The 53267-nt window shown below is 63.3% G+C and carries 53 protein-coding genes and 2 pseudogenes; 30 read left to right on the forward strand and 25 right to left on the reverse strand.

Features of this window, described 5'->3' with window-relative positions:
* Positions 1-584: BapA/Bap/LapF family prefix-like domain-containing protein (locus BM046_RS16260; protein ID WP_177197876.1), on the reverse strand; the 584-nt coding region annotated here is incomplete at its 3' end.
* Positions 585-690: 106 nt separating this feature from the next.
* The gene (locus tag BM046_RS13460) at positions 691-1497 is read right to left on the reverse strand and encodes an OmpA family protein (RefSeq protein ID WP_090540347.1); all 807 of its coding nucleotides are present in this window, start codon (positions 1495-1497) and stop codon (positions 691-693) included.
* Positions 1498-1937: 440 nt separating this feature from the next.
* On the opposite strand from BM046_RS13460, the gene BM046_RS13465 reads away from it, so the two are divergent.
* Genes BM046_RS13465 through BM046_RS13475 form a run of 3 tightly spaced genes read left to right on the forward strand, consistent with a single transcriptional unit; the run spans position 1938 to position 5067 of the window.
* Positions 1938-2396, forward strand: a complete 459-nt coding sequence (locus BM046_RS13465) for a TadE/TadG family type IV pilus assembly protein (RefSeq protein WP_143084200.1) — start codon at positions 1938-1940, stop codon at positions 2394-2396.
* Positions 2393-4522 carry a pilus assembly protein TadG-related protein gene (locus BM046_RS13470; protein ID WP_090540349.1) on the forward strand — a complete coding sequence of 710 codons (2130 nt, stop codon included), beginning with the start codon at positions 2393-2395 and terminating at the stop codon, positions 4520-4522. Before BM046_RS13465 ends, BM046_RS13470 begins: the two co-directional genes overlap by 4 nt.
* The gene (locus BM046_RS13475) at positions 4519-5067 is read left to right on the forward strand and encodes a TadE/TadG family type IV pilus assembly protein (protein ID WP_090540350.1); all 549 of its coding nucleotides are present in this window, start codon (positions 4519-4521) and stop codon (positions 5065-5067) included. The genes BM046_RS13470 and BM046_RS13475 overlap by 4 nt, the downstream gene beginning before the upstream one ends.
* A 6-nt stretch (positions 5068-5073) precedes the next feature.
* Here the strand turns inward: BM046_RS13475 and BM046_RS13480 are convergent, their stop codons facing one another.
* Entirely contained in the window at positions 5074-5799 is a 726-nt protein-coding gene (locus tag BM046_RS13480) for a response regulator transcription factor (RefSeq protein ID WP_090540351.1), read from the reverse strand.
* Between the two features lie 325 nt (positions 5800-6124).
* Here BM046_RS13480 and BM046_RS13485 point away from each other — a divergent pair, with 325 nt between their 5' ends.
* The 3 genes from BM046_RS13485 to BM046_RS13495 all read left to right on the forward strand — a co-directional run bounded on the left by BM046_RS13485 (position 6125) and on the right by BM046_RS13495 (position 10197).
* A complete protein-coding gene (locus tag BM046_RS13485) occupies positions 6125-7729 on the forward strand; it encodes a response regulator (protein ID WP_090540353.1) in 1605 nt (534 codons plus the stop codon).
* The gene (locus BM046_RS13490; RefSeq protein WP_090540355.1) at positions 7726-8418 is read left to right on the forward strand and encodes a sensor histidine kinase; all 693 of its coding nucleotides are present in this window, start codon (positions 7726-7728) and stop codon (positions 8416-8418) included. The genes BM046_RS13485 and BM046_RS13490 overlap by 4 nt, the downstream gene beginning before the upstream one ends.
* Before the next feature lie 120 nt (positions 8419-8538).
* Positions 8539-10197: a long-chain fatty acid--CoA ligase gene (locus BM046_RS13495; RefSeq protein WP_090540357.1), complete on the forward strand. Its 1659-nt coding sequence runs from the start codon at positions 8539-8541 to the stop codon at positions 10195-10197.
* 153 nt (positions 10198-10350) lie between these two features.
* On the opposite strand, the gene BM046_RS13500 is transcribed toward BM046_RS13495, so the two are convergent.
* From BM046_RS13500 to BM046_RS13510, 3 genes are all read right to left on the reverse strand, one after another.
* Complete coding sequence (locus tag BM046_RS13500; protein ID WP_090540359.1) at positions 10351-11373, reverse strand: NADP-dependent oxidoreductase; 1023 nt, start codon at positions 11371-11373, stop codon at positions 10351-10353.
* Between the two features lie 115 nt (positions 11374-11488).
* The gene (locus tag BM046_RS13505) at positions 11489-12571 is read right to left on the reverse strand and encodes a GGDEF domain-containing protein (protein WP_090540361.1); all 1083 of its coding nucleotides are present in this window, start codon (positions 12569-12571) and stop codon (positions 11489-11491) included.
* Between the two features lie 36 nt (positions 12572-12607).
* On the reverse strand, positions 12608-13144 hold the full coding sequence (locus BM046_RS13510) for a gamma carbonic anhydrase family protein (protein WP_090540363.1): 537 nt from the start codon (positions 13142-13144) through the stop codon (positions 12608-12610).
* Positions 13145-13282: 138 nt separating this feature from the next.
* On the opposite strand from BM046_RS13510, the gene prlC reads away from it, so the two are divergent.
* Entirely contained in the window at positions 13283-15322 is a 2040-nt protein-coding gene (prlC, locus tag BM046_RS13515) for an oligopeptidase A (protein WP_090540365.1), read from the forward strand.
* On the forward strand, positions 15319-15600 hold the full coding sequence (locus BM046_RS13520; protein ID WP_090540366.1) for a YheV family putative zinc ribbon protein: 282 nt from the start codon (positions 15319-15321) through the stop codon (positions 15598-15600). Before prlC ends, BM046_RS13520 begins: the two co-directional genes overlap by 4 nt.
* Before the next feature lie 46 nt (positions 15601-15646).
* Here the strand turns inward: BM046_RS13520 and BM046_RS13525 are convergent, their stop codons facing one another.
* The gene (locus BM046_RS13525) at positions 15647-16297 is read right to left on the reverse strand and encodes a hypothetical protein (protein WP_090540367.1); all 651 of its coding nucleotides are present in this window, start codon (positions 16295-16297) and stop codon (positions 15647-15649) included.
* A gap of 311 nt (positions 16298-16608) precedes the next feature.
* On the opposite strand from BM046_RS13525, the gene coxB reads away from it, so the two are divergent.
* The 4 genes from coxB to BM046_RS13545 are packed head-to-tail and all read left to right on the forward strand — an operon-like array spanning position 16609 to position 20828.
* Positions 16609-17733, forward strand: coding sequence for a cytochrome c oxidase subunit II (gene coxB, locus BM046_RS13530; protein ID WP_090540369.1), 1125 nt, complete (start codon positions 16609-16611; stop codon positions 17731-17733).
* Positions 17734-17743: 10 nt separating this feature from the next.
* On the forward strand, positions 17744-19324 hold the full coding sequence (ctaD, locus tag BM046_RS13535) for a cytochrome c oxidase subunit I (protein ID WP_090540371.1): 1581 nt from the start codon (positions 17744-17746) through the stop codon (positions 19322-19324).
* Between the two features lie 9 nt (positions 19325-19333).
* Positions 19334-19903: a cytochrome c oxidase assembly protein gene (locus BM046_RS13540; RefSeq protein WP_090540373.1), complete on the forward strand. Its 570-nt coding sequence runs from the start codon at positions 19334-19336 to the stop codon at positions 19901-19903.
* A 28-nt stretch (positions 19904-19931) separates the two neighbouring features.
* A complete protein-coding gene (locus BM046_RS13545; RefSeq protein ID WP_090540375.1) occupies positions 19932-20828 on the forward strand; it encodes a cytochrome c oxidase subunit 3 in 897 nt (298 codons plus the stop codon).
* Between the two features lie 13 nt (positions 20829-20841).
* Here BM046_RS13545 and BM046_RS13550 read toward each other — a convergent pair whose 3' ends face one another.
* Positions 20842-21051, reverse strand: coding sequence for a DUF2909 domain-containing protein (locus BM046_RS13550; RefSeq protein WP_090540380.1), 210 nt, complete (start codon positions 21049-21051; stop codon positions 20842-20844).
* Positions 21052-21118: 67 nt separating this feature from the next.
* On the opposite strand from BM046_RS13550, the gene BM046_RS13555 reads away from it, so the two are divergent.
* From BM046_RS13555 to bfr, 6 genes are all read left to right on the forward strand, one after another.
* Entirely contained in the window at positions 21119-21877 is a 759-nt protein-coding gene (locus BM046_RS13555) for an SURF1 family protein (RefSeq protein ID WP_090540440.1), read from the forward strand.
* Positions 21870-22457 carry a hypothetical protein gene (locus tag BM046_RS13560; RefSeq protein WP_090540383.1) on the forward strand — a complete coding sequence of 196 codons (588 nt, stop codon included), beginning with the start codon at positions 21870-21872 and terminating at the stop codon, positions 22455-22457. The genes BM046_RS13555 and BM046_RS13560 overlap by 8 nt, the downstream gene beginning before the upstream one ends.
* A gap of 5 nt (positions 22458-22462) precedes the next feature.
* Positions 22463-23494, forward strand: coding sequence for a COX15/CtaA family protein (locus tag BM046_RS13565; protein ID WP_090540444.1), 1032 nt, complete (start codon positions 22463-22465; stop codon positions 23492-23494).
* A gap of 95 nt (positions 23495-23589) precedes the next feature.
* Positions 23590-24489 carry a heme o synthase gene (cyoE, locus tag BM046_RS13570; RefSeq protein ID WP_090540385.1) on the forward strand — a complete coding sequence of 300 codons (900 nt, stop codon included), beginning with the start codon at positions 23590-23592 and terminating at the stop codon, positions 24487-24489.
* Entirely contained in the window at positions 24480-25118 is a 639-nt protein-coding gene (locus BM046_RS13575; RefSeq protein WP_407046227.1) for an SCO family protein, read from the forward strand. The genes cyoE and BM046_RS13575 overlap by 10 nt, the downstream gene beginning before the upstream one ends.
* Positions 25119-25262: 144 nt before the next feature.
* Complete coding sequence (gene bfr / locus BM046_RS13580) at positions 25263-25727, forward strand: bacterioferritin (protein ID WP_090540387.1); 465 nt, start codon at positions 25263-25265, stop codon at positions 25725-25727.
* Between the two features lie 46 nt (positions 25728-25773).
* Here bfr and znuB read toward each other — a convergent pair whose 3' ends face one another.
* From znuB to BM046_RS13595, 3 genes are read right to left on the reverse strand one after another with little or no spacing between them, the layout of a single operon-like run.
* Positions 25774-26559 (reverse strand): zinc ABC transporter permease subunit ZnuB, encoded by a 786-nt coding sequence (gene znuB, locus BM046_RS13585; RefSeq protein ID WP_090540390.1) that lies wholly within the window; start codon positions 26557-26559, stop codon positions 25774-25776.
* Entirely contained in the window at positions 26552-27328 is a 777-nt protein-coding gene (gene znuC / locus BM046_RS13590) for a zinc ABC transporter ATP-binding protein ZnuC (protein ID WP_090540391.1), read from the reverse strand. The genes znuB and znuC overlap by 8 nt, the downstream gene beginning before the upstream one ends.
* Positions 27325-27819: a Fur family transcriptional regulator gene (locus BM046_RS13595; RefSeq protein ID WP_090540393.1), complete on the reverse strand. Its 495-nt coding sequence runs from the start codon at positions 27817-27819 to the stop codon at positions 27325-27327. Before BM046_RS13595 ends, znuC begins: the two co-directional genes overlap by 4 nt.
* A 67-nt stretch (positions 27820-27886) precedes the next feature.
* On the opposite strand from BM046_RS13595, the gene znuA reads away from it, so the two are divergent.
* Positions 27887-28822, forward strand: a complete 936-nt coding sequence (gene znuA / locus BM046_RS13600; RefSeq protein ID WP_090540395.1) for a zinc ABC transporter substrate-binding protein ZnuA — start codon at positions 27887-27889, stop codon at positions 28820-28822.
* Between the two features lie 14 nt (positions 28823-28836).
* On the opposite strand, the pseudogene BM046_RS13605 reads toward znuA, so the two are convergent.
* Positions 28837-29040, reverse strand: a pseudogene (locus BM046_RS13605) (ArsR/SmtB family transcription factor); the annotation flags it as partial.
* Between BM046_RS13605 and BM046_RS13610 the strand changes: the two are divergent.
* Positions 29041-29265: pseudogene (locus tag BM046_RS13610) on the forward strand (NADH:flavin oxidoreductase/NADH oxidase); the annotation flags it as partial. It lies immediately after the preceding pseudogene.
* 96 nt (positions 29266-29361) lie between these two features.
* Here BM046_RS13610 and BM046_RS13615 read toward each other — a convergent pair.
* Together BM046_RS13615 and BM046_RS13620 are read right to left on the reverse strand one after the other, a co-directional pair.
* Positions 29362-30315, reverse strand: coding sequence for a homoserine kinase (locus tag BM046_RS13615; protein ID WP_090540397.1), 954 nt, complete (start codon positions 30313-30315; stop codon positions 29362-29364).
* 9 nt (positions 30316-30324) lie between these two features.
* The gene (locus BM046_RS13620) at positions 30325-30612 is read right to left on the reverse strand and encodes a DUF2782 domain-containing protein (RefSeq protein ID WP_090540399.1); all 288 of its coding nucleotides are present in this window, start codon (positions 30610-30612) and stop codon (positions 30325-30327) included.
* A gap of 75 nt (positions 30613-30687) precedes the next feature.
* Between BM046_RS13620 and polA the strand changes: the two genes are divergently transcribed.
* The gene (polA, locus tag BM046_RS13625; protein WP_090540401.1) at positions 30688-33432 is read left to right on the forward strand and encodes a DNA polymerase I; all 2745 of its coding nucleotides are present in this window, start codon (positions 30688-30690) and stop codon (positions 33430-33432) included.
* Between the two features lie 528 nt (positions 33433-33960).
* Here polA and rpmG read toward each other — a convergent pair.
* The 3 genes from rpmG to radC all read right to left on the reverse strand — a co-directional run bounded on the left by rpmG (position 33961) and on the right by radC (position 35226).
* A complete protein-coding gene (gene rpmG / locus BM046_RS13630; RefSeq protein WP_003177274.1) occupies positions 33961-34116 on the reverse strand; it encodes a 50S ribosomal protein L33 in 156 nt (51 codons plus the stop codon).
* A gap of 11 nt (positions 34117-34127) precedes the next feature.
* Positions 34128-34364 carry a 50S ribosomal protein L28 gene (rpmB, locus tag BM046_RS13635; RefSeq protein WP_090540403.1) on the reverse strand — a complete coding sequence of 79 codons (237 nt, stop codon included), beginning with the start codon at positions 34362-34364 and terminating at the stop codon, positions 34128-34130.
* 187 nt (positions 34365-34551) lie between these two features.
* Complete coding sequence (radC, locus tag BM046_RS13640) at positions 34552-35226, reverse strand: RadC family protein (RefSeq protein ID WP_090540405.1); 675 nt, start codon at positions 35224-35226, stop codon at positions 34552-34554.
* 173 nt (positions 35227-35399) lie between these two features.
* Between radC and coaBC the strand changes: the two genes are divergently transcribed.
* The 5 genes from coaBC to BM046_RS13665 are packed head-to-tail and all read left to right on the forward strand — an operon-like array spanning position 35400 to position 40990.
* Complete coding sequence (gene coaBC / locus BM046_RS13645; protein ID WP_090540407.1) at positions 35400-36614, forward strand: bifunctional phosphopantothenoylcysteine decarboxylase/phosphopantothenate--cysteine ligase CoaBC; 1215 nt, start codon at positions 35400-35402, stop codon at positions 36612-36614.
* Between the two features lie 9 nt (positions 36615-36623).
* A complete protein-coding gene (gene dut, locus BM046_RS13650) occupies positions 36624-37079 on the forward strand; it encodes a dUTP diphosphatase (RefSeq protein ID WP_090540409.1) in 456 nt (151 codons plus the stop codon).
* A 32-nt stretch (positions 37080-37111) separates the two neighbouring features.
* Positions 37112-39613, forward strand: coding sequence for a phosphomannomutase/phosphoglucomutase (locus tag BM046_RS16550; RefSeq protein WP_143084201.1), 2502 nt, complete (start codon positions 37112-37114; stop codon positions 39611-39613).
* Positions 39614-39632: 19 nt separating this feature from the next.
* On the forward strand, positions 39633-40535 hold the full coding sequence (gene argB, locus BM046_RS13660; RefSeq protein ID WP_090540412.1) for an acetylglutamate kinase: 903 nt from the start codon (positions 39633-39635) through the stop codon (positions 40533-40535).
* A gap of 5 nt (positions 40536-40540) precedes the next feature.
* On the forward strand, positions 40541-40990 hold the full coding sequence (locus BM046_RS13665; protein WP_090540414.1) for an acyl-CoA thioesterase: 450 nt from the start codon (positions 40541-40543) through the stop codon (positions 40988-40990).
* A 44-nt stretch (positions 40991-41034) separates the two neighbouring features.
* On the opposite strand, the gene BM046_RS13670 is transcribed toward BM046_RS13665, so the two are convergent.
* The 4 genes from BM046_RS13670 to pyrE form a co-directional block, all read right to left on the reverse strand.
* Positions 41035-41481 (reverse strand): OsmC family protein, encoded by a 447-nt coding sequence (locus BM046_RS13670; protein ID WP_090540416.1) that lies wholly within the window; start codon positions 41479-41481, stop codon positions 41035-41037.
* 4 nt (positions 41482-41485) lie between these two features.
* Complete coding sequence (locus tag BM046_RS13675) at positions 41486-41674, reverse strand: YgaP family membrane protein (RefSeq protein ID WP_090540418.1); 189 nt, start codon at positions 41672-41674, stop codon at positions 41486-41488.
* Positions 41675-41818: 144 nt separating this feature from the next.
* Positions 41819-42415: a coiled-coil domain-containing protein gene (locus BM046_RS13680; protein ID WP_090540420.1), complete on the reverse strand. Its 597-nt coding sequence runs from the start codon at positions 42413-42415 to the stop codon at positions 41819-41821.
* 43 nt (positions 42416-42458) lie between these two features.
* Entirely contained in the window at positions 42459-43103 is a 645-nt protein-coding gene (pyrE, locus tag BM046_RS13685; RefSeq protein WP_090540422.1) for an orotate phosphoribosyltransferase, read from the reverse strand.
* Positions 43104-43176: 73 nt separating this feature from the next.
* On the opposite strand from pyrE, the gene BM046_RS13690 reads away from it, so the two are divergent.
* Both BM046_RS13690 and BM046_RS13695 read left to right on the forward strand, forming a co-directional pair.
* On the forward strand, positions 43177-43956 hold the full coding sequence (locus BM046_RS13690; RefSeq protein ID WP_090540423.1) for an exodeoxyribonuclease III: 780 nt from the start codon (positions 43177-43179) through the stop codon (positions 43954-43956).
* Between the two features lie 148 nt (positions 43957-44104).
* A complete protein-coding gene (locus tag BM046_RS13695) occupies positions 44105-45256 on the forward strand; it encodes a cytochrome P450 (RefSeq protein ID WP_090540425.1) in 1152 nt (383 codons plus the stop codon).
* A 44-nt stretch (positions 45257-45300) separates the two neighbouring features.
* Here the strand turns inward: BM046_RS13695 and BM046_RS13700 are convergent, their stop codons facing one another.
* A complete protein-coding gene (locus BM046_RS13700; protein ID WP_407920448.1) occupies positions 45301-45672 on the reverse strand; it encodes a DUF4870 domain-containing protein in 372 nt (123 codons plus the stop codon).
* A 64-nt stretch (positions 45673-45736) separates the two neighbouring features.
* Positions 45737-46456 carry a ribonuclease PH gene (rph, locus tag BM046_RS13705; RefSeq protein WP_090540429.1) on the reverse strand — a complete coding sequence of 240 codons (720 nt, stop codon included), beginning with the start codon at positions 46454-46456 and terminating at the stop codon, positions 45737-45739.
* Between the two features lie 134 nt (positions 46457-46590).
* On the opposite strand from rph, the gene BM046_RS13710 reads away from it, so the two are divergent.
* The gene (locus tag BM046_RS13710; protein ID WP_090540431.1) at positions 46591-47457 is read left to right on the forward strand and encodes a YicC/YloC family endoribonuclease; all 867 of its coding nucleotides are present in this window, start codon (positions 46591-46593) and stop codon (positions 47455-47457) included.
* A gap of 156 nt (positions 47458-47613) precedes the next feature.
* Positions 47614-48819: an ISL3 family transposase gene (locus tag BM046_RS13715; RefSeq protein WP_090540432.1), complete on the forward strand. Its 1206-nt coding sequence runs from the start codon at positions 47614-47616 to the stop codon at positions 48817-48819.
* A 52-nt stretch (positions 48820-48871) separates the two neighbouring features.
* Here the strand turns inward: BM046_RS13715 and BM046_RS13720 are convergent, their stop codons facing one another.
* Entirely contained in the window at positions 48872-50521 is a 1650-nt protein-coding gene (locus BM046_RS13720) for a ShlB/FhaC/HecB family hemolysin secretion/activation protein (RefSeq protein WP_090540435.1), read from the reverse strand.
* A partial coding sequence (locus BM046_RS16265) for an MBG domain-containing protein (protein WP_235818649.1) occupies positions 50518-53267 on the reverse strand: 2750 nt, incomplete at its 5' end. The genes BM046_RS16265 and BM046_RS13720, both read right to left, overlap by 4 nt.

A 53267-nucleotide genomic window follows, 5' to 3' on the forward strand; every position in this document is an offset into this window, starting at 1 on the left:
GCATCGGCATCGGCATCGGCATCGGCATCGGCGTCAGCATCCGCGTCGGCATCCGCATCCGCATCCGCATCCGCATCAGCGTCAGCGTCAGCGTCAGCGTCAGCGTCAGCGTCAGCGTCAGCGTCAGCGTCACCATCATCATCGGGGATCGGCGTCTTTTTCGAGGAAGAACTGCGGTTGTCGTCGATGATGGCTGCGACGGCTCCTGCACCCAGCAAGCCCAGGACAACCCATGCCCAATCAGGAATACCACCGGCCGCAGCCGCTTCGGCCACCTCGGCAAAGGCGAAGTCTGCGGCGCTGGAGTCATACTGACCGAGCCATACCACCCCGTTGGCGTCTTCCAGCATCAGCTCGCTGCGGTCGTCGGCGCCGGGACCAAAGAAATCCTTGAGGAGAATCCTCTCGCCGTTATTCAGAACAACCTCCAGGTCGTCTCCGACCCGCGCGGTCGACGCGAGCTGCTCAGGGCCGAAGGGCAGCTTCACCACACCCGGTCCGCTCAGCGCAACGTCTCCGCTGACCGGCACACTGGTGACCGAACCGCCGCTTTTATCAATGATTTCAATGGTATTGGCTGCCATGCTGATACTCCGGAACGATTTTCTAGCTTCTTGTTAACGCTGAACCTGCTGATCTGCCCGGCGCTCCGGAGCAACCTGAGTTACTCCGGTCCCGGTCACATGGCATTCAACGCTGGCCGTAGATCATGATCTGCACTCGCCTGTTGGGCTGCAGACACTGTTTGAGCGCGGCGGTAACGACGCGGCCCTGACACTCGATGAGGGGTTCCCGGGCGCCCTTGCCCTCGGCGAAAACCCGGGAGCCGTCGATGCCACGCTGGACAAGATGGCGTCGGACGGCTTCGGCACGACGCATCGACAGGGAGTCGTTGTAGGCCTCTGCGCCGATTCGGTCGGTATGACCCACGACCACGATGCGTTCCAGTTCAACCATTCGGTCCGTCACGACCTGGGCCGCCAGGTCCAGCTCGCGGAGACCTTCAGAAGACAATGTGGCACTGTCGAAATCGAACAGGACGTCGCTGAACAGGGTGATCTCCTCGACGTCCTGCGAGGCAGGCGGCAGCAGCTCATGATAGCGGGCATCACACTGCGGGCGACGCCAGCGGGTGCCGGTTACCTGACCAGCGGGATCAAAGGCAATGCCGTACTGGCAGACCAGATAATCATGACGGGCTGCCAGGGGCAGGCTGATGTTGTATACCCACCATCGCTGATCGACCTCCTTCACCGGATTACCCAGCAGGGCTCTGACCTCTTCCCTGCTCAGCCCGGGAGACACCTGCGCGATGGTGGGCACCGGAATTACCGCGCCTTGCCGAACATAACCGGGGCCCAGATCCTTGAATACCACGGCAACATCGTCAAAGTCCGATGGCTGGCGCACCGGTTCCCCATCGCCCTGCTGCAGATTCGCGCAGGCAGTCAGAAGTGCCAAAGCGCAGAGCGCTGTTACTTTCTTCGCTATTCCCATGGGGGAACTCCTTGTTCAGATCCACAGCGTTGTCACCCGGCCGACAACGCACGGCCCGGGCACATGTTCTTATTGCTGCATCTTAGGCAGTATCTGCAAAGAATAAATATTGAATTAGTACTAATAGCGGAGGGGGTGGCAGCTCGGCGCAAGGCCTCTGGGAAAAGCCTTTTACGCAGGATTCATGGGCAATCAACTCAATAACGAGGAAATATAAACAGCGAAGTATCAGCACCTGCTGAACAAACGCGTTAAAACTAGACAAAGCAACTAATACCAAAGGTCTATATATGACCAGTTATGCCGAGCACCGAACCGGTACTAATTACAAGTCATTATTTCCAGTTCAGACCCAATCTCTTATAACTCACGATAGCGGCCGCGGCCGTTCACGAACGGTTGGGCGCCGATCCAGGCTTCATTGAGCAGCAGAGCGGGATATGACACATCCTAATGCCAGGACGCATCAGCGGGGTGCGGTGAGCATCGAGTTTGCTTTCATCTTCATGCTGGTCATGGCCCTGTTCTATGGCATGGTCGGTTACGTCGTCCCTCTGCTGATGGCTTCGAGCTATCAGGAGGTGGCCGCCGATGCTGCCCGCGAGGCAGTGCTCTTCGCCTTCGATCACGGCGCGCAAGAGCTGCGGCAACAGGTTGCCAGAGATGTCGTCGCCGATTCCTGGCTGCCCGCCGACTGGACACAGCCCTGTTCCGACTACCCGAGCGGTCAATACCTGAAGGAGTCTGCAGACCGCATTTCCGCTTGCATCCGCCATTCTCGACCTTCGGAAATCCTGCCCCAGGTCTCGTTGTTCGGCTGGCGCTACCCGGTACTTCCGGCAGAGATTCGTGGCGAAGCGACCATTCTGCGCCGGAGCACAGGGGCTTTCGCACCATGAGCCGACACCACCCCAGCGTACTCGGACAGCGGGGTGCGTTCAGTATCCTGGCCGCCGGTACCCTGCTTCTGCTGCTCATGTTCATGGCTCTGGTACTGGACAGCGGCCGCCTTTACCTGCAGCAGCGTACCCTGCAGAAGGTGGCCGATACCGCCGCCCTGGGCAGCCTGCTCCAGCTGCCGGATGGCAACTGCTCCAGCGATCCGGCACTGACCGCGGAACTGGCTCGCGGCAACGCTGCGGCCAATGGCTTCAATACGGTCGGCGAACGCGGCCTGTCTGTGCGGTGCGCGGATATCATCGAGTCCGGCGGGTTGCGGGTTGCCGTGCCCAACAACACCGGCGGGCGGGCGGTGGAAGTGACAGCCACCCATCGGGTGCCCAGCAGTCTGGTACTACAGGTGGGCAGCGCATTCTCGGCGAACATTGCCGATAGTGTGGACCTTCGCGCCGTCGCTGTGGCAGCAAGGGACGAACCGGTGGCCGCCTTCACGGTGGGCTCGCAGCTGCTGCGCCTGAACAACAGTCGTCTGTTGGGCACCCTGTTGTCTGCCATCGGTCTTGAACCTCAGACATTGACTCTGCTCGACAGCGTCGGGCTGGCCAATGCGACCATCACCCCTGCAGGCCTTCTCGCGGCACTGGGCGTTGATGTGGGCATAGAGCAGCTGAAAGCGCTGTCGCCGGAGGGGTTGCTGGACCTGGTTGATACCCAGGTGGGGGCATTGGGCATTGACCGGTTGATCGATGCTTCAATCGCGCTCATCGATGATGCCGCGCTGGCAGCCGATCTCGAGGCGTTGCGGTTGCGATTGCTGCCGGAGGCACCACTGTTGCGGGAGATTGACCTGAAACTGCTGGGCACGGCACAGTCACCGGGGCTGCTGTCCCTGGCCACTGCAGGAAATGACCCCGTAGGTGCCGCATTGGATGCCCGTATCCAGCTGGGGGATATCCTGACCACATCATTGCTGGTCGGCGTCCAGGGCCGCGGACTGGCCATCGGCGCTCCGGATGCCAGTGGGGCGCCGGGCGGCGCACTTGATCTGCTCAACACCGTGCGACTGGAGGCAGGCGTAGTAGAACCCCCATCGATCGGGATAGGACCAGTTGGTACTACTGCCTACAATGCCCAGGTCCGCCTCAAGCTGGATGTGGACACTTCCCGGGGTGTGCTCGGTGGATTGCTGGGCCTGCTCGGTACCTCAGTGCAGTTGCCCATCATCATTGATCTGGTGGATGCCGCAGGTGAGCTCACCGCGTTGAGCTGTGATGGCCCCGAGCCGAGCGCCACCATCGAAGTGATATCCGCACTGGGGAGTGCCTGTATCGGTAACATGCCCGCCGACACGCTCTGGTCGACCCGCGGCAGCTGCACCCATTCGGTACAGGACCAGTCACTGATCAAATTGCTGAACCTGAACCTGCTGCATGGCAGCGTCGCCCTGCCCGTGCTTCCCACACGGCCGCAGGAGCTGACTTTCCGCCAGCAGGACCTGCCCCAGACCCAGTCCAGCGATACCAATCCGCTGCACGCAGGCACTCTGGTCGCAGACCTGACGGGGGAACTCCTGCAGCTGCTCGGCAACGCACCCAGTGTGCCGGACAGACTGAATGCGGCCCAGGCGACGAGCATCGCCGACCGCTACCTGGCGCTGATTACGCCGGCCTACCCCGGCTACTACACCTATGGCGAGATTGACCAGATCAAGGACCGTCTGCACCGCGACGGGGTGGACTGGGAACGACCAGCCTTCCTCTTTTCCCAGAACATGACCGCGGAATGGGCCAGCAGCGTGCGGCTCGGCGGATGCCTGGTGGCGGGCAGCGCCAATCCATTGCGCTATGGCGCCGCCTGTGCCCGCGGCAAGCTGATCGACTCCCTGCAGTCCGAGGCCCGCAGCGGTTTTCTCGGTTCACTGCTCGGTGGCCTGCTTGGCAAGGTAGTACAGCCCTTGCTCGCCACCATTCTGGACCCGCTGATCGACCTGCTTGAAGGACTGCTCAACGTGATCGGCGAATATATTCTGTCTCCGCTGCTGGATGACCTGCTGGGACTGGAGCTGAGTCGCACCGACGTCACTGTGCACAGCATCAGCTGCGGTGCCCCGAGGCTCGTTCGATGAGCGCTGACGACTTTCGAGGGGCCGGCCGGCGGCATCAGCGTGGCGCCGTGGCCATCGAGTTCGCTGTGCTTTTTCTGGTCTTCTTCGCCCTGGTTTACGCCATCATCGGCTACAGCCTGCCCTTTCTACTGACGCTGAGCTTCAAACAGCTCAGTGCTGACGCGGCGCGGTCTGCCGTGCGGGTCAGTCCTGTCCCGCAGGCGGCTGCCTATATCGCTCGGGTCAACCGTCAGGTACATGAAGTGGTAGAGGCCAGCTGGCTGCCGTCGGGCTGGGTCCAGGGCGGCTGCCCGGCTCCGGAGGAGGACGCTGGCTGGATCGCTCTGCCTGACATGGCAGGACGGTCGCTGGGACACTATCGGCTGATGCCGGATGCCCCGTCGCATGCGCCCCGCTATCAACTGAACGTATGTCTGCAGCGAGCCTATGATCGCGAGCAGGCCATCATCCCCACCCTGACGCTGTTTGGCGTAGACGTTCCCACCCTCCCGCAGGATGCACGAGGCGAGTCCTTCGTGCGCGGGCGTTCGTCGGTCCGTCTCTAGCCGGGGTTATTTGCGCGCGCCCAGCGCTAGGGCCAGCATGGTTCTGTTGTGCATGTTGGTGGCTCGCAATACCTGCGAGACATAAAGTTTGACGGTATTCTCCGAAATGCCCAGCTCGCAGGAAATCTGATAGTTGGTCAGGCCGCGAGCCAGCAGCTCGGCCACCTCCATCTGTCGGGGAGAGAGCTTGGAGTAACCGGGCAGCTCCACTACCGGTACCGACTCGGTTTCCGCCTCCGCAGTCAGGCCGCTGACACCCTGCTGCAGCTCCTGCAGCGACTCCGCCATCTGCCTGATGCGTTCGCCGATCAGCTCGACCCCGACAGCGGCGGCGCGCCGCTGAACCCGTCTCTGCAGCCGCTGTACACCAGCCAGCAGGGCATCCAGATCCAGAGGCTTCTGATGATAATCGGATACACCGGCGCGCAGGGCGGCGATGACATCCTCCTTGTCCGCATCACCGGTGAACAGAATGCTTTCGAAGGGACGCTTGCCGGCGGTTTTCTTCAGCTGATGGATGAGCTCGATGCCATTCATTTCAGGCATTCGGTAATCACTGAGCACCACACCGACATGTTCATCGTCGTGGAAGCGAGTAAGGGCTTCAGTGGAGCTGACACAACCGATACAGTTGATGTCGTTGTTTTCAAACAGATCAATCAGTTCCTCAACAACGAACGGCTCGTTGTCCACGATCAGAACCTTGCATGGTTTTATTCTAGTGCTAACCATTCAGTTCTCCCTTTGAATGTAATCCTTGTGGCCGCTCCATCATAAATTGACTCGACAGTCGATAATACTGTAGCAGCTGGACGCTCTGCTGCTGCGCAAGGCAATGAATGGGTAGTCAAAATTACGCCGGCGTCGGACGTCCACCGATAATAGGCGAGCAGATGGGAACGCGTCTATTTGTGGCAGAATGCTGGCACGTGGCTGAAACATGCAAGGCAGAGGCGGGCGTGCGCCTGGAGTCTAGTGTGTGAAGGGCACGCCATACCATGACAAATTTGGCTAATTGACAGCGGATCGGCACCGTTGGCAGCGGGCGGACAGCACGATGATTGAATACAATAGGAAACTATTTCTTGTCGTCGATGACTTCACCGACTTCCGTGCAGCCCTGATCGGCATGCTTCGGCAGATGGGTGTGAACGACATCGACGCGGTGGGCCGCGGGGAGGAAGCCCTGGCCCTGTGTCGACGCAATCAGTATGACGTGATCCTGCACGACTATAACCTGGGCGGCGGCAAGAACGGTCAGCAGGTCCTGGAGGAACTCCATCACCGGCGCCTGCTTCCACCCCACTGCGTGTTCGTGATGATCTCCGCCGAGAGCAGTCAGGCCATGGTGCTGGCTGCGCTGGAATGCGAACCGGACAGCTACCTGGCCAAGCCTTTCAATCAGGCCAGCCTGCAACAGCGGCTGGATCGCCTGATCGCCATGAAGACTACCCTGCGCCCGCTACTGGAAGCCCACCACGAGGGCGACCATGCCCGTGTGCTGGAGGCCTGCCGGCAGGTGATCGCCGCACACCCACGCTACCGCCCCCAGTGTCAGCGCTACCTGGTCATGGCCCTCGGCGGGCTGGGTCAGCATGGGGAACAGGAACGCGTGTTGCGGGACCTGATTGCCGAGCGTCCGGTGCCCTGGGCGATGCTTGCTCTGGCCGAGCTGTACCGGAACAGCGGAAGGCTGGACGAAGCTCGTGATACCTACGAAGAGGGCATCCGGCAATTCCCCAGGGTACCGGCGATGTATGACGGACTGGCCGCCACCGCGCTGGCCCAGGGCGACCCTGAGCAGGCGCAGGACTATCTGCAGCAGGGCCTGCGGCTGTCGCCCAATTCCCTGCGCCGCCAGGAAACCATGGGCAGTCTGGCCCGTCGCAACCGGGATCACGAGCAGGCCGCCCGCGCCTATCGTCAGGCGGTGGAGCTGGGCCGGCACTCGCTGTTCCGCAATCCGGAGAACCACCTCAATCTGGTTTCCAGTCTGCACGCCCAGTCCGACGACGGCACGCTCAGCCAGCGCCAGCTGGTGGAGATTCGTCAGACCCTGACCGAGCTGGACCGGACCTGGCGGGATGATCCGGCACTGGCCGTGCGTTCGCGCCTGGCGCAGGCCCAGACCCTGCGCCGCACCGGGCAGGAGGACGAGGCGCGCCGCCTGACCGACCAGGCCCTCGAGCAACTGCAGGAAATGCCCGGTTTCTTCAGTGCCGAGGCGGCCATGCAGGTTTTCACGCAGCTGGACGAACTGGGACAGTCACAACGGGCCCAGCAGGTGCTGGCCACGTGCGCCGAGATGTATGGTGACGATCCCCAGGTGATGGACGCCCTGGCCCGGCATACGGACGATCCGGACATTCTCGCGGCGGGCTCCGAGGCACTGGAATGGAACCGTCAGGGCATACTGCAGTATCAGCAGAAGCAGTATGCCGCAGCGCTGGAGCTGTTCCGCCGGGCCGGCGCCGCCCAGCCACGCAATATCAGTTTTGCGCTCAATACCGCCCAGTCATTGCTGCGCCTGATATCCCGCGAGCCGTCGGCCGACCTTGTCCGGGAATGCCGCGCCTGCCTGCAGCGGGCCAGCCAGATGCCGGCCGATGATCATCGCCGGGAACGCTACCTCAAGTTATGTGACCGCCTGGAGGCGCAATGATGAACCATCAGGATCCGGGCCCCGAATTTTCCGCCATCCTGGCCTCGACCATCCATGACATCAAGAACTCCCTGAGTCTGATGATGCAGAACTGGGAACAGTGGCTGGCACGTCTGCCGCCGGAGCAGGCGCAGGCCGGTGAGCGCGGCGTGATCGAGTACGAGGCGCTGCGGCTGAACGGCATGCTGATGCAGATGCTGGGGCTGTACAAGCTGCAGATCAATGAGCTGCCACTGCAGCCGGACTGGGCAGATGTGGAAGCGCTGCTGCAGGAGCAACTGGCCCGGCATGCGGAGATTCTCCAGGCGCGCAATATCAGCAGCAGCTGCCATATAGCGGGGCCGGAACTGTTCGTGCTGGACGACACGCTGATCGGCTCGGTCATCGGCAATGTCATCAACAACTCCATCCGCTACACCCGTTCAGCCATCCGGCTCAGCGCCACCACGGACGATGGCATGCTGCTGATCCGCATCAGCGATGACGGGGCGGGCTATCCCGAGCACATGCTCGGCCGCCGCGGCCAGGACGCCCAGGCGGCGGACCTGGTGCAGGGCAGCACCGGGCTGGGTCTGTATTTCGGTCAGTGCATCGCCGCCATGCACCAGCGCGACGGACACCAGGGCTATATCGAGCTGGTCAACGACGGTGAGCTGGGCGGGGGCGAATTCCGTCTGTATCTGCCCTGAGTCGGACACGGTCCGGCTTATGATCCATCAACACCGAGGGTTCTGGGGCTTTCCCCCGTCCGCCCGGGCGTGTTTGACTTGGGCCTCAATAATGACAAGACCGCCCACGGAGACCCGCGTATGTTTGACCGTCATTACGCCGTCTGGCCCGATCTGGTGCCGAAATTCCTCGACCTTCCGGCGACCAGCCTGTATTCCAACCTGAGCGTCTCTGCCCTGCGCTACCCGCAGCACCCGGCCATCATCTATTACGGCACCACCCTGACCTACGCCGAGCTCGAGCAGCAGGCCGAGGCGCTGGCCGGTTATCTGCAGCGAGCAGGTGTACAGGCCGGGGACCGAGTGCTGCTGTACATGCAGAACAGCCCCCAGTTCGTCATCGGCTTTTACGCCATTCTGCGGGCCAACGCCGTGGTGGTACCGGTCAACCCGATGAACCGCAAGGCGGAACTGGAGTACCTGATCGCTGATACCGAGGCCGAGGTTGCCCTCTGTGGTCGGGAACTGCTGGACAATATCAGCGGCCTGGTCGGCCATACCCAGCTGCGCGAAGTCATTGTCAGCGCCTATGGCGAATACGTGCGCGAGCCCACCGACCTGGCCCTGCCGGACGCCGTGACACTGGACTCCAGCCTGCCCGAGTTGCCCGGTCTCACGCCCTGGCAGCAGGCAATGGAAGCGGCCTACCAGCCCGGTCCGCTGACCGCCGGCCCGGATGACCTGTGCGTGATTCCCTACAGCTCCGGCACCACCGGCAACCCCAAGGGCTGCACCCACACCCACCACAGCGCCATGGCCACTACCGTCTACTGCTCGGTGTGGGGGAACAGCCAGCATGATGTGGTGCAGCTGGTCTCGGTTCCCATGTTCCACGTGACCGGGATGCAGGTGTGCATGAACGCCTCCATCTATCTCGGTGCCACCCAGGTCATCATGACCCGCTGGGATCGCAAAACGGCCGCCCGACTGATCGAGCGACACGGCATCACCTCCTGGCGCAACATTCCCACCATGGTGGTGGATCTGCTCTCGGATCCGGATATCGAGCAATATGATCTGAGCACGCTCAAGTCCATCGGCGGCGGTGGAGCAGCCATGCCGGCGGCCATCGCGGCGAAGCTGGAGAACAAGCTCGGACTGCGCTATTCGGAAGGCTATGGTCTGTCGGAAACCCTCAGCGCCACCCACATGAATCCCCCCGCGGCACCCAAGGCGCAGTGTCTGGGCATCCCCATCATCGGGGTGGACGCGCGGGTCATCGATGTGGACAGCCTGCGTGAGGTCGGAGTCGGCGAGACCGGCGAGATCGTGCTCCACGGCGAACAGGTGTTCCAGGGCTACTGGCGCCGCCCGGAGGCCACTGCCGAGGCCTTCATCGAGCTGGACGGCAAGCGGTTCTTCCGCAGCGGGGACCTGGGTCATTATGACGAAGAGGGCTATTTCTTCCTGGTCGATCGGGTCAAGCGGATGATCAATGCCTCCGGCTACAAGGTCTGGCCGGCGGAGGTGGAGGCACTGCTCTATGGTCATCCGGCGGTGCACGAGGTCTGCATCATTTCCGCCCCCGACGAACGCCGCGGCGAAACGGTCAAGGCCGTGGTAGTGCTGGCGGCAGGGCATGACGGAACCACCGCAGATGACATTCTCGACTGGTGCAAGAACAACATGTCGGCTTACAAATGTCCGAAGCTGGTGGAGTTTGTCGACAGCCTGCCCAAGTCACCGGCGGGCAAGATCATGTGGCGGGCACTGCAGGAGCAGGAGTGGGCGAACAGCTGATGGCGTCCCGAGCCTTTTAACCTCTGGGAACGTCGAGCACCAGCTCGATGAGAGGCCTCGCCGCCAGCCCCGTGGACGAGCTGGTGCTCGTCCCTCCCAGGGAGCGATTGGCGGCAACCCCAAGTGGCCGGGATGGAACCCGGCCCTCCTACTTCAATCGGCAATATGCACCAGCTGCTTGCCGAAGTTCTTGCCCTTGAGCATGCCCTTGAATGCCTCTACGGCATTGTCCAGTCCCTCGGCGACGGTTTCCCGGTACTTGAGATTGCCACTGGCCACCTGCTCGGCCAGCAGTGCCGTGATCTCCTGGTGCTGGTCCTGCCACTCGGTGACCAGGAAGAAACGGTGCTCCGGCGGATTCTCCAGCTTGCCGAAGATATGGAAGGGGGTTTCCACCTTGCTCGCGTCCTCGGCATTGTAGGCCGAGACGTAGCCACAGATCGGCACCCGCGAGCCGGGGTTCAGCAGCCTGGCCACGGCACGGCTGACATCACCGCCGACGTTCTCGAAGTACACATCAATGCCGTTCGGACAGGCCGCCGCCAGATCGGCCTCGAGGTTGCCCGCCTTGTAATCGACACAGGCATCAAAGCCCAGCTCCTCGACCACGAAGCGGCACTTCTCCTCGCCCCCGGCGACGCCGACAACGCGGCAACCGAGCTGCTTGGCGGTCTGGCCCACCACGGTGCCGACCGGGCCGGAGGCCGCGGACACCACCACGGTTTCACCCGCCTTCGGCTTGCCGACGTAGACCAGACCGCAGTAGCCGGTGCGTCCGGGCATGCCGGCCACACCCAGATAGGCCTGCAGCGGGATACCCCGGGGCTGGATCTTGTAGACCATGGGCGCATCACCGGGAATGATGCAGTACTCCTGCCAGCCGGAGTAGCAGGTGACCAGATCACCCTCGGCGTAATTCGGCGACTTCGACTCGATCACCCGGCCGACGCTCTCACCGACGATGACCTCGCCGATACCGATGGGATCCATGTAGCCCTTGGCATCGTTCATGCGCGGGCGCATGTAGGGGTCCAGTGACAGCCACAGGGTCTTGATCAGCACCTCGCCGTCGCGCAGCTCGCGCACCGGTGCTTCGGTCAGGACCAGATCACCATCGCGGATCTCCCCCTGGGGGCGGCGCTGCAGAATTATTTTTCGGTTGGTATAAGCAGACATTCGGACCTCGCATGAGCAATGGATAACCCGGGCCTGGGCCCGGCTTGTTGCTGATCATAGACCAGCGCCGTGCCGCTGCCGCCTGTTATTCATCACGATGATCGGCCGTCAGCAATCACCCTGCATCCGTTCGTATCCCGTCGATGATCAGTACGTCATGGAACACCAGCTGGTTACGACCCTGATGCTTGCCGCGGTACAGACGCCGATCGGCGCAGCGGTACAACTGGTCGCCGTCACTGCCATCGCGCGGCCACTCGGCCATGCCGAAGGTAGCCGACAGCGGTATCTGCTCGCCCCGGTAGTCCAGCGGATGCCGGGCGATCTGCGCCCGCAGCTGCTCCACCAGCGGCAGGGCATGGGCAGTGTCGGTATCGCGCAGCAGAATGCCGAATTCCTCCCCACCGAGCCGAGCCAGCAGGTCGGTACCGCGCAGGCGCCCCTGCAGACAGTTGCAGACGTGGCGCAGGGCCTGGTCCCCGGCTTCGTGGCCCCAGCGATCATTGATGGCCTTGAAATGGTCAAGATCGAGAATCACCAGTACCAGTGCATGGCCACTGCGGCGTGCCAGGGCGATGCTGTTGCCCAGCTCACGCTGGAAGCTGCTGCGGTTGGCGACACCGGTCAGACCGTCGGATTCGGCCATGTGCCGCAGCAACAGCTGCGCTGCCGCCCGCCGGCTCTCGTACACGTGTACGAACAACATGATCAGCAGCCCGCACAGCAGCGCGTTGCCCAGGTCGATCAACCCTGCGCCTTCCAGCTGCTCGGGGTGCTTGAGCATGTAGGCGGCGATCGCGACCATGGCAAAGGGCACAGTGACCAGGAAGCCGGCCCGCTTGCCCAGCAGCAGGTAGGTCATCACCGGGATCATGAAGACCCAGACGAAGGCCGACACCGAGGCCTCGGGCATGACGATGATGTAGATAAGGAAGCTGTAGGTCGGCAGCAGATACAGGTAGATCCACGGCGTGAGGTTGCGCACCCGCCCGAGGCAGACAGCGCCGACCAGCAGCAGAAGACAGGCGCAGGCCTCGACGATGGCCAGCAGGGTGTTGCCATTGAGGCCCTGCAGTATGCCGAAGAAGCCTATGGTCAGGCCGGTGGCCAGATAGATCAGGCGCAGCAGGGCGCGACTGTCCTCCTGCTCCAGGCCACCGTCGGCATGGGGCGCTTTCTTGAACCTTTTCCCTGGCACAGCTTCTCTCCCTGAAATGGTTGGATGCAGACGCGCTCAGTTGCTCTCGTTGCGGTACTGATCCTTCAGACGCACATAGTTGGCTGCAGTATAGGTGAAGAACTCCCGTTCACGCTCGGTCAGCGCCCTCACCTCCTTCGCCGGGCTGCCCATGTACAGGTAGCCGCTGCGCAGCCGCTTGTTCGCCGGCACCAGACTGCCGGCGCCAAGAATCACCTCGTCCTCGATCACCGCCCCGTCCATGACGATGCTGCCCATGCCGATCAGCACCCGGCTGCCTACAGTGCATCCGTGCAGCAGTACCTTGTGGCCGATGGTCACATCATCGCCGATGATCAGGGGGTAGCCGTCGGGGTTGAAGGGCCCGGCGTGGGTAATGTGCAGCACGCTGCCATCCTGCACGCTGGTACGGGCACCGATGCGGATACGGTGCATGTCCCCGCGGATCACCGCCATGGGCCAGACCGAACAGTCCTCGCCCAGCTCGACATCCCCCAGGACTACCGCGCTGGCATCCACAAACACCCGCTCACCCAGCTGCGGCTGGTGACCGGCGAAACGGCGTATATTCATCTGTTGCCCCTTGAATTGGCGGACTGCCGCCATCATCTATCGGATATAGCCGCCCGGCATGCAACCGGGTGCCAATGATTCTCTGGTTCGCTACCATGACCCCATTGTACGAACCCACGCTATTCAGGAAACCCCGCCATGTCCAATCCGCTGTTGCACGCCTACGACCTGCCGCCCTTCAGCCAGATCAAGCCGGAGCATGTCAGACCGGCCATCGAGCAGGTCATCGCCGACAGCCGCGAACAGCTGCAGCAGTTGCTGGCCAGGCCGCCGGCGCAGTGGACCTGGGCCACCCTGATCGAGCCGCTGGACGAGATGGGCGAGCGCCTGAGTCGGGCCTGGTCCCCGGTCAGTCACCTGAATGCGGTGATGAACAGCCCCGAGCTGCGCGAAGCCCATGACAGCTGCCTGCCGCTGCTGAGCCAGTTTTCCACGGAAATGGGCCAGAACCAGGCCCTGTACAATGCCTACCGGCAACTGGCCGACAGTGACGCCTACCACGAACTGGATGCCGCCCAGCAAACCATCATCCAGCATGCCCTGCGCGATTTCCGGCTGTCCGGCATTGCCCTGCCGGCGGAGCAGCAGAAGCGCTACGGTGAGCTGAAGATGCGTCTGTCGGAGCTGCAGAGCCGCTTCTCCAACCAGTTGATGGATGCCACCCAGGCCTGGACCAGACATGTCACCGACGTCAGCGAGCTGGCCGGTCTGCCCGAATCCGCCCTGGCCCAGGCCCGCCAGGCCGCCGAGGCCCGGGATCTGGACGGCTGGCTGATTACCCTGGAATTCCCCAGCTACTACGCGGTGATGACCTACGCCGACAACGCCGATCTGCGCCGCGAGGTCTACACTGCCTACTGTACCCGGGCTTCCGACCAGGGGCCGCATGCCGGGCAGAATGACAACGGCCCCGTCATCGCCGAGATTCTCCAGCTGCGGCAGGAGCTGGCCAGCCTGCTGGGCTACGCCAATTACGCCGAACTGTCCCTGGCAACCAAGATGGCCGACAGCACCGATCAGGTGCTGGGCTTCCTGCGCGATCTGGCCGGCCGCAGCCGCCCCTATGCCGAGGCCGATCTGCAGGCCCTGCGCGAGTTTGCCGCCAGCCGAGGCTGCAGTGAGCTGCAGAGCTGGGACACCGGCTATTACGCCGAGCAGCTGCGTCAGCACAGGTACGCCATTTCCCAGGAGGAACTGCGCCCCTGGTTCCCGGTGGACCGGGTACTGCAGGGCATGTTCACCACCGCCGGCCGGCTGTTCGGCGTCGAGCTGCGCGAGGTAGCCGAGTTCGATCGCTGGCACCCCGAGGCCCGTCTGTTCGAAGTCGTCGAGGGAGGCAGGGTCATCGGCCGCTTCTTCCTCGATCTGTACGCCCGCAGCAACAAGCGGGGCGGCGCCTGGATGGACGGTGCCCGGGACCGGCGGCGCCTGCCCGGCGGCGAAGTACAGCTGCCGGTGGCCTATCTGGTGTGCAATTTCACCCCGGCGGTCGGTGACCGGCCGGCCCTGCTGACCCACGACGAAGTGACCACCCTGTTCCACGAATTCGGGCATGGCCTGCATCACCTGCTGACGCGCGTGGACTACCCCGCAGCCTCGGGTATCAATGGCGTGGCCTGGGATGCGGTGGAGCTGCCCAGTCAGTTCATGGAGAACTGGTGCTGGGAGCCGGAAGGTCTGGCACTGATCTCGGGGCACCATGAAACCGGCGAGCCGCTGCCGGCGGACCTGCTGGAGAAGATGCTGGCAGCGAAGAACTTCCAGTCCGGCCTGGCCATGCTGCGCCAGATCGAGTTTTCGCTGTTCGATTTCGAGCTGCACGCCCAGAGCGGTCGCAGCGCCCGTGAGGTGCTGCAGGCCGTGCGCGAGGAGGTATCGGTGATGCCGCCGCCGTCGTTCAACCGCTTCGAGAATGGCTTCGCACACATATTCGCCGGGGGCTATGCGGCCGGCTACTACAGTTACAAGTGGGCGGAGGTGCTGTCGGCGGATGCCTTCTCGCGCTTCGAGGAGGAGGGCATCTTCAATGCCGAGACCGGCCGCTCGTTCCGCGACAACATCCTGGCCCGGGGCGGCAGCCGCGAACCCATGGAGCTGTTCATCGCCTTCCGCGGCCGTGAACCTTCGGTGGAGGCGCTCCTGCGCCACAGCGGCCTGACTCAGGAGCAAGCAGCATGAACGAGCCCAACCAGCCGGCACAACCGGTCAAACGTTTCATCGCCGGGGCGGTATGTCCCGCCTGCAGCCGCATGGACACCATCCGCATGTACCAGCAGGACGGGGTCATGCACCGCGAATGCGTGGAATGCGGCTTTGCCGACAGCCTGGACGAGCGGGGCAATTCCATTCCCCGGGAACTGCCCACCCGGGTCACCGCCAAGCCGGTGACCAAGCCGGCCAGTGCCCACGTGGCGCAGTTCTTTCCCAATCCCAGGCTGAAGAAGAAGGACAGCTGAACCGGGGCCAGCGCACCCGCGCTACGCGGGTGTGGCCGTTCGGCGTTTACTGGAGATTGTCGCGCCAGGTCAGGCCGATGCCCAGCTCCTCGGCCATGTTCGGCCAGCGGCGCCACATTTCCAGACGGTCCTGCTCTCCGACGCCCTCGCGGTAGGCAAGGAAGGCAGGGCTCTCGAACACCGTCTCGGGCAGCAGGCCGGCAACGGCTTCGAAGACCGCCGAGTCCAGCCGGTTGGCATAGTCCTCGCCCAGGAGTTCGTGGACTATCAGGTTGGCCCTGGTGTTGTTCATCGGAATCAGCGACTCGCCACCGTGGGCCACGTAGCGGTCGTTGACCTCTTCCACCAGCCGGTGCGCCAGATAGGCCTCATCCAGCAGCAGCAACAGCCCGCGATGGGTGTCGGAGATCACCTCCATGGGCTCCAGGAAGAATTCCTCGGCGACCTTGAGCACCGGAATCAGCTGCGGGCGCAGCTGGGCATTATTGGCCACCGCCTGCGCCGCCTCGAGCATGTCCGGCACGCGCTCCACGTAAGCCTGGATGAAGTTGAACAGGGTCGTGGCCGCATCCTCCCGAGTCCGTATGGAGCGGTGCAGGCCAGGCAGTTTCCGCTCCAGCCATGTGCGCAGCGCTTCGTCGTTGGCTTCATCTTCACGGGCGGCTCTGACCCGCTCGCGCAACTCGGCAATTTTCATTCGCAACTCCGATGATGGCGGAACCCGCAGGGCCCCGCCTGATGCTTTGAAGTGACGGCAGTTGAAGCTAGCAGAGTGCCTGCATATCGTCAAAGTGACTCTTCGCCGAGCCTATCCCCACGATCGGTCCGCCCCTTGCCTGGCGCCGCCGGCAGGCGGACCTGCCGGGTGGACGGTTCGTCGGGTAACACGATCCGGTAAAAAAGACGGAGCGGAAAATTGCCTTGACCGTCTTCGTGTCTATACTCCCTGTTGACTGAGCTGACCATGCTCGTGAGTCATTATAAAAAAAAGAACAAGGGGAAACCGGGATGTTGCGACATGCACGCAGCTGGCTGATCGGCTTGTTTCTCGCGTCTCTAGCCGGCCATACCAGCGCAAGTTGGACCATTAACATGAGTCCGGGGGCAACAGAAGTCAGCCGCTCGGTCTTCAATCTGCACATGACCATCTTCTGGATCTCGGTGATCATCGGCGCCATGGTGTTCGGCGTGATGTTCTGGTCGATGATCATGCACCGCCGCGCCAAGGGGGCGGTCGCCGCCAAGTTCCATGAAAACCTCACGGTCGAGATTCTCTGGACCGTCATTCCGCTGCTGATCCTGATCGGCATGGCGATCCCCGCGACCAAAACCCTGATCGAGATCTACGATACCGAAGACGCCGATCTGGACATCCTGGTCACCGGCTATCAGTGGCGCTGGCAGTACAACTATATGGGCGAGGGCGTGAGCTTCATGAGCAACATGGCCACGCCCCGTGAACAGATCACCAACCAGCAGGCCAAGGGCGAGCACTATCTGCTCGAGGTGGACGAGCCGCTGGTGGTGCCCACCGGCCAGAAGATCCGCTTCCTGATCACCTCCGCCGACGTCATCCATTCCTGGTGGGTGCCGGCGCTGGCGGTGAAGAAGGATGCCATCCCCGGCTTCATCAACGAGTCCTGGACCCGCATCGACGAGCCCGGCATCTACCGTGGCCAGTGCACCGAGCTGTGCGGGCGGGACCACGCCTTCATGCCGATCGTGGTCGAGGCCCGGACGCCGGAGGACTTCGCCACCTGGCTGGCCGAGCGCAAGGCGACCGCCGCCGCCGAAGCCGAGCTGACCAGCAAGGAATGGACGCTTGAGGAGCTGATGGAACGCGGTCAGCGTGTCTACACCAGTACCTGTGTCGCCTGCCACCAGGCCAACGGCGAAGGGATGCCGCCGGTGTTTCCCTCCCTCAAGGGCAGCGAACTGGTGCTCAACGACATAGCCGCGCATATCGATGTGGTGGTCAACGGGGTGCCCGGTACCGCCATGGCCGCCTATGGTCCGCAGCTGTCGGAAACCGACATTGCCGCAGTGATCACCTACGAGCGCAACGCCTGGGGCAACGACACCGGCGACATAGTGGCCCCCATCGATATCCTCAACTTCAAGAACGGCCAATAGGAGACCTGTCATGAGCGCAGTGATCGATCATCACACTGACCATGCCCACGGTCCGGCCAAGGGCCTGATGCGCTGGGTACTGACCACCAACCACAAGGACATCGGCTCGATGTACCTGTGGTTCAGCTTTGCCATGTTCCTGCTCGGCGGCACCCTGGCCATGGTCATCCGGGCCGAGCTGTTCCAGCCGGGACTGCAACTGGTGGACCCGAACTTCTTCAACCAGATGACCACCATGCACGGGCTGATCATGGTGTTCGGCGCGGTAATGCCGGCCTTCGTCGGCCTGGCCAACTGGATGGTGCCGCTGATGATAGGCGCACCGGACATGGCCCTGCCACGGATGAACAACTTCAGCTTCTGGCTGCTGCCGGCAGCCTTCGGCCTGCTGGTCTCGACCCTGTTCATGGAGGGCGGCGCACCCAACTTCGGCTGGACCTTCTATGCGCCGCTGTCCACCACCTACGGACCGCAGAGCACCACCTTCTTCATCTTCGCCATCCACCTGGCGGGCATCAGTTCGATCATGGGGGCGATCAACATCATCGCCACCATCCTCAACATGCGCGCCCCGGGCATGACCCTGATGAAGATGCCGATGTTCGCCTGGACCTGGCTGATCACCGCCTTCCTGCTGATCGCGGTAATGCCGGTGCTGGCCGGTGTGGTGACCATGATGCTGATGGATATCCACTTCGGCACCAGTTTCTTCAGCGCCGCCGGCGGTGGTGACCCGGTGCTGTTCCAGCATGTGTTCTGGTTCTTCGGCCACCCCGAGGTGTACATCATGATCCTGCCGGCCTTCGGCGCGGTGAGCATGATCATCCCGGCGTTCTCGCGCAAACCGCTGTTCGGCTATACCTCCATGGTCTACGCCACCGGCGCCATTGCCTTCCTGTCCTTCGCGGTCTGGGCGCACCACATGTTCACCGTCGGCATCCCGCTGACCGGCCAGCTGTTCTTCATGTACGCCACCATGCTGATCGCCGTGCCCACCGGGGTGAAGGTGTTCAACTGGGCGACCACCATGTTCCGCGGCTCGCTGAGCTTCGAGGCGCCCATGCTGTTCGCCGTGGCCTTCGTCATCCTGTTCACCATCGGCGGCTTCTCCGGGCTGATGCTGGCCATCGCCCCGGCGGACTACCAGTACCACGACACCTACTTCGTGGTGGCGCACTTCCACTATGTGCTGGTACCCGGCGCCATCTTCGGCATCTTCGCCTCGGCCTACTACTGGCTGCCGAAGTGGACCGGCCACATGTATGACGAAGTGCTGGCCAAGACCCACTTCTGGATGAGCTTCATCGGCATGAACCTGGCGTTCTTCCCGATGCACTTCGTCGGGCTGGCCGGCATGCCCCGGCGGATTCCGGACTACAACATGATGTTCGCCAACTTCAACATGGTGTCATCCATCGGCGCCTTCATGTTCGGCGCCACCCAGCTGCTGTTCCTGTACATAGTGATCAAGACCATCCGCGGCGGCAAACCCGCTCCGGCCAAGCCCTGGGACGGGGCGGAGGGTCTGGAGTGGACAGTGCCGTCACCGGCGCCCTACCACACCTTCAGCACCCCGCCGGAAGTGAAATAGGAGGCTGCCATGCATGACGAAGGTCTGAGCACCGGCAAACTGGTCAAGCGCCTGCTGCTGCTGGTCGTGGGCATGTTTGCCTTCGGCTTCCTGCTGGTGCCGATCTACGACGTGATGTGTCAGGCCTTCGGCATCAATGGCAAGACCGCCGGCTCGGCCTGGCAGGGCTCGGCGCAGAGCGTGGACCTGCAGCGCGAGGTCCGCGTGCAGTTCCTGGCCAGCAATGCCGAGGGCATGCGCTGGCGCTTCGGCCCGCAGGACGAGGAAATCCTGATGCACCCCGGGGAAACCCGTACCGTCCATTTCCTCGCCCACAATCCCACCGATCGGGTGATGGTGGCCCAGGCCATACCCAGCGTCGCGCCGTCCCGGGCGGCGGCGTATTTCCACAAGACCGAATGCTTCTGCTTCACCCAGCAGGTGCTGCAACCCGGGGAGAGCGTGGAGATGCCGGTGCGCTTCATAGTGGATCCGGCCCTGCCGAAGGACGTTCGGCGACTCACTCTGGCCTATACGCTGTTCGATGTAACCGAACGCATGGCGCCCAGCCTGGGGCTGACTGCAATGCACAGCAATTAATCGCGACTGCCGATAAGGAGAACAACAGATGGCGAGTCCTGAGAAGCACGAAATCTATTATGTGCCGGAACAGAGCAAGTGGCCGATCGTCGGCTCCATTGCCCTGCTGGTATCGGTGTTCGGCGCCGGCACCCTGATGAATGGCCTGAGCAGCGGCTCGGGCGCGGCGCCCGGCCAGTACATCCTCTTTGCCGGCCTGCTGCTGCTGGTGTGGATGTTCTTCGGCTGGTTCGGCAACGTCATCAAGGAAAGCCGTCAGGGCCTGTACAGCAGCCAGATGGATAGGTCGTTCCGCATGGGCATGACCTGGTTCATCTTCTCCGAGGTGATGTTCTTCGCCGCCTTCTTCGGCGCCCTGTTCTATGTGCGCACCTTCGCCGGCCCCTGGCTGGACGGCATCGGCGAAAAGGGCTCCTCGAGCATCCTCTGGCCGGAATTCAATTTCTCCTGGCCGCTGGTGAACAACCCCGATCCGTCACGCTTCCCCGGCCCGCATGAAACCATCAGCCCCTGGCAGCTGCCGCTGATCAACACGCTGCTGCTGGTCAGCTCCAGCGTGACCCTGACCCTGGCGCACCATGCCCTGCGAGCCGGCAAGCGCAAGGCGCTGCAGAACTGGCTGCTGCTGACGGTGGTGCTGGGGGTGATCTTCCTCGGTCTGCAGCTGGCCGAATATGCCCACGCCTACCGGGATCTGGGGCTGACCCTGAAATCGGGGATCTACGGGTCGACCTTCTTCATGCTCACGGGCTTTCACGGCTTCCACGTGACCATGGGCGCGATCATCCTGACAGTGATGCTGATCCGCGTGTACAAGGGTCACTTTACCCCGGAGAACCACTTCGGCTTCGAGGCCGCCGCCTGGTACTGGCACTTCGTCGATGTGGTCTGGGTGGCGCTGTTCATCTTCGTCTACGTGCTCTGACCCATTGCGCTGGTCAGTGCAGCCAGGGGGCGCCCCACTGCAGCTGCCCTGACCAGAGCCCCCAGGCGATCAGCAGCATGACCACCACGGTGAGACTGATGCGCAGAGCCAGGGCGCTGAACAGCTGGCGACCGGAGCCCGCATCACGCAAAAAGAAGGCGCCACTGAACAGGCTGACCACAATCGCGGTCAAGAGAACGAGAATGACGATTTTCAACCACATGAACACAACCCCCCTTACCCCGGAATGCACTGCAGTATAGACATGGATATCCGACATGGAGCGTGTGATGCCCGACACCGGGGCTGATCAATCGCCACGGCGCTTTGCGCCCGGCTGGCCGTTGTGGCTGTTTACCCTGGGCTTTCTGCCGATACTGCTCGCCCTGGGATTCTGGCAGCTGGATCGCGCCGAGCAGAAACGCGAGCTGCAGACGCGCATGGAGCAGCGCCGGGAGGCTCCGCCTCTGGCACTGGAGGACATCTCCACCACCCGGGATCCGGCCTGGCGCAGGCTGCAACTGACCGGACAGTTCGATCCCGGGTACATCTGGCTGCTGGATAACCGGACCCGCAACGGCCAGGCCGGTGTCGAGGTACTGCAGCTGTTCCACGCCCACCCGGGCGACCAGCCCCTGATCATCAACCGCGGCTGGCTGCCGTGGCCGGATCGGCGCCACTTGCCCGGCGTCCCTACCGCCGCAGGTCTGCTGCAGCTGGAGGCCGAAGTCGTTGCCGAGGCCGAACCCGGTTTCCGCCTGCGCGGCGCCAGCACCCAGGGCTGGCCGCGCCTGATTACCCAGCTGGATCCGGCGGTGCTGGCCGGCCACCTCGACCTCGACCCGCCGCCCCTGATCGCCCGCCTGCAGCCCGGCAGCGCCGCAGCACTGCGGCTGGAGTGGCCGGCACTGTCAATGAGCCCCAGCAAGCACACCGGCTATGCGGTACAGTGGTTCACCATGGCCGCAGCACTGCTGGCACTGTTTTTCTGGGCCGGATACCACCGGCCCGTCTCCGGGGGAAACAACAACAATGATGAGCATGACTGAACAGCACTCCGTCAAACCGCGGGGCCAGCTGAAGCTGCTGGCGCTGCTCGCCGTGGTGATAGGCCCTATCCTGGTGGCCTGGCTGATGGTGAAACTGCAGATCGGCATCCCGCAGTCACAGACCAACCATTCCTCCCTGGTGGACCCGGCGCTGAGCGTGAGCGACTGGCAGGTGCCGGTGGAGCCCGTCGGCTACGGTGCCCCCTGGCGCCTGCTGGTCACCGCACCGGCGGGCTGCGACGAGGCCTGCCTGACTCTGGTGCACGAGGCGCGGCAGATCCACGTCGCCACCGGGCGAGAGGCTGATCGGGTGGAGCACGCTCTGGCCGTGGGACTGGCCCTGCCTGGCGAACTGGCCCATCGCCTCGAGCGGGACTACCCGCGCCTGCAGCAGCTGCCGCTGGACAGGCGGGCCTATGAAAGCAGTCTGGAGGCCCATGCGCCGGACTGGCGTGTCGGACCGCAGCTGTGGCTGGTAGACCCCCTTGGGCGGGTGGTGCTGCATCGTGATCCGGCGAACCCGGGCAAGCACCTGCTCGATGACCTGCGGCGCCTGCTGAAACTGTCCAAGATAGGCTGATGATCATGCGTAAACCCGGTTTTGTATTTGCATTGGCGGCCCTGGCGCTGGGCCTTGTCGTGGTAATCCTCGGCGCCTATACCCGTCTGGTACATGCGGGCCTGGGCTGCCCGGACTGGCCCGGCTGCTACGGATTTCTCAGCGTGCCGCGCAGCGATACCGCACTGGAACTGGCCCAGCTGCGCTTTCCCGAGGCACCAGTGGAAAGCTTCAAGGCCTGGGCAGAGATGATTCACCGCTACGCCGCCGGCCTGCTGGGCCTGACCATACTGGGTCTGGCCCTGCTGGCGCTGAAGCAGCGCGGCCGGGACGGCTACCCGCTGAAACTGCCCCTGGGTCTGCTGGCGCTGGTCATCTGCCAGGCCCTGTTCGGCATGTGGACCGTCACCCTGAAGCTCTGGCCCCAGGTGGTCACGGCACACCTGCTGGGCGGCTTCGCCACCCTGAGTCTGCTGTTTCTGCTGAGTCTGCGGCTGTCGGGACGCTTCCCAGCCGACGTGGGGCTGACAGCGCTGCGGCCGCTGGCCAGGGCCACCCTGCTGGTGGTGATCTGCCAGATCGCCCTGGGCGGCTGGGTCAGCAGCAACTATGCCGCTGTGGCCTGCGTCGACCTGCCCACCTGTCACGGCGAGTGGTGGCCGGACATGGATTTTGCCGCCGGTTTCAACATCTTTCAGGAGATCGGCCCCAACTACCTGGGCGGCATGCTCTATGGCGAGGGTCGCACCGCCATCCACTTCACCCACAGGATGGGCGCAGTGGTCACCCTGCTGATCACCCTGCTGCTGGCCTGGCGTCTGTACCGCGCCGGGCTGACTGCTACTGCCGCCGGGCTGACCCTGGTGCTGCTGACCCAGGTCGGCCTGGGCATTACCAACGTGCTGGCGCACCTGCCGCTGGCCGTGGCCGTGGCCCACAATGCGGTAGGCGCCCTGCTGCTGCTGAGCCTGGTGCTGGTGAACTACCGGGTGCGCCCGGCCAGCATCAAGGTGAACCGCCGGAGCAGCGCAGCGGTCGGACACTGGACGCCGGGATGAAATCCCGGCACAACCGATAAACCCGGGCCATACTGAACAGCACTGCCACAGGCGGACACATAATAACAAGCGCCCGAAGCGCAAAGGGGATATCCATGACGACCTTGACCAGAACCGCAACGGCCAGCTGGCGCGACTACCTGGAACTGACCAAGCCCCGGGTGGTGGCGCTGATGATCATCACCTCGGCGATCGGCATGCTGCTGTCCACCCCGGGGGCCATCCCCTGGTCGGTACTGCTGCTGGGCAATCTGGGCATTGCCCTGTGCGCCGGCTCGGCGGCGGCCATCAATCATGTGGTGGACCGCCGCATCGATATCCACATGGCGCGCACCCAGCGCCGGCCGCTGGCCCAGGGCCGGGTGCATCCGCTGCATGCCCTGCTCTTTGCTCTGGTGCTCGGGGTGGCCGGCATGGCCATACTGCTGCTGTGGATCAACGCCCTGACCGCCTGGCTGACCCTGGGCTCCCTGCTCGGCTATGCGGTGATCTACACCTCCTTCCTCAAGCGCGCCACGCCGCAGAACATCGTTATCGGCGGGCTGGCCGGCGCCGCGCCGCCGCTGCTGGGCTGGACCGCCGTCACCGGTCGGGTGGATGCCGAGGCCCTGCTGCTGGTGCTGATCATCTTCGCCTGGACGCCGCCGCACTTCTGGGCGCTGGCCATCCACCGCAAGGCCGAATACGCCAAGGTGGATATTCCCATGCTGCCGGTAACCCACGGTGAGCAGTACACCAAGCTGCATATCCTGCTGTATACCTTTATCCTGTTTGCGGTCAGCCTGCTGCCCTATGTCATCCACATGAGCGGCCCGCTGTACCTGATCGCGGCAATCGCACTGGGCCTGCGCTTCATCGACTGGGCCTGGGCACTGTACCGCGACAGCCGCAAGCATGCGGCGATCAGGACCTTCAAGTTTTCGCTCTGGTACCTGCTGTGGCTGTTCGTTGCCCTGCTGGTGGATCATTACGCGGGAGTAGCCGGATGGCTCTGAGTGGTGTGCAGAAAACCGTCATCGCTACGGTGGCGGTCATTGCCCTGGTAGTGGGGGCGACGGTCAACAAGGTGCTGCGGCCGGCGCCGCTGAGCGAGGCGCAGCTCACCGAGGCGGGGGTCTACCTGTTCGATGCGCCGCGACCGGTACCGGATGTCCGCCTTACCTCCGACAGGGGCGAAGGCTGGGGCCGAACGGATCTCGAGGGGCAATGGAACCTGCTGTTCTTCGGCTATACCTTCTGCCCCGACATCTGTCCGACCACCATGGCCGAGCTGCGCCAGCTGAGCCTGAATCTGCCTGAACAGCTGCGCGACCAGCTGCAGGTCACCATGATCAGCGTGGACCCCAACCGGGATACCCCCGAGCAGCTGCGCAGCTATCTGGCATTCTTCGATGCCGGTTTTGCCGGGGCCACGGGTGAACCCGACCAGCTGGCCGACCTGGCCCAGGCGCTGTCGGTGGCCTATATCGAGCCCGACACCAGCCAGGACAACTATCTGGTCGACCACAGCGGTCAGGTGGTGATCATAGATCCCCGGGGGCGCTACGTCGGGTTCATCCGCCCGCCGCTGCGACCGGAGCAGCTGGGTCAGTTGCTGCCGCGCATCATGGACGCTGGCGACTGAGAATTGCTCTGCTTACGGTTTGCCATATGGCTCTGATAACGCCTTGTTATCGCTGACATTTTCAGCTTGTTTGCTGGCCATGCGCTGCGCCTTTGGGCACAATGGGCCGTCCAGTTCACTACCAGTCAACCGAGGTGGCGCGCCATGCAAGGGCATCCGGATATCATCAACTACCTGAACGAGTTGCTGCGTGGCGAGCTCGGCGCCCGCGATCAGTACTTCCTGCACTCGCGCCTGTACGAGGACATGGGTTACAGCAAGCTGTACGAGCGCATCAATCACGAGATGGAAGAGGAAACCGAGCACGCCGACGCCCTGCTGCGCCGCGTCCTGTTTCTCGGCGGCACCCCGGATATGCGCCCGGTGGCCATCCAGCCCGGTTATACGGTGCCGGACATGCTCGAAGCCGATCTCAAGCTGGAATACCACGTGCGCGAAGCGCTGGCCCGGGGCATCGCCCTGTGCGAGCAGCACGGCGACTACGGCAGTCGTGACATCCTGGTCACCCAGCTCAAGGACACCGAGGAAGATCACGCCTACTGGCTGGAGAAGCAGCTGGGCCTGATCAAGCTGATCGGCCTGGAGAACTATCTGCAGGCGCAGATCTGACGCCCAGCCCGGCGGCCCATCCCGGGCCGCTGCAGTTTTCTCCCCCTTACTGCCGTCGCGGCACCAGCAACGACAGCATGAACAACCCCGCGGCACTGACCACTATGGAGGGGCCGGCCGGGGTGTCCAGATTCCAGGACAGCGCCAGGCCGCCCAGCACCGCCAGACAGCCCAGTGCACTGGCGCCCAGCGCCATCTGCTCCGGCGTGCGGGCATGGCGCTGGGCCGCCGCCGGCGGAATGATCAGCAGCGACGTGATCAGCAGCACCCCCACCACCTTCATGGCCACGGCGATGACGATGGCGATCAGCAGCATCAGCGCCAGGCGTATGCCGCTGACCGGCAGCCCCTCGACCCGGGCCAGCTCCTCGTGCACGGTCACCGACAGCAGCGGCCGCCACAGCCAGGCCAGCAGAACCATGACGATGGCCAGCCCACCGAGCATCCATGCCAGATCACCGCGGGTAATCGCCAGCAGATCACCGAACAGGTAGGCCAGCAGGTCGACCCGCACGCTTTCGGTCAGCGCCAGCACCACCAGCCCCAGCGACAGGGTGCTGTGCGCGAGAATGCCCAGCAGGGTGTCACTGGCCAGCCATTTGCGGTTCTGCATGGCCACCAGCAACACCGCCAGCAGCACGCAACCGACAGTCACCGCCAGAGTGAGATTGATCTGCAGCAGCATGCCCAGTGCCACCCCCAGCAGCGCCGAGTGCGCCAGGGTGTCACCGAAATAGGCCATGCGCCGCCATACCACAAAGGAACCCAGCGGGCCCGCCACCAGCGCCAGCCCGAGGCCGGCAATCAGAGCGTAGAGAAGAAAGTCAGGCATGGTTGCAGGGTGATCCGTCCGGGTGCTGGTGGGGCGCGTCGATGACTTCGCCGTGCATGTCGTGGCTGTGATCATGCTGGTGGTTGTATACCGCCAATGCGCTGGCCTGCTCGCCGAACAGGGCGATGAAGGCCGGATCGGCGCTGACCTGTTCGGGTCGGCCGGAACAGCAGACATGCCGGTTCAGGCAGACCACGGTGTTGGTGGTCGCCATGACCAGATGCAGGTCATGGGACACCATGAGCACGCCGCAACCGTAGCGGTCACGCAGCCGGGTGATCAGCTGGTACAGCTCTATCTGCCCGTTGACATCCACCCCCTGCACCGGCTCGTCGAGCACCAGCAGATCGGGGTGGCGCAGCAGGGCGCGGGCCAGCAGGATACGCTGCTGCTCCCCGCCGGACACCTGCTGCAGCGGACGCTGGGCGAGATATCCGGCACCCACCTCCTCCAGCGCTCGAAGGGCCGCCTCACGGCTGACGCCCGGGGCCAGCAGCAGAAAGCGCAGCACATTCAGCGGCAGGGTCGCATCAATCTGCAGTTTCTGCGGCATATAGCCGATGCGCAGCCGCGGCTGGCGCTCGACCCGGCCACTGTCGGCGGCCAGCAGACCCAGGACGATGCGTACCAGGCTGGTCTTGCCGGCCCCGTTGGGACCGATCAGGGTGACGATTTCGCCCCGGCGTACCTGCAGACTGATGTTGTCCAGAATCGCATTGCCATGGCGCCGCAGGCCCACCCGATCCAGGCTGAGCAGAATATCGCTCATGCAGCCTCCCGGCAGCGGGTACAGAGTCCGGCGATCTCCACCGTCTCGGACTCCACGGTAAAGCCCAGCTGCTCGGCGACCTTGCTGATGGCCGGCTGAATCAGCGACTGGTCCAGCTCGAAGGCTACCCGGCAGTTGCGGCAGATGAGGAAGTGGCCCTGATGCACATGCTCCGGACTGGCGCAGCCGATGAAGGCGTTCAGTGAGGCAATGCGGTGCACCAGTCCCTGTTCCTGCAGGAAGTCCAGGGCGCGGTAGACGGTAGGTGGTGCCGGACGCCGGTCGTCCTCACGGGCCAGGATATCCAGCAGATCATAGGCGCCCATGGGACGGTGACTCTGCCATACCAGCTCCAGCACACGCCGACGCAACGTGGTCAGGCGTACGCCGGCCCGCTCGCAGACCTGCTCCGCGGCCGCCAGGGCATCGCTGACACACTGCGCGTGATCATGCTGGCAGGGCGCTGCCACCAGCGAGGTGATTTTATTCATGCGGATCTGTTCCCGTACGGATACTGACTGTTATCATATAACAATTCTGCTTCAAGGTATCATCACCATGCGTCATTTCCTGCTCGCCCTGCTATGCGGGCTTGCCCTGCTTCCCTCAGCCGCCATGGCCGCCGGCCCCACCGTGGTCACCACCGTCAAGCCGCTGCAGCTGATTGCCGCGGCGGTACTGGACGGCATCGCGGTCCCCGAGGTATTGCTGCCACCGGCCGCCTCGCCCCACAACTATGCCCTGCGCCCCTCGGATCGGCGCCTGCTGGCCAACGCCGACCGGATCTACTGGGTAGGTCCGGACCTCGAGCGCTTCCTGCAGCGCCTACTGGAAAGTCAGCCCTCAGCCCGGCGGCTGGATCAGGTGCCGGGCCTGATGCTGCGTCGTTTCGGAGAGGAGGACGAGCACGGCCATGGGCACCATGATCACCATGCGCACGACCACGACCATGATGATCATGATCACGCCCCCGGCACCCTGGACGCCCATATCTGGCTGTCCACCGACAATGCTCGTGCGCTGGCCCGCTGGATGGCCGAGGACCTGGCCGAGCTGTTCCCCGGCCATGCTGCCACCCTGCTGGCCAATGCCGAGGCCCTGGATCAACGGCTGGAGCAGTTGCAGCAGCGCCTGGAGCAGCAGCTGCAGCCCCTGGCCGGCCGCCCGTATTTCGTGTTCCACGACGCCTATGGCTATCTGGAAGACAGTGTCGGTCTGCGGCCGCGCGGAGTGTTCAGCCTGTCCGCGGAAATCCAGCCCGGTGCCCAGCACGTGCAGCGTCTGCGTGCCACCCTGACCGACGCCGGGTCGAGCTGCATATTCCGCGAGCCGCAGTTCCCGACTGAGCGCATTGCCGCGCTGACCAGCGGTCTCAGCGTCCGGACCGCCGAACTGGATCCGCTGGGAATCGCGGTGCCGGTGGACGCGAACGGTTATGAAGCACTGCTGACACAGCTGGGTGAGAACCTCGCGGCCTGCCTGCAGGACCTCTGACTACCGCCCCGCTGTCAGCGAGTACCCAATATGGCTGCAAGCAGTCCCGGAAAGCGGCTCTCCATCTCCTCCGCGCGCAGGGAATTCATGCGCGTGGTGCCCACTGCGTAAGTACACACCAGGCCGGCATCGCGCAGCACCCGGAAGTGATGCGACATGCTGGACTTGGGCCGACCGCCGTCGAGCTCGCCACAACTGGCCTCGGGTACCTCGGCCAGCGGATGCGGCAGGAAGTCGGCATTCCAGTGTCCTCGGCCTGGGGCTTCGGCGAGCCGCACATCGCCGAGCAGGTGGTCCGGGACGGACAACTGGATCTGGTGATGGTCGGCAAGGCTCATCTGGCCAACCCGCACTGGGCCTATCATGCCGCCCGGGAGCTCAAGGTCGACCTGGCCTCCTGGACCCTGCCGGCCCCCTACGGCCACTGGCTGGAACGATACTGAGCGTAGTCTGCCCTGTCCGGCGATCGGGCAGGTGCTGATCCTCAGCATCGCAGCCTGCTGATTACCCGCTTGCGTACCTGAAAAGACGCAGTCAGATCACAGGGCCAGCGGCAAGCCCACCGTCACCTGGCGGTGGTGTACCAGCAGCGCACGGAAGTGCTGCGGGTCCTTGATCAGGACGCCGCTGTGGCCGGCATGCTGCTCGGCAGCCAGCTGGCGTGACAGCCAGAAGCGCAGCGCCGCCACCCGCAGCAGGTCCGGCCAGAGCTCGGCTTCCAGCGCGGTGAAGCGCCGCACGGCGGCATAGCCGGCCAGCAGCGCCTCGGCCCGCCGCCCGTCCAGTCCGCCCTGCTCCGCCAGAGCCCAGTCATTGACGCAGATCGCCACGTCATACAGCGCCCAGCCGCGAAAGGCATTGTGAAAGTCGATCAGCCCCGTCAGGTGGTGCCCCTCGAACAGGACATTGTCGCGGAACAGGTCTGCGTGCAGTACTGCCTCCGGCAACGCCGGACGCCGCGCGCGCAGGCGCTCGACCATCGGCAGCAGCTCACCCAGCAGTATGCGTGCCTCCTCATCACTGCGCGCCTGCAGTGCGCTGGCCTGCTCGGCCATCCAATCCAGCCCGCGATCACTGCGCCGCTGCAGGTCGGTACCTTCGGTCTCCAGATGCAGCCTGGCCAGCATCTGGCCCAGCGCATGACAATGGCTGGTATCGACCTCGCCCGGATGACGACCCGGCAGACGGGGTTGCAGCAACGCCGGGCGGCCATTGAGCCGATGCAGTGCCTGGCCCTGCCGGTCGCGCAGGGCGTAAGGCACCGGTAACCCCGCCTGATGCAGGTGATCGAGCAGCGCCACCATGAAAGGCAGCTCATCCACCGAGCCGCGTTCGATCAGGGTCAGAACGTACTCGCCGCGCTCGGTAGTGACGAAGAAGTTGCTGTTTTCGGCTCCGCCGGCAATGCCGCTGTAGTCGATCAGCCGCCCGAGGTCGAACCCCAGGAGAAAGGCTTCGAGCTCAGCAGCAGAGACCGGCGTGAATACCGACATGGCCGCTTCCTACCACTCGAAGATCTTCCAGGAGGGGATGCGCATGCCGCTGGGCGAGTCGGCCCGGGTGAAGTTGCCATCGTCATCCACCGCCACCAGGAAATAGGGCGCACCGTTCTTCGGCGTGATCTTGATCGCGTAGAGGAAGCCGTTGATGCGGTATTCCTCCACGGTCTTGTCGCCTTCCTGGCGAATGGTTACCTCGGGCTCGCCGGTCAGGGGCGGCTCCTGCGCCACCGAGTGCATGCTGCCCAGCAGCAAGAGTGCAGCCAATCCGCAGCCAATTAAGCGTGTCATGTTAACCTTGTCCTTCAGTGGGATGACGTTGCTGTCATTCTAGCCTCTTTTACTCTGGAAACGCTGACCTGACGCATGACTGACTCAATTGCCCCCCTGGTTCTGGTTGATGGCTCCTCCTATCTGTACCGGGCCTTCCACGCACTGCCGCCGCTGACCACCTCCACCGGCATGCCCACCGGGGCGGTCAAGGGCGTGCTGAACATGCTCAAGAGTCTGCGCAAGCAGTATCCGGACAGCCCCTTTGCCGTGGTCTTCGATGCCAAGGGCCCGACCTTCCGGGATGCCCTGTTCGAAAACTACAAGTCCCACCGCCCGCCCATGCCCGATGACCTGCGCGCCCAGGTCGAGCCGCTGCACGCCTGCGTGCGCGCCCTGGGCCTGCCGCTTTTGTGCGTCGAAGGGGTGGAGGCCGATGACGTGATCGGCACCCTGGCCCGACACAGCGCCGAGGCCGGCTGCCCGGTGGTGATTTCCACCGGGGACAAGGACATGGCCCAGCTGGTGGACGAACATGTCACCCTGGTCAACACCATGACCGGCACCGTACTGGATGTGGCCGGCGTGCATGAAAAGTTCGGTGTCGGCCCGGAGCTGATCATCGACTACCTGGCACTGATGGGGGACAAGGTCGACAACATCCCCGGCGTGCCCGGGGTTGGCGAGAAGACCGCGCTGGGCCTGCTGACCGGGCTGGGCGGCAACATGGATGTGATCTACGCCAATCTCGACAAGGTGCCGGAACTGCCCATCCGCGGCGCGAAGAAGCTGCCGGAGAAGCTGCTCGAGCACCGGGACATGGCCTACCTGTCGCGCCAGCTGGCAACCATCAAGGTCGACTGCGAACTGGACGTGAAGGTCGGCGAGCTGATGCCCGGCACCCCGGATCGCGATGCCCTGATCGAACTGTACCGCAGCCTCGAATTCAAGGCCTGGCTGGACGAGCTGCTGCGCGAGGCCAAGGCCGCCGGTGACAGCGTCGAGACCGTCGATCAGACCCCGGCGGTAGAGGCCGAGTACGAAACCATCCTTGATCAGCAGCGTCTGGACCACTGGCTGCAGCAGCTGCGCGAAGCCCCGCTGTTCGCCTTCGATACCGAAACCACCAGCCAGTATGCCCAGCAGGCCGAGCTGGTCGGCGTGTCCTTTGCCGTGGAGCCGCACAGAGCGGCCTATGTGCCGCTGGCCCACAGCTACATGGGCGTGCCCCAGCAGCTGGATCGGGATCAGGTGCTGGCCCAGCTCAAGCCGCTGCTGGAGGACCCCGCCCGACCCAAGCTGGCACAGAACGCCAAGTACGACATCAACGTACTGGCCCACTATGGCGTCGAAGTGCGCGGCGTGGCCTTTGACAGCATGCTCGAATCCTACGTCCTGGACTCCACCGCCACCCGTCACGATATGGACAGCCTGGCACTGAAGTACCTGGGCACAGGCACCACCCGCTTCGAGGACATCGCCGGCAAGGGCGCGAAACAGCTGACCTTCGACCAGATCGCCCTGGAGCAGGCCGCACCCTACGCCGCCGAGGACGCCGACATCACCCTGCGCCTGCATCGCACACTCTGGCCCCGCCTGGAGGAAACCGGCGCGCTGGCCAGCGTGTTCCGGGATATCGAGATGCCGCTGATGCCGGTGCTGGCACGGATCGAGCGCACCGGGACCCTGGTTGACGCGCGCCTGCTGGGCGAGCACAGCCGCGAGCTGGGCGAGAAGATGGTCGCGCTGGAGCGCCAGGCCTTCGAGCTGGCCGGTGAGGAGTTCAACCTCGGCTCACCCAAGCAACTGTGCGCCATTCTCTACGAGAAGCAGGGCCTGCCGGTGCTGGCCAAGACCGCCAAGGGCCAGCCCTCCACCGCCGAATCGGTACTGGCCGAGCTGGCCGACCAGGGTCACGCCCTGCCCCAGGTGATCATGCAGCACCGCACCCTGAGCAAGCTCAAGAGCACCTACACCGACCGCCTGCCGGAGCAGATCAACCCGCGCACCGGCCGTATCCACACCAGTTACCATCAGGCGGTCACCGCCACCGGCCGGCTGTCCTCCTCGGACCCGAACCTGCAGAACATCCCGATCCGCACCGCCGAAGGGCGGCGCATCCGCCAGGCCTTCATCGCCCCCGCGGGCTACCGCATCATGGCCGCGGACTATTCGCAGATCGAGCTGCGCATCATGGCCCACCTGGCCCAGGACGAGGGCCTGCTCGATGCCTTCCGCCAGGGTCTGGACGTGCACCGCGCCACCGCCGCCGAGGTGTTCGGCGTATCGCTGGAGGAGGTCACCGCCGACCAGCGGCGCAGTGCCAAGGCGATCAACTTCGGCCTGATCTACGGCATGAGCGCCTTCGGCCTGGCCAAGCAGATCGGTGTCGATCGCAAGCAGTCCCAGGACTATATCGACCGCTACTTCGCCCGCTACCCGGGCGTGCTGCGCTACATGGAGAACACCCGCGCCCAGGCTGCGGACAAGGGTTACGTCGAGACCCTGTTCGGCCGCCGCCTGTACCTGCCGGAGATCCATTCGAAGAACCAGGCCATGCGCAAGGGTGCCGAACGCACCGCGATCAACGCGCCCATGCAGGGCACCGCAGCAGACATCATCAAGCGCGCCATGATCGAGGTGGATGCCTGGTTGCAGGACTCCGGCCTGGATGCCCGGGTAGTGATGCAGGTTCACGACGAACTGGTACTGGAGGTCCGCGAAGACCTTATCGACCAGGTCAGCACCGGCCTGCAGCAGCGCATGAGCGCCGCCGCCAGCCTCGATGTACCACTGCTGGTGGAAACCGGTGTAGGCGATAACTGGGATGAGGCGCACTGAGCGCCCGTGCTCTGTAGGCTTGCGGTTATTCGTGCGAGCCGCCTGCACCCTGACCGGCCTATCCGTGACACGCCGTAAACACGTCCCTGTGGGCTCGTTGATGTCATCCCTGACATCAAACGGTCACGGACAGGCCGATCAGGGCGCAGGTACATATCATCGTGGCTGCTGATGGTTTTAGAACCAACAGCGGCGTGGTCGGTAACAGGAGAGCGCGGGAGGCAGGGTTGTGCCGACCGTCGGTTTTCAGGGATGAAAACCGCGAGCCTACAGGGACGTATTCACGGCGTGTCGGCACGGCCCTGCCTACCGCACTTGACCCGCAACAAACACCAATACTGCCTGCCAAACCATCAGCCAAACCAAGGTCAGCAGGCCATCCATAGGTCCGGCAATGGGTCATACCCGCCTCGGCCATGCACCAGACCACAGCCACTCACAGTCACAAGCCACAAGCCACAAGCCACAAGCCACAGAAAACAAAAAACCCGCCGATAAGGCGGGTTTTCTGGCAGAAAGAGCGAGATCTTACTTGATCTTGCCTTCCTTGTAGATCACGTGCTTGCGTACAACCGGATCGTACTTCTTGATTTCGATCTTGTCGGGAGTAGTACGCTTGTTCTTGTCGGTAGTGTAGAAGTGACCAGTACCGGCAGAGGAGATCAGACGAATCAATTCACGCATGGGGCTGCTCCTTAAACCTTGATGCCGCGACCGCGGATATCAGCCAGAACGGCGTCGATACCACGCTTGTCGATGATACGCATGCCCTTGGCGGAAGTGCGCAGACGGACGAAACGCTTTTCGGATTCTACCCAGAAACGATGGTACTGCAGGTTAGGCAGAAAACGACGCTTGGTTTTGTTGTTAGCGTGGGAAACATTGTTCCCAGTCACCGGACCCTTGCCGGTCACTTGACATACTCGAGACATGGTTAACCCTCTCCAACCACTTGCCCAACCCGAACTGGTTGGAAGTCGTAAATAAGAAACTGTTGTCCAGCCGGGGCAAGCCTTCGCGCATCACTGTAAGGAGCAGATCTACAGGTGCAGCCCCGAGAAGAGCGGAGCTTTATACCAAAATGCGAAGCACCAATCAATTATTTTTCTGTCCGCAGAGCTACAAAAGACCACGTTCGGCAAAGGATACCGGCTCCCCGTCGCCGACCACCAGATGGTCCAGCACGCGGATATCCACCAGCGCCAGCGACTCCTTGAGCCGACGGGTCAGCAGCAGATCCGCCTGACTCGGCTCGGACACACCCGACGGATGGTTGTGAGTCAGGATCAGCGCAGCGGCATTGTGCGCCAGGGCGCGCTTGATCACCTCCCGGGGGTAGACGCTGGCGCTGTCCAGCGTACCGCGGAACAACTCCTCGAAGGCGATCACCCGGTGCTGGTTGTCCAGATAGAGGCAGGCAAAGACCTCGTGGGGCAGCGCGGCCAGCTGACTGCGCAGAAAGTTGCGCACCGCACCGGGAGACGTCAGGGCATCGCCGCGCTTGAGCTCCTCGAACAGGTGCCTGCGGGCCATTTCCATGACGGCCTGCAGCTGCGCATATTTGGCCGGCCCGAGCCCCGGTCGGCTGCAGAACTGCTTCTGCTCCGCCTGCAGCAGGGCGCGCAGACTGCCGAAACTGGACAGTAACTGGCGCGCCAGGTCCACCGCACTGCAGCCGGGCACCCCGGTACGCAGGAAGATCGCCAGCAGCTCGGCATCGGACAGGGCGCCGGCGCCCTGAATGAGCAGTTTTTCCCGGGGGCGCTCGGCCGCCGGCCAATCGGTGATGGGCATGTGGTGTGCTCCTTGCATAGCTTGTACAGCCAGGCACGTACCACCCTACCGTGCAATCCGGGGCCGGAGTATATGGATCCCAGGGGCCTCGGGCCAGCCATCCATGGAAGGGGCGTGACCGGGTCGCCATATGTTATCGTTAGCGCCATTTGCCGGGCGTTCTGGAGTCTATGATGCAGCGGTTGTTGAACAAGCAGGTGGTTCTGGGAATCAGTGGCGGTATTGCTGCCTATAAAAGTGCCGAACTGGTGCGCCGGCTGAAGGATGCCGGAGCCCAGGTGCGGGTGGTGATGACCCGGGCCGCCCACGAGTTCATCACCCCCCTGACCCTGCAGGCACTGTCCGGCAACCCGGTACACGGCGACCTGCTGGACCCGGCTGCCGAAGCCGCCATGGGCCACATCGAGCTGGCCCGCTGGGCGGATCTGGTACTGATCGCCCCGGCCACCGCCGATTTGATGGCACGTCTGGCAACCGGACGCGGCGATGATCTGCTGACCACGCTGGTACTGGCCACCGACGCCAGCATCGCCCTGGCCCCGGCGATGAATCAGGCCATGTGGCACGATCCGGCGACCCAGGCCAATCTCGAGACCCTGCTGCAACGCGGCTTCCGCGTGTTCGGCCCGGCCGCCGGCGAGCAGGCCTGTGGCGACGTCGGCCCCGGGCGGATGCTCGAGCCGGTGGAGCTGGCCATGCGCTGCGCCGAATGTTTCGAGCTGGGGCTGCTCAGCGGGCGGCACGTACTGATCAATGCCGGTCCCACACGGGAGGCGATCGATCCGGTGCGCTACATTTCCAATCATAGCTCCGGCAAGATGGGCTTTGCCCTGGCCGAGGCGGCGGCCGAAGCCGGTGCCCGGGTGACCCTGGTGGCCGGCCCGGTCAACCTGCCGACCCCGCCTCGGGTCCAGCGTATCGACGTGACTACCGCAGTCGAGATGCTGGCCGCCTGCGAGCAGGCGCTGCCGGCGGATCTGTTCATCGCCTCGGCGGCGGTAGCCGACTACCGGCCGGCGCAGTGCGCGCCCGGCAAGCTGAAGAAGGACACCACCCGCGAGGATGGCATGACCCTGCACCTGGTACGCAACCCGGACATCCTTGCCACTCTGGCCACCCACGCCCGGCGCCCGGCCTACTGCGTGGGTTTTGCCGCCGAGACCGACGATGTGCTGGGCTACGCCAGCGACAAGCTGACTCGCAAGAATCTCGATCTGATCGTGGCCAACGATGTCAGCCAGGCCGATATCGGCTTCAACTCCGATGACAACGCCGTCACCCTGATCGACCGCAGCCTGACGCCCCAGCCCCTGCCGCAGGCCAGCAAGCAGAAGCTCGCGCGCCAGATCATTGCCCGCATCGCCCAGCACCTTAATCCACCAGCCTGAGGACGTACCATGCACGCACTGCAAGCCCGGATTCTCGACCCCCGCCTTGGTCAACAATGGCCGCTGCCCACCTATGCGACAGAGGGTTCCGCCGGGCTGGACCTGCGCGCCATGCTGGATGCACCGCTGATCCTGGAGCCGGGTCAGACCCATCTGCTGCCCACCGGCCTGGCCATCCACATCGCCGATCCGGGCCTGGCGGCGATGATCCTGCCGCGCTCCGGACTGGGCCACAAGCACGGCATAGTGCTGGGCAACCTGGTGGGTCTGATCGATTCCGATTACCAGGGTGAGCTGATGGTCTCGGTGTGGAACCGCGGACACGCCAGCTTCACCATAGAACCCGGCGAGCGCATCGCCCAGCTGGTGCTGGTCCCCGTGGTCCAGGCCCGTCTGGAGGTGGTCGATGCCTTCGACGACAGCCAGCGCGGCGCAGGCGGTTTCGGCCACACCGGCAGTCACTGAATTTCCGGATCATGCAAGGAGGCACACCCGAAATGAAGCTGAAGACTCCCTCGCTCAGGCGCCAGCCGCGCAATCTGCCCGACACCCTGGTCCCGCTGCTGCTGATGCTCGCCGGGCTGGCCGCTGCCCTGGCGCTGCTCTGGCTGCTGGTGTTTGCCCCGGCGGCGGAGCGCTATCGCCAGGGCCTCAGCCAGGCCTACGTCAGCCAGCAGCAGAGTGGCCTCAACCGCACACTGGCACGGCTGGATGCGGACCTGACGCAACTGGCGGCCAGCCCGCGACTGCAGACGTCGCTGCAGCGGGGCGACGAGGCCCGCCAGGCGCAACTGCTGCGCGAGCTGCTGGGTGACGCCCTGGCAGTCCATGTGCATCTCCCCGGCAGAGCCGATCTGGTCGAGGATGCCAGCGCACCGGTCAACTTCGCCGCACTGGACATGATCCGCCGCGCCGAGCGGGGCCAGGCAGTCCCTGCCGAAGCCCAGCAGGTCGGCAGCGCCTGGCTGCTGTATATGGTCAAACCCCTGCGCAGCTCGCCCCAGGCACCGGTTGCCGGCACCCTGCTGGCGATCTTCGATCTGCAACGCCTGACCGGCGCCCTGCCGCAGCTGCCCAGCGACGCCGGCCAGGTCAGGCTGATCCAGCAGTTTCCCAGTGGGCCGGAGCAGATCCTGTATCACACAGGTCATGGCCAGGGGACCGAGGTACGCCTGAATACCGACAACCCCCATTGGAAGATCAGCTTCCAGGATGGCCAGGCCATGGCTGCCGGAGCCCCCAACCCCCTGTGGCTGGCCGGCGCGATACTGCTGGCCCTGGCCGGCGCACTGGCCAGCCTGCTGTACCTGCAGCGGATCTGGGAACGCGCCCTGGCCGCCGACGCCGAGACCCTGGAGCAACTGACCCGCGGCCACAAGGCCGCCGGACTGGCCCTCGGCCCACTGGAGCCGGTAGCCCAGCGCATCATGCAGCTGGCCAGCCAGAACGGTACCCGCCAGGCCAGCCCCGCACGCGAGCCGGCCCCACCGGTACAGACCAGGGCCGCCGCACCGGACGCCGAGCCGCTGGCGGTGGAGGAGCTGCCCCCCCTGGACGATGTGCTGGATATCGATTTTCTCGAGGAGCCGGCGGCATTCACCGGCGGCAGGCCCGAGCTGCCGGCGGAGATCTTCCGCGCCTATGACATCCGTGGCGTGGTCGGTCGTACCCTCACCCCGGAATATGTCTACTGGCTGGGCCGCGCCATCGGCAGCGAATCCCTCGATGCCGGCCAGCCGCAGGTGGCCGTCGCCCGGGACGGGCGTCTGTCCGGCCCCGAGCTGATGGTCGAGCTGATCCGCGGCCTGTGCGACAGTGGCTGCCAGGTACTGGATCTGGGCATGGTGCCCACGCCGGTACTCTACTACGCCACCCATACCACCAAGGCCAGTTCGGGGGTGATGCTCACCGGCAGCCACAACCCGCCGGATTACAATGGCCTGAAGATCGTCATCGCCGGTCAGACCCTGTCCGGTGAGCGCATTGCCGGATTGCACCAGCGCCTGCAGCAGGATCGCCTGCATGAGGGTCAGGGCAGCTGCACCGCACTGGACATACTCGACAGCTACTGCCAGCGCATCGTTGATGACGTGCTGCTGACCCGCCCGCTCAAGGTGGTGGTGGATTGCGGCAACGGTGTCGGCGGCGTGGTCGCCCAGACCCTGCTCGAGCAGCTGGGTTGCGAGGTGATACCGCTGTACTGCGAGGTGGACGGGCACTTCCCCAACCACCATCCGGACCCGGGCAAGGCAGAGAACCTGCAGGACCTGATCGAAATGGTACGCCAGCACGGCGCCGAACTGGGCCTGGCCTTCGACGGTGATGCCGATCGACTCGGCGTGGTCACCGCCAGCGGCGAGATCATCTGTGCCGACCGCCTGCTGATGCTGTTTGCCGAGGACATAGTGACCCGCAACCCGGGCGCGGACATCGTATTCGACGTCAAGTGCACCCGCCGCCTGCCGCAGCTGATCAGCCAGCTGGGCGGACGTCCGGTGATGTGGAAGTCCGGTCATTCGATGATCAAGGCCAAGATGCAGGAAGTCGGCGCCCTGTTCGGCGGCGAGATGAGCGGCCACCTGTTCTTCCAGGAGCGCTGGTACGGTTTCGATGACGGTCTGTACGCCGCCTGCCGCCTGCTGGAGCTGGTGTCCATTCTCAGCGGCGATGCGGAACAGACCACCGGCCTGTTCAGCCGCCATCCGGCGGGCTGGAACACCCCGGAGATCAATCTGGAGGTGGGCGAGCAGCGCAAGTTCGCGCTGATCGAGGCCCTGCAGAAGAATGCTGACTGGGGCGAGGATGCCCGGGTCACCGGGATCGACGGCATCCGCGTCGACTACCCTGACAGCTGGGGCCTGGTACGCGCCTCCAACACCACACCGGTGCTGGTGCTGCGCTTCGAGGCCGAGGACGCCGCCGGGCTGGAGCGTATCCGCCACCAATTCCGTGATCAGCTGGCCGCCGTGGCCCCTGACCTTGAACTGAACAACCTGTAATCAGGAGTTGAAAATCACCATGCTCAATCGTGACGCCGCCACCCAGGTCTCGCGCATCCTCACCGAAGCGCTGCCCTATATCCAGCGCTTCACCGGCAAGACCATCGTCATCAAGTACGGCGGCAACGCGATGGAAAGCGAGGAGCTGCAGGCCAGCTTCGCCAAGGATATCGTGCTGATGAAGACTGTCGGCATCAACCCTGTGGTGGTGCACGGCGGCGGTCCCCAGATCGGTGACCTGCTCAAGCGGCTGAACATTGCCAGCGAGTTCATCGAGGGCATGCGCGTCACCGACAGCGCCACCATGGATGTGGTGGAGATGGTGCTCGGCGGTCAGGTGAACAAGAACATCGTCAACCTGATCAACCAGCATGGCGGCCAGGCCCTGGGCCTGACCGGCAAGGACGCCAACCTGATCCGTGCGCGCAAGCTCAAGGTCAGCCGTCGCACCCCGGGCATGGACAAGCCGGAGATCATCGACATCGGCCACGTGGGTGAAGTCACCGAGGTCAACGTCAACCTGATCAACCGGCTGATTTCCGACGATTTTATCCCGGTCATCGCCCCCATCGGCGTGGGCGAGGACGGCAAGTCCTACAACATCAATGCCGATCTTGTTGCCGGCAAGGTGGCCGAAGCGCTGAAGGCCGAGAAGCTGATGCTGCTCACCAACATCGCCGGCCTGATGGACAAGGAAGGCAACGTGCTCACCGGCCTGAGCACCGCCCAGGTCGACGAGCTGATCGCCGATGGCACCATCTATGGCGGCATGCTGCCGAAAATTCGCTGCGCCCTGGATGCCGTTCAGGGTGGCGTGGGCAGTGCCATCATCGTCGACGGCCGGGTGCCCAACGCGGTTCTGCTGGAAGTCTTCACCGATACCGGTGTCGGCACCCTGATTACCAATCAACAACAGGATTGATCGCAATGCAGCAAGAGGATTTCCGTTTCAGCACCCCATTGCGGGTGCGCTGGGCCGAGGTCGACCCGCAGAGCATCGTGTTCAACGGGCACTACCTGACCTACTGCGATGTGGGCATCACCGAGTACTTCCGCGCTCTGCGCGCCGCTACCCCCGATGCCAGCATTATCGGCAGCGACTTCTTCGCCGTGCGTACGGTACTGGATTATCAGGCACCGGCCATGTTCGACGACCTGCTGGACATCCATGTGCGCGTTGCCCGGCTGGGTAACAGCAGCCTGCAGTTCGCCATCGGCATCTATCGGGACGGGGAGTTGCTGGTAAAGGGGGAAATTGTCTACGTCCATGCGGACATGCAGACCCGCCGGCCGGCGCCCTTCGACCCGGCGTTTCGCCAGGCCGTGCATGCCTTTGAAAGCAAGGCGCCCGAGGACTCCAGCACCACACCGGCCTGAGACGGGCCGATTGCCGGCCGGGACATTGCCCCGGCCGTGCCGGTTCAGGCAGTGGAGTTCACCAGCTGGCTGCGCAACCGGGCTCCATGCAGCAGGTTGTCCGCCAGCGGGCAGCGACGCTCCACCTCCTCCAGAAACTCCTGCTTCTGCGCTTCGGTCAGATCGGCATCGATGTCCACCCGCATGCGGATTTCCTGAAAGCCCGGGCGCACCTCCGGATTGCGGCCCAGCAGACCATCGGGATCATAGTCCGCCTCGATCTCGAAGCGCATGCCGCGCAGCTCTATCCTGCGCTGATGCGCAACAAAGCGACCGATGGTTCCGAAACAGCCACCCAGGGCGGCAAGCACCATGTCCAACGGCGTCGGACCGGTATCGGTGCCGGCGGCGGTGCGCGGCTGATCCATCAGTACCTGATGCTGGCCGCACTGCACGCTGATGGCAAAGCCCTGATCCAGCCTGCCGGCGACTTGCATGGTTCTCAATGCCATGGTCTCACCTCCGCTTGCCGGTGTTGATCCGCAGCATCGCATACAGCGGGCAGAAGCTGATGAACGCGGTTGCCACCAGAATCACCCCCAGCCAACCCCACCAGCCGATGACGCCGCCCACACTCAGGCCGATCAATACCAGCCCGACGATGACGCGCAATGCACGATCGATATTTCCCAGATTTGCCTTCATGTCTGACTCCCCTTGTTCAAAAGTCTCAGCGACTGATAAAGACAACACTAATTTAGTATTTGCTAAATAACAAGAGGGCAGAAAGTCGCAGCGGCTGCGTTGGGCTAGTGCGGTGGGAATAAAGGGGTTGGCGACCTGCTCAGGTCACTCCGGCAGCAGTTGCGCCAGGCGTTCGCGCCGGGCGCTGAAAGCGGCGTTGACCGCGTCGATCTCGGCGCGATTACTGGCGATCTGGCGTTCCAGACGACCCCGCTCCGCGTCTATGTCTTCCAGCTGACGCAACAGTCTCTGGTCTACCTCACGCCCGGCGCGTTCCTGGCTGGCAGCACGGCTCTGGATATCGTCGCGCTGACTGCGCAGGGTCATCAGACCGGCCTCGGCGGTGGCAATCAGGCCTTCGATCTGCTGGATCTGCCGGGCATGGGCGCGGTCCAGGTCAGCCACACTGGCATACAGGCGCAGCAGGGTCTCGTCGGAGGCGCGCTGGCGCTGCTGTTCCTCGGCGGCAATACGGGCGGCCCTCAGTTCTTCAGGGCTGGGGGCAGGTGGTACCACCTGCTTCACCCGGCCGTCCCGGTCCAGCACCTCGTAACCGCGAGAGACATACTGGGGTGGCACGCTGCTGTCGAGCACCGTCACTCCCCTGTCGTTGACATAGCGGTACAGCTCTGCGGCATCGACGCTTGCCACGGAGCCCGCCAGCCATGCCACTACCACCGGATACCAGAACTTCTTGTACATAACGGGACCACCCTGTCCTGATTATCTGCGACGGCTGCCGTTGTCAGATGCCGTACTGATCTCGATAGGCCTGCACTGCGGGCAGGTATTTGCGCAGCTGCGCGTCATCCTCAAGGAAGGCCAGAATCTGGGTCAGCGAAACGATGCTGATCACCGGCACACCGAAATCGCGCTCCACTTCCTGGATCGCCGACAGCTCTCCCTGCCCCCGCTCCTGACGGTCCAGCGCCACCATCACCGCAGCAGGCTGCGCGCCCGCCGCCTTGATGATCTGCATGACTTCCCGGATAGCGGTGCCGGCGGTGATCACATCATCAACGATGGCCACCTTGCCCTGCAGCGGTGCCCCTACCAGCGAGCCGCCTTCACCATGATCCTTGGCTTCCTTGCGATTGAAACAGTATGGCAGATCAATATCAAAACTGTCAGCCAGGGAAATCGAGGTCGCTGCGGCCAGCGGAATCCCCTTGTAGGCGGGCCCGAAGATCATGTCTATATCCTTGGGTCCATTGTGGATCAGTGCCTGGGCATAGTAGCGTCCCAGTCGGGCCAGACTGCCGCCGGTATTGAACAGCCCGGCATTGAAGAAGTAGGGGCTGGTACGCCCTGACTTGAGGGTAAATTCACCGAAGCGCAGTACGTTGCGATCCAGCGCAAAACGGATGAATTCCCACTGATATTCGTGCATCTATACCCTCGCGATTTAACAAATCTATATCTGGCTCAGGTATCATACACGCACGATTTTGAGGGAGCCATGTATGCGAATCATCAGTCTGAATGTCAACGGTGTCGAGGCCGCAGCGGCCCGTGGTCTGTTTGACTGGCTGCGCACGCAGGACGCGGATGTCATCTGTCTGCAGGACATCCGGGTAACCGCCCCTGAACTGGAACAGGATCCTTACTGGCTGGACGGCTACTGGCAATATTGCTTCGAGGCCGAAGTACCCAGTCAGGGCGGTGTGGCCATCTATACCCGCACCGCGCCCAAGGCCATCATCATGGGTCTGGGCTTTGAACTGGCCGACCGCTATGGCCGCTATATCCAGGCCGACTTCGACAAGGTCAGCATCGGCTGCCTGCTGCTGCCCTCCGGACGTGATGGCGATGCGAGCCTGAACCAGAAGTTCAAGTTCATGAACGACTTCACCACCTACCTGCAGAAGCAGCGCCGCAAGCGTCGCGAGTTCATCTACTGTGCCTCGCTGTACACCGCGCATCTGAAGCTGGACGTGAAGAACTGGCGCGACTGCCAGCACCAGCCCGGGTTCATGGCACCGGAGCGTGCCTGGATGGACGAGATCTTCGGCAACCTGGGGTATGTCGACGCCCTGCGCGAGGTCACCCGCGAATCCGACCTGTACAGCTGGTGGCCGGACAGCGAGCAGGCCCAGGACCTGAATCTGGGGCTGCGTTTCGACTATCACATCCTCACGCCGGGCCTGCGTCGCTTCGTCAAGCACGCCAGCATCCCGCGCAAGGTGCGCTTTTCCGAGCATGCCCCTGTCATCATCGACTACGAGTGGACCCTGAGCATCTGACCCCGGGACGGCGGCAGCCCGGCTGCCGCGCCGCTTGACCATGATCAATTACTGAGCGATCGCGATACTCCAGACTGACCGGCAACGCAGTATTTCCCTTGTCCCATCGCTGCCCGACCAAGGACAGCCTGCCAGCCGGAACTCGCCCATGTCTGGATTGCCCCCTGCGGATTGGGACCCCCGATCCGCCGCCGTACTTGCCGATCAACGCCACGCCTACGACCGGATGCGCGAACACTGTCCGGTCGCCTGGAGCCCCTCCGACCACTGGAGTGTCTTCCGCCACGCCGATGTCAGCCGCATCCTCGCGGACCACCACAGCTTCAGCAACCGCACCTCCCGTCACCTGTCGGTACCCAACGGCATGGATCCGCCGGAGCACACCGCCTACCGCCGACTTATCGAGGGCTATTTCAGCGCCCCGCGCATGGCCGCCTTCGAGCCGGTATGTCGTGAGATCGCCGAAGACCTGGCGTTGAGTGCGCTGGCTCAGCCCCGGACCGAACTCATCGCCAGCTTCGCCCAGCCCTTCGCCCTGCGCATCCAGTGCGCCTTCATGGGCTGGCCACCGGGCCTGCAGGAGCCGCTGCAGAGCTGGGCGACGCGCAACAATCGCGCCACCCTGCGCCAGGACCGCCAGGCGCTGGCGGCCCTGGCGGCGGAGTTCGAGGCATTGATAGGCAACCTGCTGGCCGAGCGACGCGCCAGCACCGACCCGGAGCATGACCTGACCTGCGCCCTGATGCAGGAGCAGGTGGAAGGCCGCCCTCTGAATGATCAGGAGATCGCCAGCCTGCTGCGCAACTGGACCGTGGGCGAGATCGGCACCATAGCTGCGGCGGTAGGCATCATCGCCCACTTCCTGGCCAATGAACCCCAGGTTCAGCAGCTGCTGCGGGAGAATCCCGATCTGCTGTGGCAGGCCAACGACGAGATACTGCGTATCCACGGCCCGCTGGTGGACAATCGTCGCCGCACCACCTGCCCGGTGCAGCTGGGGGGACGGGAGATAGGCGCGGATCAGCGCATCAGCATCAACTGGGTCGCCGCCAATCGGGACCCGGCGGTATTCCCCGAGCCCGACCGCTTTTCCCTGGACCGGGACCCCGCGCTGAACCTGCTCTATGGCGCAGGCATCCACGTCTGCCCCGGAGCGCCGCTGGCGCGCAGGGAGCTGGTGATCGCCATAAGGGCATTGCTGCAGCACAGCGAACAGCTGCGGCTGGTGGAGGCACAGCCGGCACGACTGGCCAGCTATCTGTCCAGCGGCTATGCCAGCCTGCCGCTGCAGCTGCGCTGACGCCGCGCCATCCCGGCACGGCGCGGCGCGGCGGCGGTGGGATATTACTTGATCAGGCGCAGGCAGAAGGGGTAGCGGTAGGGCGCCCCTTCATTGGCCTTGATGGCGGCGATGATCATCAGCACTATGGCGCCGACGGCCACCACCCAGATCAGCAGGAAGCCCACCGCGATCAGCATCAGCAGCACGCACACCAGGGCCGCTATCAGCACCGTGATCTGGAAGTTCAGCGCCTCCTTGCCCTGCTCATCCACATAGGGATGGGTGTCCTTCTTCAGCTGCCACACAATCAGCGGACCGATCAGACTGCCGATCACCGGCAGGAAGTAGCCGAGGAAGCCTGCCAGATGGGCGATCATGGCCCACATGCGGGCCTGGGAGTCGGGTTCCTGCAGCCCGGTTTCGGGCGGGTTGATATCCACCATCTCGTCACTCCTGTGTTGTCGTCAGTTCAGAGCATAGCCGATCAGCGCGGCCTGCTCAGTCCTCCAGTGCAGCCTGCTGCAGGGCGAAGAGTTCCTCGATCCCCTTGCGCGCCAGATCGAGCATGGCGTTCAGCTCCTCGGGGGTGAAGGGAGCGGCCTCGGCAGTACCCTGCACTTCAATGAAACCGCCGGTGTCGGTCATCACCACGTTCAGGTCGGTTTCGGCGGTCGAGTCCTCGGGGTAGTCCAGATCCAGCACCGGGACACCCTGGTAGATACCCACCGAAATCGCCGCAATCATCCGCACCGGCGGGACCTTCTTGATCAGACCACGCTGCTGCATGACCCGCAGGGCGTCGACCAGCGCCACGCAGGCCCCGGTGATGGACGCCGTGCGGGTGCCGCCGTCGGCCTGAATCACGTCGCAATCGATGTAAACGGTGTTCTCGCCCAGACTCTTGAGATCAACGGCGGCGCGCAGCGCGCGCCCGATCAGCCGCTGGATTTCCAGCGTGCGACCGCCCTGCTTGCCCCGGCTGGCCTCACGTTGCATACGCTCTCCGGTCGAACGCGGCAGCATGCCGTACTCGGCGGTGATCCAACCCTGACCGGTGCCACGCAGAAAGCGCGGCACGCCGGCTTCGACACTGGCGGTGCAGATGACCTTGGTATCGCCGAATTCAACCAGCACCGACCCCTCGGCGTGGCGGGTGTAATGGCGGGTCAGGCTAACCTGGCGCAGCTGATCGGCGGCGCGGCCGCTGGGTCGTATCATGTCGGATTCCTTGTACAGCGTGTGTGTGCGGCGATTATACGGGGCCCGCCCCGGGGTACAACAGGCGTGTACCCCGGGCGCGACTGCCGGAGTACAATGCCGGGCGACATATATCCCGAGATCAGGAGCAGAACATGGTTTACAGCATGACGGCCTTTGCCCGCAGCGAGTCCAGCACCGACCAGGGCAGTCTGGTGTGGGAGCTGCGCTCGGTAAACCACCGTTACCTGGAAGTCAGCCTGCGCCTGCCCGAAGCCTTTCGCGACCTGGAAGGCCCCCTGCGCGAGCGGCTGCGCAAGGAAATCGCCCGCGGCAAGCTGGAGTGTACCCTGCGCTTCAATCCCAGCAGCGACAGCAGCCAGCAGCTGAGCCTGAATCAGCCACTGATTGCCCAGCTGATCGAAGCCGCCAGCCAGATCAGCAGCCAGCTCCCCGCCCCGGCACCGATCAATCCGCTGGAGCTGCTGTCCTGGCCCGGAGTGCTGGCTGGCGGCGAGGCGCAGCAGTCCGATCTGGTGAAACAGGCCGACCAGTTGTTCGGCCAGGCACTGGAACAGCTCAAGCAGAACCGTGCCCGCGAAGGCGCCGAGCTGCGCGCCCTGATCGAGGAGCGCCTGGACAGCATGGCCGAGCGTGTCGCCACCCTGCGGGAGATGATGCCGACCCTGCGCGAAGCCCACCGGCAGAAGCTGATCGACCGCTTTCAGGAGGCGAAGCTGGAGCTGGACAACACCCGCATCGAACAGGAGCTGGTGATCCTGGCGCAGAAGATTGACGTCGCCGAGGAGCTGGACCGGCTCACCACCCATATCAACGAAACCCGCAATGTACTGGCCGGCAAGGGCGCCATCGGCCGCCGCCTGGACTTTCTCATGCAGGAGTTCAACCGCGAGGCCAACACCCTGGGCTCCAAGGCCATCGACGTACGCAGCACCCAGGCTGCGGTGGACATGAAGGTGTACATCGAGCAGATGCGCGAGCAGGTGCAGAATATCGAGTGACGAAACGGGCGGGAGGTCGGGCGATAAACCCTCTGGTGGACGTATCCTTTTTTGAGGTTCTTCGCGGATTAGCGTGAAAAAGTAGGAGACGGCGGTAAAACCGGTTAGTTTTGAGTTCGCCAAAACAAAAAAATTAACCAATCCACCGCCGTCCCTATGCATGCTAACCCTCTCTCCCTGTTCTGGGAAGGATTCACTGTAGAATCCTCTACCCAACTGGATGCGCAATCGCTGCTCATCCGGCTCCAACCCGCCCAAGACTCCCTACCTTGTTGTAGCGGTTGTCACCAGCCCACGTCTGCCATTCATGACACGACCATCCGCCGAGCCCGAGAACGCGACCTGCTTCAGTATCGCCTCTGGCTGGAGGTGCCCGTGCGCCGGGTTCGCTGCGCCGCCTGCGGCCCCCGTGTGGAGCACATTCGCTGGCTCCCGGGGCGTCAGCGCCTGACCGCCGCCATGATCCATTGGGTGGAATCCCTGGTGCGTCTGATGCCGGCTCAGCACGTAGCCCAGCTACTGGGCTTGCACTGGCATACGGTCAAGGCCATTGATCAGCAACGCCTCCAGCGGGACGTGGCGGAGCCGGACAAGCGACGGATTCGTCGCTTGATCATGGATGAGTTTGCCCTGTTCAAAGGCCATCGATACGCCACCGTGGTGATCGATGCCGACACCCAGCAAGTGCTGTGGGTGGGCGAAGGTCGTAGTCGGGCTGCGGTGCGGCCCTTCTTTGCGTGGCTGGGGCCGGAGACCTGTGGCCAGATCGAGGCTGTGGCGATGGATATGAATACCGCCCTGGACCTGGAGGTCCAGCACCATTGCCCACAGGCCCGCGTCGTCTACGATCTGTTCCACGTGGTGGCCAAGTTCGGCCGAGAGGTGATTGACCGGGTCCGGGTCGACCAGGCCAACCAGCTTCGGCACGACCGGCCGGCCCGAACGCTGGTGAAGCGAAGCCGCTGGCTGTTGCTCAGAAACCGGAGCCACCTCAAGGATGACCAAGCCCTGAAATTGGAGGAACTGCTGCAAGCGAACCAGCCGCTGATGACCGCCTACCTCCTGAAGGATCAGCTCAAGGAGCTCTGGTATGCCCCGTCAGAGGCCGAAGCCCGGCGACGCTGGCGGGAGTGGCTACAGCTGGCCATGAGTAGCGGACTTGCACCGGTGCATCAGTTTGCGAGACGCCTAACCAGCTATGTGGACGGGATTATCGCCAGTGCACGCTACCGGATGAACACCAGTGTGCTGGAGGGGATGAACAACAAGATCAAAGTCCTCAAGCGGATGGCCTATGGCTACCGGGACAACGACTACTTCTTCCTGAAGATCAAAGCGGCGTTTCCCGGTAAAGTGCGATGAACCTTTTTTTAATGGGCAGGAAGCTCTGACAAACCGGGGCTCACAGCGCTCCTCAAAACTGCCGCATCAACTGTAGCCAGACTCTGGGCTTGCGATCGGCCTCACTGCGCGGCGCATCATCAAGCCGCCAGGCGGCGCTGGTCTCGAGACGCCAGCCATAAGCCATTCCACGCAAGGCCAACCCGGCACCGCTGAGTTCCCGATGATTTCTCTCCAGCGTCCAGGGTTCGGCGTTGAGCCGGATCCGGCCGTAATCAGCGAACAGGGCTGCTTGCCAACCATCTGCCACTGCGTAATTCAGGTCCACATTCACCAGCATTCCGCGGTCGCCGGATGCCTCACCTTGGGGATAGGCGCGTACGGCGTGAGCACCGCCAAGGCTGAACTTCTCCGATGAGTCAAGATTATCGTTACTCCACTGCCCTTGCAGACGGGTGCTGAGGCTGAAACGTCCTGGCAGGTTTTGCAGGCGCAGCAGGGAGACGTTCATCCGATCGAAGCGGCCGTGGCTGCGGCTGGTAAAGCTGTCCTGCAAACGCTCAAGAGGGCTTTCCAGTTCCAGCTTGCCGGCGGCATAGGCGAGCGAGAAACTGTTCACTCCGCCTCCACCAAAGCTGTCGCGGCTGTCGCCGGTGAGGGAGGCAATCCACAGTGAGGAATTCTTGTCGCTGCGGCTATCGAACAGACCAACCTTGTCTTCCAGGCGTTTGTGGTCGTACTGCAAGGAGGCATAGAGGCTCAGCGCCCGGGAACGCAGCAGGGGCTGGAGCACAAAGGCGCTGGCAATGCGGGCGCGGCCCGTCGCATCCAGATCGGCAAAGTCTTCACCCAGCTCATAGTCCATATACGAGTAGGCAACACCCAGGCGGGTCGACCAGGGGCCCACCGGCAGCTGGTAACCGGCACGGACGTAAAGCTGATCTTCCTCACTGGTCATGAGGCGCAGGTCGAGCGTGTCACCCAGGCGCAGGGGATTATTTAAACTGTAGGCTCCACCGAGTCGGGCTGCGCCGGTGTAGCGGCTGCCGTGGTTGTCCAGATGGAGGGTTCCGCTAAAGCCTTGACCCGGCATGACGTTCACGATCAGATCCGAGGCTCCCACACTGGCGCCGGGCCGCAGCATTGCATCGATCTCAACGCCGGGTGTGTCGGCCAGCAACAGCAAGCTGCGCTCCAGCGGTTTTGCCCGCACCGCTTCGCCGCTCTGCAGGGAGTCGATGGATGCCATGGCAAAGCCGCGCAAGCCAACCTGATCGTCAACCTGAATCTCGCCATAGCCCCCTTCCAATACGGCGATTTCAATGACACCGTCTTCCACTTCCTGAGCTGGTAAATAGGCGCGCGCCAGCATGTAGCCATGCTCCCGATAGTAGGACGACAGCCGTTGCGCCGCGGCCTGAAGTTCAGCGAAGCTCAGCTCGCGGTCTTCCAGATCAGCCAACAATGCGCGCAGCTCGGAATCCGGGAAAACACTGTGGCCGGTGATCCGAAAACGATTCACGTGGAGGCTGGGGCCGCCCGCCACAGGCGCGGAGTCATCCAGGAAGGGCAGATTCAGTTCCAGCTTGTCGGGCGCGGGCGCCTGCAACTGGGGGCGTTCCAGTTCGCGAATGCTTTGTCCGGCATCGGGCGCCACCTGGGCATAAGTCACCGCGGGCGCCAGAAGCGAAAGTACAAGGGTACGAAAGTGATATGACTTCATTGTTCGTCGAATCCTTCAGGCAGTCGCAGACCACCGTTCACAATTGAGTAAAGTCCCTGTACGACAGAGATGCCGTCGAAGGCTTGCGACATGCCGAATGCAAAGCCGGTGACGGGATAATCGCTACAGTCGGAATCGTCGGGCTCAGAAGAAGCAGTGAGTTCAAAGCAGATATTGGACGCAGGTCCAGGACCAGCCTGGGCCGCGGACTGTAGCGCGACCACCAATGCATCCTGATAACTCTTACCGCGATCGCCCAGACGCCTGACGACACCAGCCGCCTCTATCTGCAATTCACCCGGAACGAAATCAATCGTGTAATTGCTACCACTTTGCAGGCTGCCCAAGTTGATGGTGTAGATACCTGGCTCCTCACCCATTGCCCGTGCCAGCGAACCAGAGAATAGAGTCTCCGCCTTGTCACCACTAACTAAAGCACTTGCATCATAGTGCCAGGTAAAGACCGGATCGGCCTCACCCTGGTATTTGTGCTGGTCATCAGCGGTCACGCGGATGGAGCGTGGCGTGATGGTGAACGCTTGATTGTCCACATCGAAGGTAATGAGGTAGTTATCCGCTTTCGCACCCTCGCCGAGAAGCACGTTATAACTGCCAACATCACTGCCCGCTGCTCGGCTCAAGTCGCCAGTGACATCGGCCAGCGTATCGCTGACGGTTTCAGAACCCAGGCTGCCGCCGATGATCCGGACACTCAGCGTGGGATCGCCTTCACCATAGATCTTGCTCACCAGATCAGCAGCAAGCGTGATGGCCCGCGGGTCGATGCTCAGCTCGGCTCCGCTGAAGCTGATGTCGTAGTTGCTATTGGCGAGAGAGCCTTGACCAATCACGTAAGTACCAACATCTTCGCCCGCTACCCGACTGAGTTCACCGTTCAGACTATCGCCAGCCAGCAGACCACGACCGACGCTTTGGGCTTCGACGGTGTAGCTCAGGGTTGGATCGAAATCACCATAGGCCTTGCTGTGGTTATGGGCTGCTACCGTGACCGGACGCGGCGTGATGCTCACCGCCTTGTTATCAGTGTCAAAGGTGATGAAGTAGTTACCCGCCTTCGCACCCGAGCCCAGCAGGACGCTGTAGTCGCCAACGTTCTCGCCATCTTCACGGCGCAAGGAGCCCGTGACATCCGCCAGCGTATCACTCACCGTCTCACTGCCAAGGTTGCCTCCCACAATCTGTACGCTGAAAGTCGGGTCCGCTTCACCGTAAATCTTGCTCACAAGATCAGCAGCAAGAGTGATGGCACGAGGGTCGATGCTCAGCTCGGCTTCGCTGAAGCTGATGGCGTAGTTGCTATTGGCAAGCGTGCCTTGAGTAATAGCATAGCGGCCGACGTTTTCACCTTCTGCTCGACTGAGCGTTCCGCTAAGACTGTCGCCCGCCAGCAGACCACGACCGGTGCTTTGAGCTTCGACGGTGTAGCTCAGCGCAGGATCGGAGTCACCATAGGTCTTGCTTTGATTGTGGGCTGTTATCGTGATCGGACGCGGCGTGATACTGAAGGCCTTGTTGTCTGCATCGAAGGTAATGCGGTAGTTACCCGCTTTCGCACCCTCACCGAGGATCACGTTATAGCTGCCGACATAATTGCCAGCAGCACGGCTCAACTCGCCCGCCACATCAGCCAGCGTATCGCTGAAGGCCAGGTTGCCCTCCGCGATCTGCACACTCAGTGTGGGATCGGCTTCACCGTAGATCTTGCTCACCGCTTCAGCAGCAAGCTTGATCGCCCGCGGATCGATGCTCAGCTCGGCTCCAATGAAACTGATGTCATAGTTGCTATTGTTCAGGCTGCCTTGAGTAATGGTGTAACGGTTAACCTCTTCACCCACGTCACGACTCAATTCGCCACTGAACGTGTCGCCCTCTACTAGGCCACGCCCCGTGCTTTGAGCTTCGGCCGTGTAGCTCAACGTCGGATCGGAGTCACCATAGATCTTGCTTTGATTATGGGCTGTTATCGTGATCGGGCGCGGCGTGATGCTGAAGGCCTTGTTGTCTGCATCGAAGGTGATGCGGTAGTTACCCGCTTTCGTGCCCTCGCCGAGAAGCACGTTATAGCTGCCAACATCAGTGCCCCCAGCGCGGCTCAACGTGCCGGTAACATCAGCCAAGGTATCACTCACAGCGTCAGAACCCAGGCTGCCACCGGTGATCCGGACACTCAGCGTGGGATCGGCTTCACCGTAGATCTTGCTCACCAGATCAGCAGCAAGCGTGATCGCCCGCGGATCGATGCTCAGCTCGGCTCCAATGAAACTGATGTCATAGTTGCTATTGTTCAGGCTGCCTTGAGTAATGGCGTAACGGCCAACGTCTTCACCCGCATCCCGACTGAGTGCACCGCTGAGGCTGTCCTCAGCGAGGAGACCGCGTCCGGACGACGCTTCTTCCACTGTGAAGTTCAGCTCGGGATCGTAGTCGCCATAGGTTTTTGTTTGCGCGTTGGCAGTCACCTCAACCGGACGCGGGTTAATGGTGCTGGTGGTGTTATCCACGTAGGTGACGGTGTAGTTGGCGCCGCCGTTGCCATCCTCGACTGTCACATCGGAGACGGTCACCGTCTTGTTGCCAACACCAGCATTCTTGTCGGCGAACGCAAAGATTCCGCCGATCAGGCTATCGGTGTCGAACAACTTGGTGCCAGCCACCGCCACCGCAGTACCCGCAGCATCGGTCGTACCGTCGTAGGTTTTGATGATGTCGCTGGTCGAGATGTGCA

The organism is Halopseudomonas formosensis (assembly GCF_900115905.1).
Lineage (GTDB): Bacteria > Pseudomonadota > Gammaproteobacteria > Pseudomonadales > Pseudomonadaceae > Halopseudomonas > Halopseudomonas formosensis.

Excerpts from the sequence above, each read along its gene's own strand:
- BM046_RS13465 (WP_143084200.1), top strand. The coding sequence starts at position 1,938 with ATGACACATCCTAATGCCAGGACGCATCAGCGGGGTGCGGTGAGCATC.
- ctaD (WP_090540371.1), top strand. The coding sequence starts at position 17,744 with ATGAGCGCAGTGATCGATCATCACACTGACCATGCCCACGGTCCGGCC.
- radC (WP_090540405.1), bottom strand. The coding sequence starts at position 35,226 with ATGCCCATCACCGATTGGCCGGCGGCCGAGCGCCCCCGGGAAAAACTG.
- coxB (WP_090540369.1), top strand. The coding sequence starts at position 16,609 with ATGTTGCGACATGCACGCAGCTGGCTGATCGGCTTGTTTCTCGCGTCT.
- BM046_RS13680 (WP_090540420.1), bottom strand. The coding sequence starts at position 42,415 with ATGTACAAGAAGTTCTGGTATCCGGTGGTAGTGGCATGGCTGGCGGGC.
- cyoE (WP_090540385.1), top strand. The coding sequence starts at position 23,590 with ATGACGACCTTGACCAGAACCGCAACGGCCAGCTGGCGCGACTACCTG.
- coaBC (WP_090540407.1), top strand. The coding sequence starts at position 35,400 with ATGCAGCGGTTGTTGAACAAGCAGGTGGTTCTGGGAATCAGTGGCGGT.
- BM046_RS13490 (WP_090540355.1), top strand. The coding sequence starts at position 7,726 with ATGATGAACCATCAGGATCCGGGCCCCGAATTTTCCGCCATCCTGGCC.
- BM046_RS13565 (WP_090540444.1), top strand. The coding sequence starts at position 22,463 with ATGCGTAAACCCGGTTTTGTATTTGCATTGGCGGCCCTGGCGCTGGGC.
- BM046_RS13520 (WP_090540366.1), top strand. The coding sequence starts at position 15,319 with ATGAACGAGCCCAACCAGCCGGCACAACCGGTCAAACGTTTCATCGCC.
- argB (WP_090540412.1), top strand. The coding sequence starts at position 39,633 with ATGCTCAATCGTGACGCCGCCACCCAGGTCTCGCGCATCCTCACCGAA.
- BM046_RS13710 (WP_090540431.1), top strand. The coding sequence starts at position 46,591 with ATGGTTTACAGCATGACGGCCTTTGCCCGCAGCGAGTCCAGCACCGAC.
- pyrE (WP_090540422.1), bottom strand. The coding sequence starts at position 43,103 with ATGCACGAATATCAGTGGGAATTCATCCGTTTTGCGCTGGATCGCAAC.
- BM046_RS13555 (WP_090540440.1), top strand. The coding sequence starts at position 21,119 with ATGCCCGACACCGGGGCTGATCAATCGCCACGGCGCTTTGCGCCCGGC.
- BM046_RS13545 (WP_090540375.1), top strand. The coding sequence starts at position 19,932 with ATGGCGAGTCCTGAGAAGCACGAAATCTATTATGTGCCGGAACAGAGC.
- BM046_RS13690 (WP_090540423.1), top strand. The coding sequence starts at position 43,177 with ATGCGAATCATCAGTCTGAATGTCAACGGTGTCGAGGCCGCAGCGGCC.
- BM046_RS13695 (WP_090540425.1), top strand. The coding sequence starts at position 44,105 with ATGTCTGGATTGCCCCCTGCGGATTGGGACCCCCGATCCGCCGCCGTA.
- BM046_RS16550 (WP_143084201.1), top strand. The coding sequence starts at position 37,112 with ATGAAGCTGAAGACTCCCTCGCTCAGGCGCCAGCCGCGCAATCTGCCC.
- BM046_RS13615 (WP_090540397.1), bottom strand. The coding sequence starts at position 30,315 with ATGTCGGTATTCACGCCGGTCTCTGCTGCTGAGCTCGAAGCCTTTCTC.
- BM046_RS13500 (WP_090540359.1), bottom strand. The coding sequence starts at position 11,373 with ATGTCTGCTTATACCAACCGAAAAATAATTCTGCAGCGCCGCCCCCAG.
- BM046_RS13665 (WP_090540414.1), top strand. The coding sequence starts at position 40,541 with ATGCAGCAAGAGGATTTCCGTTTCAGCACCCCATTGCGGGTGCGCTGG.
- BM046_RS13720 (WP_090540435.1), bottom strand. The coding sequence starts at position 50,521 with ATGAAGTCATATCACTTTCGTACCCTTGTACTTTCGCTTCTGGCGCCC.
- znuA (WP_090540395.1), top strand. The coding sequence starts at position 27,887 with ATGCGTCATTTCCTGCTCGCCCTGCTATGCGGGCTTGCCCTGCTTCCC.
- BM046_RS13495 (WP_090540357.1), top strand. The coding sequence starts at position 8,539 with ATGTTTGACCGTCATTACGCCGTCTGGCCCGATCTGGTGCCGAAATTC.
- BM046_RS13675 (WP_090540418.1), bottom strand. The coding sequence starts at position 41,674 with ATGAAGGCAAATCTGGGAAATATCGATCGTGCATTGCGCGTCATCGTC.
- polA (WP_090540401.1), top strand. The coding sequence starts at position 30,688 with ATGACTGACTCAATTGCCCCCCTGGTTCTGGTTGATGGCTCCTCCTAT.
- BM046_RS13510 (WP_090540363.1), bottom strand. The coding sequence starts at position 13,144 with ATGAATATACGCCGTTTCGCCGGTCACCAGCCGCAGCTGGGTGAGCGG.
- BM046_RS13485 (WP_090540353.1), top strand. The coding sequence starts at position 6,125 with ATGATTGAATACAATAGGAAACTATTTCTTGTCGTCGATGACTTCACC.
- dut (WP_090540409.1), top strand. The coding sequence starts at position 36,624 with ATGCACGCACTGCAAGCCCGGATTCTCGACCCCCGCCTTGGTCAACAA.
- BM046_RS13575 (WP_407046227.1), top strand. The coding sequence starts at position 24,480 with ATGGCTCTGAGTGGTGTGCAGAAAACCGTCATCGCTACGGTGGCGGTC.
- BM046_RS13480 (WP_090540351.1), bottom strand. The coding sequence starts at position 5,799 with ATGGTTAGCACTAGAATAAAACCATGCAAGGTTCTGATCGTGGACAAC.
- rpmB (WP_090540403.1), bottom strand. The coding sequence starts at position 34,364 with ATGTCTCGAGTATGTCAAGTGACCGGCAAGGGTCCGGTGACTGGGAAC.
- BM046_RS13540 (WP_090540373.1), top strand. The coding sequence starts at position 19,334 with ATGCATGACGAAGGTCTGAGCACCGGCAAACTGGTCAAGCGCCTGCTG.
- prlC (WP_090540365.1), top strand. The coding sequence starts at position 13,283 with ATGTCCAATCCGCTGTTGCACGCCTACGACCTGCCGCCCTTCAGCCAG.
- rph (WP_090540429.1), bottom strand. The coding sequence starts at position 46,456 with ATGATACGACCCAGCGGCCGCGCCGCCGATCAGCTGCGCCAGGTTAGC.
- BM046_RS13550 (WP_090540380.1), bottom strand. The coding sequence starts at position 21,051 with ATGTGGTTGAAAATCGTCATTCTCGTTCTCTTGACCGCGATTGTGGTC.
- BM046_RS13595 (WP_090540393.1), bottom strand. The coding sequence starts at position 27,819 with ATGAATAAAATCACCTCGCTGGTGGCAGCGCCCTGCCAGCATGATCAC.
- znuB (WP_090540390.1), bottom strand. The coding sequence starts at position 26,559 with ATGCCTGACTTTCTTCTCTACGCTCTGATTGCCGGCCTCGGGCTGGCG.
- rpmG (WP_003177274.1), bottom strand. The coding sequence starts at position 34,116 with ATGCGTGAATTGATTCGTCTGATCTCCTCTGCCGGTACTGGTCACTTC.
- BM046_RS13670 (WP_090540416.1), bottom strand. The coding sequence starts at position 41,481 with ATGGCATTGAGAACCATGCAAGTCGCCGGCAGGCTGGATCAGGGCTTT.
- BM046_RS13715 (WP_090540432.1), top strand. The coding sequence starts at position 47,614 with ATGCATGCTAACCCTCTCTCCCTGTTCTGGGAAGGATTCACTGTAGAA.
- BM046_RS13460 (WP_090540347.1), bottom strand. The coding sequence starts at position 1,497 with ATGGGAATAGCGAAGAAAGTAACAGCGCTCTGCGCTTTGGCACTTCTG.
- BM046_RS13470 (WP_090540349.1), top strand. The coding sequence starts at position 2,393 with ATGAGCCGACACCACCCCAGCGTACTCGGACAGCGGGGTGCGTTCAGT.
- bfr (WP_090540387.1), top strand. The coding sequence starts at position 25,263 with ATGCAAGGGCATCCGGATATCATCAACTACCTGAACGAGTTGCTGCGT.
- BM046_RS13560 (WP_090540383.1), top strand. The coding sequence starts at position 21,870 with ATGACTGAACAGCACTCCGTCAAACCGCGGGGCCAGCTGAAGCTGCTG.
- znuC (WP_090540391.1), bottom strand. The coding sequence starts at position 27,328 with ATGAGCGATATTCTGCTCAGCCTGGATCGGGTGGGCCTGCGGCGCCAT.
- BM046_RS13620 (WP_090540399.1), bottom strand. The coding sequence starts at position 30,612 with ATGACACGCTTAATTGGCTGCGGATTGGCTGCACTCTTGCTGCTGGGC.
- BM046_RS13525 (WP_090540367.1), bottom strand. The coding sequence starts at position 16,297 with ATGAAAATTGCCGAGTTGCGCGAGCGGGTCAGAGCCGCCCGTGAAGAT.
- BM046_RS13475 (WP_090540350.1), top strand. The coding sequence starts at position 4,519 with ATGAGCGCTGACGACTTTCGAGGGGCCGGCCGGCGGCATCAGCGTGGC.